Genomic DNA, 55,060 nt, shown 5'->3' with positions numbered 1-55,060 from the left:
GCTCGTCGCGCCCGACATCCTCAAGAAGATGTATGTCCTGCGCCGTATCCTCAATCCGATGGGCACGGTCGACGCGATCGAATTCCTGCTCGGAAAGCTGCGCGAGACGAAGAACAATCTGGGCTTCTTCGATTCGATGAATACGTAACGGCGATAAGCGTTGAGCCGACTCGTCGGCTCTCGTCTTGCCGCCTGTTTTATTCGTTGAAACGCAGCGCCATCAGCGTTTCGTCGAGATAATCGCCGTCGCCGTTTTTCGCTGAGCGTTCTTCAACGCCATAGGCGCGAAATCCCCATCGTTCGTAGAAACGCAGCGCGCGAAAGTTCGTCGAGACGACGGTAAGCGTGACGATCTCGACGCTGCCGCGCGCCTCGTCGATTAGTCTTTTCATGATCTCGTCGGCGGCGCCCGATCTGCGATCAGCGGCCTTCACATACATGCCGTAGAGCAGCGCCTTGTGGCGCGTCTTCACGCCGTCGCTCCATGCGAGTCCGCCAACGCCAATCAATTGCGAGTCTTCTTCGTTGAATGCGCCGATGACAAAGTCGCGCTGAAGGCGGGCGGCGACCGACTCCGACGGGACATGGACTTCATCTTCGGGCGCGAAGCGAAAGGCTCGGGGCTCCAATGTAAAGCCCTCAAGTCGCAACGCTTGAAAGAGGTCCGCGTCCGCGCCGTTGAGCCGGCGACATATTGCTCGCGTTCGCATATGTCTTTGTGCCGGAGCGGCCTTGCGAATGCCAGCGGCGAAGGAAATAAGCGGCGCGCATGTTCAAGGATTTCGCCAATGTGTGGATGACGGTCGGCGTTGCGCGTGATCGGAAGCGCGACGCCGGCGTGTCCTGTGCGTTCATCGACCGGAGCCCGCCGTTTGTGCGCTGCAGCATTTTCGGTCTCGACCCCTTGAACGGGAGCAGGCGATCGGGAATTTACATAGCTGCGCCGGACTGCCGAGAGGCCGCCGGCCGATGACGGTGACCGACACGATCTTCGCGCTCGGAACGGGCGCCGGTCGCGCCGCGATCGCCGTGATCCGGATTTCGGGGCCGGGGGCCGGCGGCGCGCTCGCGGCGCTCGTCGGCAAGCTCCCCAAGCCGCGGCAGGCGAGTTTTGCGATTCTGCGTGATCCCCAGACCGGGGAAATGCTTGATCGGGGGCTCGCGCTGTTCTTTCCCGGTCCCGCGTCGTCAACGGGCGAAGATTACGGCGAGCTGCAGCTTCATGGCGGCCGCGCGGTCGTCGAGGGCGCGCTCGCCGCTTTGCATCGGCTCCCCGGCCTGCGGCCTGCCGAACCCGGCGAATTCGCGCGCCGCGGCTTCGCCAATGGCAAGCTCGATCTCTCTCAAGCGGAAGCGCTCGCCGATCTCATCGACGCGCAAACCGAGGCGCAGCGGCGGCAGGCTTTGCGGGTGGCGGGCGGCGCGTTGCGCCGGAAGGTCGAGGCCTGGCGGGCGGCGCTGGTGGAGTCGCTCGCGCTTGTTGAGGCCGAGCTCGATTTCAGCGACGAGGCGGACGTCGGCGCGTTTTCGCCGGCGCGGCTCAGCGCGCTGCTTTCGCCGCTTGCCGAGGACATGCGCGCGGCGCTGCAGCTCGCGCCAGCCTCGGAGCGCATGCGCGACGGCTTCCTTGTCATGATCCTCGGGCGGCCGAATGTCGGCAAGTCGACGCTGATCAACGCGCTGACGCGGCGCGATCTGGCGATCGTCTCGCCGATTCCCGGCACGACGAGGGATATGATCGAAGCGCATCTCGATATTGGCGGAATGCCTGTGACATTGATCGACACGGCAGGTCTGCGCGAGGCGGCCGACGCGATCGAGCGGATCGGAGTCGATCGGACTCTCGCCCGGGTCGAAACCGCCGATCTGGCGCTGTGGCTCTCGGATTCTGCGGAGGCGCCGCCGGAACACGACGTCGAGACGATCCGCGTCGCGACCAAAACTGATCTGACGCCGGCGCTTGAAGGCGCGATCGGCGTCTGCGCCTTGAGCGGCGAGGGGCTCCAGACGCTGGCGGCAGCGATTGAAACGCGCGCCCGGGCGCGCCTGGGCGACGGCGCGACGTCGCTGATCGTGCGAGAACGGCATCGTCACGCTCTGGAGCAAGCCGTTGAAAGCATTGACTCTATACTGGTTGGCGGCGAAGCGCTCGAGATTCAGGCCGAGGCGTTGCGCCGCGCCAGCCGTGCGCTCGGCCGGATTGTCGGCGCGGTTGACGTCGAGGAAATTCTCGACGCGGTTTTCTCGCGTTTCTGTATTGGCAAATGATATGTTTCACGTGAAACAGGCCAAGCGATGAATTCCGGCATGAAGCAATTCGACGTCATTGTGATCGGCGGCGGCCACGCCGGCTGCGAGGCTGCGGCGGCGGCGGCGCGTCTTGGCGTGCGCACCGCGCTCGTGACCCAGAACCGTGCGACAATCGGCGAAATGTCTTGCAATCCCGCAATTGGCGGGCTCGGCAAGGGCCAACTGGTGCGGGAGATCGACGCGCTCGACGGGCTAATGGGGCGGGTCGCTGACGCCGCCGGCATTCAGTTCCGCGTGCTCAACCGCTCCAAGGGCCCGGCGGTGCGCGGTCCGCGCGCCCAGGCCGACCGCAAGCTCTATCGCGCAGCGATGCAGGCGGCGCTCGATGCAACGGCAAATTTGGCGATCGTCGAAGCATCCGTCGAAGATTTGCTGATGGAGGGCGAAGCTGTTCGCGGCGTCGTCACCGCCGAGGGCGAGATCAGGGCCGCGTCCGTTGTCGTCGCCACCGGCACGTTCCTAGTCGGCGTCATTCATATCGGTGATGAGCGGACGCCGGCCGGGAGAATGGGGGACGCGCCGTCGAACGGGCTGAGCCGACGATTGCGGGCGGCCGGCTTCGCGGTCGCGCGGCTCAAGACCGGCACGCCGCCGCGGCTCGACGGGCGCAGCATCCGCTGGGAGGCGCTCGAGGAGCAATGGGGCGACCCGACGCCGGAGGCCTTCTCCTATCTGACGACGGCGATCGCGAACCGCCAGATCGCCTGCGGCGTCACCCGCACGACGCCGGCCGCGCATCGGATCATTCTCGATGATCTGCATCGCTCGCCCATGCGCACAGGGGCCATCTCAGGCCCGGGACCGCGCTATTGTCCCTCGATCGAGGACAAGGTGACGCGTTTCGCCGACCGCGACGCCCATCAGATTTTTCTGGAGCCCGAAGGGCTCGACGACGACACCGTCTATCCGAACGGCGTCTCGACCTCGCTGCCGCTCCCGACCCAGCAGGCCTTCATCAACGCCATTCCTGGACTTGAGGAAACCCGCATTCTGCGGCCGGGCTATGCGATCGAATATGACTATGTCGATCCGCGCGAACTCTCGGCGACCCTCGAAACCAAGCGTTTTCGCGGTCTTTTCTTCGCCGGGCAGATCAATGGCACGACCGGCTATGAAGAGGCTGCGGCGCAGGGGCTTCTCGCCGGGATCAATGCCGCGCGCTGCGCCGCCGGAGCGGCCGCAATCGTTTTCGATCGGGCGGAAGCCTATCTCGGCGTGATGGTCGACGATCTCGTCACCCGGGGGGTCAGCGAGCCCTACCGCATGTTCACCTCGCGCGCCGAATATCGCCTCTCGCTGCGCGCCGACAACGCCGACGAGCGCCTAACTCCGCGCGGGATCGAGATCGGCTGCGTCGGCGCTGATCGGGCGTCACATCACTCAGCCCGATCAGCCCGTCTCGAAGTTGCGCGCGCGATGCTGCAGGCGCGCGAATTGTCCTCGGCCGCCGCGCGCCGGCACGGGTTGCCGGTCAATCAGGACGGGCTGCGCCGCAGCGCCTATGCGCTGCTGTCCTTTCCGGACATCACCCTCAATCGACTCGCGCCGATCTGGCCAGAGTTTAGCGGAATTGACGCAGATACCGCCGAGAGGCTGGAGACCGAGGCGCGCTACGCGGTCTATCTCGACCGCCAGCAGGCCGATATTGACGCGTATCGACGCGACGAGCGGCTAGCGCTGCCGGAGGGGCTGGACTATGCGGCGATCGCCGGACTCTCGGCGGAATTGCGCGGGAAGCTGAGCTATCTGCGGCCGCGCACGATCGGCCAGGCGCAGCGGATCGACGGCATGACGCCTTCGGCGTTGACGCTGCTTGCGGCGCGGGCGCGGCGCGCGTGAGAGACAGATCTTGCCGGGAAGAGGCGCTCGGGCTCTTCCCGGAACTCAAGCCGATTCAAGCGGAGCTTGAGATCTATGAGTCCCTGCTGCGTCGCTGGCAGGCGAAGATCAATCTGGTCTCCTCGGCGACGCTCGACGAAATTTGGTTGAGGCACTTCGCCGATTCGGCGCAGGTTCACGCGGCCGCGCCTGACATCAGGCGCTGGGCGGACCTGGGTTCCGGCGCAGGCTTTCCTGGTCTGGTGACAGCGCTCTTGATAAAGTCGACGCCGGATGGCGTCGTGCACCTGATTGAAAGCGACCAGCGAAAGGCTGGATTCCTCCGTGCTGTTTCACGTGAAACAGGAGCACCAACGGTCATTCATGCTGAGCGGATCGAAAGCGTTCTACCGAATCTTACCGCCGAAGTCGGCGGCGTCAGCGCACGCGCTCTCGCGCCGCTCTCTCGCCTCGTGCAGCTCGCCGAAGCGCCGCTAAAAAAAGGCGCCATTGGCGTGTTTTTAAAGGGGGAAGAGTGGCGAGACGAATTGACCGCGGTTGAGGCGCTCGGTAGCTTGAGCTGCGAATCGGCGGACAGCCGCACCCGTAAGGGCGCGCGCGTCGTCGTCGTCAAGCACAAGGCTCCCCAGTGACCGCTTCCTCTTCGCCGCGCATTTTTGTGCTGGCCAATCAAAAGGGCGGCGTGGGCAAGACGACCACCGCCATCAATCTCGGCACCGCGCTCGCGGCGGTCGGCGAGGAAGTTCTCGTCATCGACCTCGATCCGCAGGGCAATGCTTCGACGGGCCTCGGCGTCGACCGTCATCATCGGACGATTTCGACCTATGACGTGCTGCTCGGCGAATCGAGCCTCGCCGACGCGATCATCGCCACGGCGGTGCCGCGGCTCTCGATCGCGCCCTCCACTCTGGATTTGCTGGGCGTCGAGCTCGAAATCGCCAATGACAAGGATCGCGCCTATAGGTTGAAGCGCGCCTTCGCCGAGCTGGCGGCCGATCACGATGATGAGCGGCGCTTCAGCTATATTCTAATAGACTGCCCGCCATCGCTAAATCTATTGACAATCAATGCGTTAGCTAGCAGCGACGCTGTCGTCGTGCCGCTACAGTGCGAATTCTTCGCGCTGGAAGGCCTCTCCCAGCTGCTCTCGACTGTCGAACAGGTTCGGCAGACTCTCAACCATAAGTTGTCCATCCATGGCGTCGTTCTGACGATGTATGACCCCCGCAACAACCTCGCCAATCAGGTCGTCGCCGACGTGCGTCGTTTCATGGGCGAGAAGGTCTATCAGACGATGATCCCGCGCAACGTCAGGGTCTCGGAGGCGCCTTCACATGGCAAGCCGGTGCTGCTCTATGACCTCAAATGCGCGGGCAGTCAGGCCTATCTGAAGCTCGCCTCGGAAGTGATCCAGCGCGAGAAGCGGTTGCGCGCAGCCTAAGAGCCCAGCACCCCAAGCCCAGCACCCCAAAAGCCAAGCGGCCTAAGAGCCAAGAAGGAGCCTTTCAAGATGGCGGATGAATCGCGGCGCCGGCTGGGCCGGGGATTGGCGGCGCTTCTCGGCGACGCCGCCGCTGACGCCGCCCCGGCCGAGCGGCCGCGCGGGCCACGAAAGGCGCCGATCGAATTTTTGCGCCCGAACCCGCGCAATCCGCGCATTTCTTTTCGCGAAGAGGATCTGGCCGAACTGACCGCATCGATTCGCGAGAAGGGCGTGATCCAGCCCATCATCGTGCGCGTCATCGTCGGCGTCGCCGACGCCTATGAAATCATCGCGGGCGAGCGGCGCTGGCGCGCGGCGCAGATGGCGGGGCTCTCGGACGTGCCGGTCGTCATTCACGAGGCGAACGACAAGGAAGCGCTCGAACTCGCGATCATCGAAAATGTGCAGCGCGCCGACCTCAACGCCGTCGAGGAGGCGAAGGGCTATGAGCGGCTCGGCGCGGAGTTTGGCTATTCCCACGGCGACATCGCGAAAATCATCGGCAAGAGCCGGCCTCACATCGCCAATACGATCCGCCTGCTCAATTTACCCGAGGAGGCGAAAAAGCTCGTGGCCGAGGGCGCGATTTCGGCCGGTCACGCGCGCGCGCTCCTTGCCGTCGCCGATCCGGCGGCAGTGGCGCGGCGCATCGTCGAAAAGGGATTGACGGTCCGCGACGTCGAGCGTTTGGCGAAGGACCATGCCGACGAGGCTGGCCCGTCGGGACGCTCGCCGCGTTCCGCCAAGAATTCGGCGAGGAATTCCGTCAAGGACGCCGACGCGCGCGCGATCGAAAAGACCTTGAGCGACGCCCTCGGCATGCGTGTCGAACTTCGCGCCGAGGATGAAAGGGGCGAGCTTCGGATTCGCTATGAATCATTGGAGCAGCTTGACTCGATCTGTCGGCTGCTGACCAAATAGATTTCCCCTTGAGCGCCCCGTCGACGTCAAACGGCGTCCGGCGCCAGAGTCAGATAGATGGCGCCGTCTGTCTGCGCCAATGGCGCTTGGCCAGGCGTAGCGCGGCTTTCCTCGATCGCCAGTTCCCGCCTACCGAAATTGTCAAACGACTGCGCCGTCAGCGTCAGCCAGCCGGGAAGCCGGCGGCCGGCCATCGCCTTCACCCATGATTCGAATGCATGAAAAGATCGCATGCACATCTTGCGAAACGTGTGCGAACAAGCTGAGCGCGCGTCGCTCCTTAAGCGCTGTTGGCGCGCCATCTCAGCGAGACCCCGGCAAATGAAAAACCCCCGGCGCGAGCCGGGGGTTTGCTTGTCATCTGAAACCGACCCGCAAGGGCCGGTTTCTCATCGACCGCAAATTTTAGAACAGCGGCGACAGGAGGCTGCCGCCGAAGCGATAGGTGAGGCCCGCCGAGATGACGATCGGATTGATCGGCAGCGACACCTTGACCGGAATGAAGATCGCACCCAGCGCAGGCGCCGCCGGCGCGAAGGAGACCACTGTCGAGTGAACCATCGGGTGCAAGCCGACATATTTGAAGTCGAGGTTCACGCCCCAATGGTCGTTGAGCATATAGTCGAAGCCAGCTTGTCCAACCACGCCCCAGGAAGGAGCAACCGTGGCGTATTGGAATGTGCTGAACACTCCGCCAGCAGCGGCGAGCGGAGCGCCAGGCGCGAAGGGAATCGACCAAGTGTCGTTGTTGACGCGCGTATTCCAGAAGGTCGTGAAGTTCACGCCGACGCCGACGTAGGGTTGGAAAGCGCCGAAGTTGGTGAAGTGATATTGCGCCATGATGGACGGCGGGAACACCCAGGTGCGAGCGAAGTCGCTGGCGATCGTGCCGGTGCCCTGAATGTGAGCCGGCGCAATGCAGCAAATCGCTTCGATCGCCCAGTTCTTGGTGAGGTAATAGGCCACGTCGATCATCGGGATGATGGACGTCGACGTGTTCGTGCTCGCGCCGGCAATGACGCCATTCGCGCCGGTCAGGCCCGAGAGCCGACCAATGGAGCCCAAGCCGGGATATCCGGCGCCCGAGTCGTAAACCGTGCCATGGCCGTTGAGCGGAATGACGCCGCCAACCTTCAGGCGGACCTGAAACGGCTGATAGTTGTCGACGAAGGCCGGCGGGGGTCCCTTGACGGACGGAAGAGCGCCGCTCGTGCTCGAAGGCGCCACAACCGCGAAGGGGTCGAAGTGCCAGTTGATGCCCGCGCGAACCGTGTGAAAGCGGGTCGGCGAGCTCTGCGTCCCTGCGAACAGCGGCGTCGTGACGCCGAGGCCGATCGAGGGGACGCCGCCATTGAGCGGGACCGAATTCGCGCGCGTCGAGCCGAGATCGACATAGAGATATTCGGCCTTGAGCGACCACGCCGGGAACATAGAAGGCGACCATTCGAGGCCGCCGCCAGCCGCCCAGCCGACCTTGGTGTTGTCGTAATAGCCGTGGCCGATGGAGCTTACTCCCTGAGTGAGGAAATTATCGGCGAATCCGACATTGTGGACGACCTGGCCATAGGCGAAGCCGCCCGTGCCGTAAACCATCAGATTGGGCATGGACGGCAGCGTGAAGCCGACCCGGCCGCGCACCGTGCCGAACCAATCGACCTTCTTCGTAGAATTGACCGACTGCACATGGGGTCCTAGGGCATCGACGATTCCCACCACCGCGTTGCCGTGGGACCCGATATCGGCGGCCTGAATGTCCGCCTCGGCGCCGAGGACGAGCCACGGGTTGAACTGATAATTGTAACCGAGCTGTCCGCCGCCCACGACGCCTTGCAGATTCTGTCCGGTGGTCCAGGCCGAACCGAGCGGCGCCGCCGCAAGACCGCCGGCGCTAAGATAGCCGAGGCCGCCAGTCTCCTGAGAACTGGCGCCGAAAGCGTAACCGATGTTGACGCCCCCGTAGAGACCCGTCCAGGTGAACACCGGCGGAAGCGGCGGCGGCGGAGCCTTATAGCTGGGCAGGTCGGCGGCCTGGGCGGCGGCGCCCACGCTCCCGACCACAAGAGCGGCTAGCGCGCCGCGAACAAAATTCTTCATCGGAACCCCCGGATTAAATTCTACGGTAGACGGTCGACGACGAAGGCGCCGAAGTCCCTTTCACGTTGCTATAAAATTTCTGTAATGCAACTAAGTCTGATGCAAAATTAGGCTGTGGCATGCTCATTCTTGGCCGCTGTGGCTCTGGGGCAACATTCCCTTGAGATTAATGTGAGATAGCAAGCATCGCTTTGCTGCAACCGCTGCCGTGCACAGCGTCTTGGATGCGATTTTAGGCATAGGCGCGGCTTGCCGCGCCAGACGGCGCGCAGTAATCCTTGCGCCGCCGCAGCGCGGCGAAGACTCTTGAAGCGCAGCTGAGATTTTCACGTCAATGCGAGGTTAAGTGAGCGCGACCGAACCCGCCGTTACGCCGGAACTCGGCGCCGCGCATGGCCTCAAGCCCGATGAATATGCGCGCATCCTGACTCTCATCGGCCGCACGCCGAGCTTCACTGAACTCGGCATATTCTCGGCGATGTGGAACGAACACTGTTCCTACAAGTCGTCGCGCGTGCATCTGCGCAAGCTTCCGACCAAAGCCCCTTGGGTGATTCGCGGTCCGGGCGAGAACGCCGGCGTCATCGACATCGGCGATGGCGACGCCTGCGTCTTCAAGATGGAGAGCCACAATCACCCCTCCTTTATCGAACCTTATCAAGGCGCGGCGACGGGCGTTGGCGGCATTCTGCGCGACGTGTTCACGATGGGGGCGCGGCCGATCGCCTGCTTGAACCTCCTGCGCTTCGGCCGCCCTTCGCATCCCAAGACGCGGCGGCTCGTGGCGGGCGTCGTCGCCGGCGTTGGCGGCTACGGCAATAGTTTCGGCGTGCCCACCGTTGGCGGCTCGACGGAATTCGATCCTTCTTACGACGGCAATATTCTCGTCAACGCCATGGCGGTCGGGCTTGCGCGGGCCGACTCGATTTTCTATTCGGCCGCCGCCGGCGTCGGAAATCCGATCGTTTATCTTGGCTCCAAAACCGGCCGCGACGGCATCCATGGCGCCACCATGGCCTCGGCGTCCTTTGAGGAGAACGCGGAGGAAAAGCGCCCCACCGTGCAGGTCGGCGATCCTTTTTCGGAAAAGCTGCTGTTAGAGGCCTGCCTGGAGCTGATGGCGTCGGGCGCGGTCATCGCCATCCAGGATATGGGCGCCGCCGGACTGACATCTTCGGCGGTGGAGATGGGCGCCAAGGGCAATCTCGGCATCGAGCTCGACCTCGACGCCGTTCCCTGCCGCGAACAGGGCATGACCGCCTATGAAATGATGCTCTCGGAGAGCCAGGAGCGCATGCTCATGGTTCTCAAGCCCGAACTGGAAGAGCAAGCCGAGGCGATCTTCAAAAAATGGGGACTCGACTTCGCGATCGTCGGCAGGACGACCGACACGCTGCGCTTCGTCGTCAAGCACCAGGGCGAGCTCAAGGCCGATCTGCCGATCAAGGAACTCGGCGACGAAGCGCCGGTCTACGACCGGCCTTGGACGCAAACGCCGAAGCAGCCGGCGCTTGATGCGGCGTCGATCAAATCGCCTCTATCGAACCGCGAGGCGCTGCTGAAACTCCTGGCGACGCCGAATCTCTGCTCCAAGCGCTGGGTGTGGGAGCAATATGATCACCTCATACTCGGCAATAGCGTGCGGCCTCCCGGCGGCGACGCCGCCGTGGTCCGGGTGAAGGAGGGACCGAAAGGCCTGGCGCTGACGACCGACGTCACCGCGCGCTATTGCGCCGCCGATCCTTACGAGGGCGGCAAGCAGGCGGTCGCTGAAAGCTGGCGCAATATCACCGTGCGCGGCGCGACGCCGCTGGCGCTCACCGACAATCTGAATTTCGGCAATCCGGAGCGGCCCGAATATATGGGCCAATTCGTCGGCTGCCTGGAGGGGATCGGCGAAGCCGCCCGCACGCTGGACTTCCCCATCGTTTCGGGAAACGTCTCGCTCTACAATGAGACGCAGGGCGCCGGCATTCTGCCCACCCCGGCGATCGGCGGCGTCGGACTGATCGCCGACGTCGCCAAGGCGGCGCAAACCGGCTTTGCGAGAGACGGCGACGCGATCCTGCTCATCGGCGAGACGAAAGGCTGGCTCGGCCAGTCAGCCTATGCGCATGATCTATGCGGGCGCACGGACGGCGCGCCGCCGCCGGTCGATCTCGCCGCCGAGCGCCGGAACGGCGACTTCGTTCGGGGACTGATTCTCTCCGGGCGCGCCAGCGCGGCGCATGATCTGTCGGATGGCGGCCTCGCCGTCGCGCTGGCGGAAATGGCGCTCTGCGGCGACATGGGAGCCGAAATCGCGGAGGTCCCATCGGGTCCCGGACACGCGACGCTGTTTGGGGAAGATCAGGCGCGCTATCTCGTGACGGTCCCGCAGGGCGAGGACGCCGCCGAGGTGATCCGAGAGGGCGCGGCGGCGGGCGTGCCCATTCTGGCGATCGGCCGCGTCGGGGGCGACGCTTTGATCCTGCCCGGCGAGGCGCCGATATTGCTGACCGAGCTGCGCAAGGCGCATGAAGCCCCGCTGCCGGCCTTCATGGCCGGAGATGACAACGCGCTTTCGGGCGCTTTCCCGACACAGGTGTCATAAAATGCCCATGCCCTCCGCTGAAATCGAGCGTCTGATCAAGGCCGCCATACCCGACGCGCAGGTGGAGCTGACCGCGCTCGTCAACGACGACGATCATTGGGCGGCGACGGTCGTGTCCGAAAGCTTCCGCGGCCTCACCCGCGTCAAGCAGCACCAACTGGTCAACGCCGCGTTCGGCGACCGGCTCGGCGGCGAATTGCATGCGCTGCAACTGACGACGCGGGCGCCGGAAAGCGTTTAGCCCCGTTGAAGCGGACTGCGTGTGACATATGTGTAACACGTAGCCTTCGCTCAGCTGGGGAGCTTTCAAATGATCAAACGCGTGCTGTTGGCGGCAGTTCTGGGACTGTCCGCCTTGAGTCAATCCGCGCTTGCGGATCACAAGCGTCATGTGTCGCCGGACCGCCATCCGAACCACGCCGCCTGTGAGCGCAGCGGATGGAATCATCGCTCCTGCGCCCATCTCGGCCACTATGGAGACAGCACTCACTACTACTATCACCATGATCGGCGCCGGCATCACGGAATGGCGCTGGACTGATCCGCTTCGGGCGAAGGCGCGCTCAAGAGTCGGAGATAGGTCATGAGGAAGACATTGACGGTCGCGCTTCTCGCCCTTATTTGCGCGCTCTCTAGTGGCAACGCTTTTGCACAGCGTTGGCGCGGGCCTTGCTGCGCGCCGGCCGCGCCGGCGTGGGTGCAGTATCAGCAATGGGCCAACGCCTATTTTCTGGGCTGCAATTATTTGCGGCAGCTACACAAATACGGCGATGATGTCGACGCAAGGCGCGCCTGTCAGGGGATGATGTTCGACTGACGGCCGCGCCGATCAGGCGCTGCGAGGAGACAAAGTGAGCACTGCAGATACAAACACGCGCATCAAGAACGAGATCGAATCCTCCGACGTCGTGCTCTTCATGAAGGGTACGCCGCAGGCGCCGCAATGCGGCTTCTCCATGCAGGTGGTTCAGATCCTCAACCACCTCGGCGTGCCTTACAAGGCGATCAACGTGCTCGCCGATGGAGCGATACGCGACGGCATCAAGGCCTATTCCAACTGGCCGACGATTCCGCAGCTTTACGTGAAGAACGAATTCATCGGCGGCTGCGACATCGCCAAGGAAATGTTCCAGAGCGGCGAGCTCGTCGCGCTGCTCGACAAGGAAGGCGTGCCGCGCGCTCAGGCCAGCAAGGCCTAGCGCGCGTCGCAACTCATCTCGGTCGAATATTCTTCAGAATATCCGGCGCGCTGTTGGCAGGCGCGCGCCGGATTTTTTGCGCGTGCGTGGACCTATGACAATTTCGGGCGGCGCCCCTACCACGGTTTTATGACAGTGATATTACAGTAAGGGTCGAGCATCCGAGCGTCCGGCTTTCCGGCGCCTCACACGGAGGGAGCTTCGACTGAAGGAGCGTTCCTCATGAAGCGCATGCTTACGCTTGTCGCGCTGGCGGCTTTCATTGCGCCCGCATCAATCGCGTCCGCCGTCGCCCAAGACAATTATGGCTCCGCTCGCGCTCGTCGCTCTGCCCATCCCAGCGACCCAGCGATCGCGGATCAAAGCCCTGCGCAGTGGTCCGCCGCCACTCCGCGTGGCAAGACCTATGCTTGGCCGGATCAGCGTTACTATGGCGTACATGGCATGATGTACGACTGAGCAGTCGGATAAGCGCGTCCTGACGCCGCCAGGACGCGATTTGCGCTGGAACGGATTTGATTTCCTGACTGCATTGCGCCAATTTCGCGCAATGTCTTCTTGGGGCCAATTTGACCTTCGCGCTTCGCTGCGTTTCGCGGCGAGATGAACGCCACAGCACCCATCGCCCTCACTCAAGGCGACCCTTCAGGCATCGGGCCGGAGCTCGCGCTCATGGCCTATGTCATGCGCGAATCGCGCAATCTGCCACCGTTTTTTTTGCTCAGCCATCCAGCTTTCATCGCCCGAGTCGCGGCCACTCTCGCGCTCGAAATCCAGATTGAAAGCACAACGGCGGCGCAGGCCCGCGATGTCTTCTCGCGTGCGCTGCCTGTCGTCGATACGGGGCGTCATGTTGTCGCCGGCGCGCCAGGCCGTCCCGATTGTCATGACGCTCAATCAACAATTGGCTCCATCGAGCAGGCGGTGGAATGCGTCGCCAAGGGCGAAGCGCGCGCCGTCGTCACCAATCCGATCGCGAAATCGGTTCTCTATGACGCCGGATTCAAACATCCCGGGCACACCGAGTTTTTGGCGCAGCTCGCGCATCGCCATTATGGCGGCGATTACCGCGCGGTGATGATGCTGTGGTCGGACGAGCTCGCCGTCGTTCCGATCACGATTCACATTCCGCTCGCCGACGTCTCGAAAAAGCTGACGCGCGAACTCATCGTCGAGACGGGAGAGATTGTGGCGCATGATCTGCGCGCGCGTTTTCACATCAGTAAGCCGCGCCTGGTTTTCGCCGGCCTAAACCCTCATGCGGGCGAAGAGGGCGCGCTCGGCCGCGAGGAGATTGACGCCATTGCGCCGGCGATCGCCGAATTGCGCGCGCGCGGCGTCAATGCGTCTGGACCTTTTCCCGCCGATACGATGTTCCACGAATCCGCTCGCGCGAAATATGACGTGGCGCTGTGTCCGACGCATGATCAGGCGTTGATCCCGATCAAAACGCTCGCCTTTGAGCGCGGCGTCAATGTCACGCTCGGCCTTCCCTTCGTGCGCACGTCGCCCGATCATGGTACGGCCTTCGACATCGCCGGCAAAGGAATCGCCGATCCGACAAGCCTGATCGAGGCGATCAAACTTGCAGGACGCATCAGTTAAGTGGTCGACGCGCTGCCGCCGCTGCGAGAGGTCGTCGCCCGTTACGGACTCGACGCAAAAAAGTCGCTCGGACAGAATTTTCTGTTCGACCTCAATCTCACCGCGCGCATCGCCCGCGCCGCCGGGCCCTTCGATGACACGATCATCGTCGAGATCGGTCCCGGTCCCGGCGGGCTGACGCGTGCGTTGCTCGAGCAAGGCGCGCGAGTCATCGCCGTCGAATGCGATCCTCGGTGTTTGCCAGCGCTTGAAGAGATCGCAGCTTATTATCCAGGCCGGCTGACGATCGTCGAAGGCGATGCGCTGGAGATAGACATTGCAGAGCTCGTGCGGACCCACGCGCCTGTCCTTCCCGACGCTCGTGAAACGAGCGATCGGGAATCCAGGGCAGATTCCGATAAGAACGCCGTTGCTCAGGATTCCCGATCAGGCCTTCGGCCTGCCGGGAATGACAACCGAGTTTCCGCCCGAATCTGCGCGAATCTTCCCTACAACGTCGCGACGGCGTTGCTGACGAAATGGATCGCAGCGGAACCCTGGCCCTCGGTCTTCGATCGCTATGTGCTGATGTTTCAAAAAGAGGTCGCGCTGCGCATCGTCGCGACGCCGAAAGAGCGCGCCGATTATGGTCGGCTCGCTGTGCTGTGCGGCTGGCGCGCGAAGGCGCGCATTCTTTTCGATGTGTCGCCCGCCGCCTTCACGCCACCGCCCAAAGTGACCTCTTCCGTCATTGAGCTGACGCCAAATCCCAGGCCGCTTCACTGCGATCCACACGCATTGTCGCGCGTCACGCAAGCCGCCTTCGGACAGCGCCGCAAGATGTTGCGGCAAAGTTTGAAGTCGCTTGGCGTCGATGCGGCGGCGCTGCTCGCGGCGGCCGGAATAGACGGAACCAAACGCGCGGAAGAAATCGACGTCGCCGGTTTCGTCGCTCTGGCCAATGCGCTTTCGGCTCAGTGACGCTTGCGCAAATAGTCTCGCAGCACGACGGCGTTGTTCATCGACTCATCGCGCGCCGCATAGAGCAATGTAACGCGGCCTTTGCGCGTCATGGCGCGAAGCGCCTCGACCTGCGGCTGCGCCTCGGGCGCGGCAAGCTGGGCGCGATAGCGCTTTTCAAATTCTTCCCAGCGCTCTGGCTTATGCGCGAACCAGCGTCGCAGCGTATCGCTTGGCGCGACGTCCTTCGCCCAGAGATCAAGATCCGCCTTGTCCTTGCGCAGGCCGCGCGGCCAAAGCCGGTCGACGAGCACGCGGGTTCCGTCTTCCGGCTCGGCGGGTTCGTACACGCGCTTGAGAGCGACAGCGGCCATTTCGAGGAATTAGCGCGCCGCGCGCGAAGAGCTATTCGCTCAACAGCTTGGCGACGAATTGTTCGATTTCCTTGTCGCGCCTTGGCCGTCGCTGTCGTTCGGCGCGCAGGATCGCGATCAGATCGTCGAAGGCGCGCTGCAGATCGTCGTTGACGATCACATAGTCGTAATCTTTCCAGCGCGCGATTTCCTTGCGCGCATTCTCCAGCCGTCGCGCCATCGCGTCGCGCGTATCTTCGGCGCGCCGCTCAAGTCGGGCGCGCAGCTCGTCCATCGACGGCGGCAGGATGAAGACGGTGACGGCGTCAGCGCCCATCTTCTCCCGCACCTGGCGCGTGCCCTGATAGTCAATGTCGAAGAGACAGTCGCGGCCCTGCGCCAGGATGTCTTCGACCGGCGCGCGCGGCGTGCCGTAGAAATTGCCGTGTACCTCGGCCCATTCCAGGAGTTCGCCGGCGTCGCGCATCGCGACGAAGCGGCGTTCCGAGATGAAGCTGTAATGGATGCCGTCGACTTCGCTCGAACGCCTTGTGCGCGTCGTTACCGAGATCGACAGCGTCAAGTCGAGATCGCGGTCCTGCAGCAGCATCCGCGTCAGCGTCGTCTTGCCCGCGCCGGAGGGCGAGGAAAGGATGAGGACAATGCCGCGGCGGCTGGATGGAGTCGGAAGCATGACTTTTCGAGAGCGAGTAGCCAATATTGAGTAGCGAGTTAGCGAGTAGCGGCCTCGCTGTCCACTCGCTCTTCACTCGATGTTTTGAACCTGCTCGCGCAGCTGCTCGACCTCGATCTTCAGTTCAAGCCCGATGGCCGAGAGTCCAGCGTCGTTCGATTTGGCGCATAGCGTGTTGGTCTCGCGGCCAAGCTCCTGCGCCAGAAAATCCAGACGGCGGCCGATCGGGCCGCCCGCGACGAGCAGTTTGGAAGCGCTCTCGACATGCGCCTTCAATCGGTCGAGCTCCTCGCGAATGTCGGCTCGAACCGCAAGCAGCGCCGCCTCCTGATGCAGTCGCGCCGGATCGAGGGAGTCGGCGTTCTCCAAGAGGCGCGCAAGCTGCTGCTTCAGCCGCGTGCGAATTGCTTCCGGCTGTCGCGCCGGCGCCGCGTCGGCCTGCGCGGCGAGGATCGATATCCGGTCGAGCCGCTGATGAAGAACCGCCGCCAGAGCGCCGCCCTCCGCTGCGCGGGAGGCGGTCAGCGCGTCAAGCGCTTCGTCCAGCGATCCGAGAATATGCGCGTCGAGTTCGGCGCGATCGGCTTCCGACAGTTCGGGCTCGACGATCTCGACCACGCCGCGCACCGCGAGCAGACCATCGAGCGTCGCGGGCCCGACATTGGCGGGCGGCGAGCGTTCGGAGAGCGTGGCGAGAAGGGCGTCCAGAGCGGCGCGGTTGAGACGGGCGACCTGACTTTCGTCTTCGCGCTTTGCGACAAGATTGGCGAAGACCGCCCCGCGCGCGAGCCGCTTCGCGATTTTTTCCCGCGCCTTGATCTCCACGAAGTCGAAATCGGGCGGGACGCGCAGACGCAGGTCCAGTCCCTTGGCGTTGACGCTCTTGATCTCCCACGCATAGCGAAAGGCGGCGACGGCGCCCTGAACGCGGGCGAATCCCGTCATGCTGTGAATGCTCATTTGCGGCGGCGACTCCGAGACGGCGAATCGGCGTGAGGCCGACCTGCGCCCCGCCTGACTATCGCCGCGCCGGCCTTACCGCAAATCGCTCGTCATAGGGACCGTCTTAGCTGAGGTGAGATCCCAGCTCTTGTCACGCAGCGGGTCGAGCGGCGTGCCTTCTGAGGCGTCGAAGGCGCGCGGACGAAAGGGCCGTCCGCCTGCCGCGGCCAAAGCCGTGGCGCCCGCCGGCGGCGCGGCGTCCTGAACGAGTCGTCCGCCGAGCGCTTCGCTGGGAAGCTCGTCGGAGCCTGCCGCAAGCCCGAGACGCGCTGCGCGGGCCCTCTGTTCGGCGCGCTGCGCCGGCGAGACGGGATAGGCGGCGATCTCGCCGCCATCGTCAGGCTGAGCGTCGGGACTTTCGCGCGCAATCGTCGTCATATCCGGATTAAGCCGCTCCTCCTCCGCACGGGGCGGCGGCGGGCGGCCGACGAAAAGCATAGGGTCGAACAGCGCCTTGGCGCGCAGCTGCACGGAGTCCTCGGTAAAGAAGGGCCGCGCCCGCCTTAAGGCGGCATATTCAGCCGCCTGGACCTGCGTGCGGTCGCCATAGCCGCCGAGGAAAAAATCGGCTTCGGCGTAACCAAATTTGCCGAGCCGGTGAGTCGGGCCGTCATCCGGCGCCATGGCCCGGTTCGGCGGAAAGTCTTCGTGACTCTCGGCAAGCGTGACGAGACGTCCGACGGGCGCCTGCGTGCGCTTGTCGGGCTTGGGCGCGGCCGGCGCGGGAACGCCGGGCGTGGCGCGATCAACCGCGCCATCGGTCTTCTCCTTCTCCAGTCGCCGCCAGTTCTGGACGTTGCGCGAATGCTGGTCGAGCGATTCGGAGAAGACATGACCGCCCGTGCCGTCGGCGACAAAATAAAGATCGCGCGTCGGCGCCGGATGCGCGGCGGCTTCAAGTGCTGCGCGGCCAGGATTGGCGATCGGTCCCGGCGGAAGACCGTCGATCGCGTAGGTATTGTAAGGCGTCCACTTCTCAATCTCGGCGCGCATGATCGGCCGGCCGAGCGTCGCTTTTCCGCCGACGAGGCCGTAGATGATCGTGGGATCAGACTGAAGGCGCATGCCTTTGCGCAGCCGATTGACGAATACGGCGGCGACGTGCGGCCGCTCTTCGTCCTTGCCGGTCTCCTTTTCGATGATCGACGCCAGCGTCACCAGTTCGTAGGGCGTGCGCAATGGCAGGTCCGGCGAGCGCTTCGCCCAGATTGCATCGAGCGTCTTGCGCTGATCCTCCTGCATCTTTGTGAGGAGACGCGCCCGAGGGTAGCCGCGCGGGTATTTATAGGTCTCCGGCAGCAGAGCGCCTTCCTTCGGAAGGTCGACGACATCGCCTGCCAGCAGTTCGGCCTCTTTCAGCTTTTGCACAATTTGTTCCGAAGTCAGACCTTCCGGAATGGTCACGCTGTGCATGATCTGGCGGCCGGAGGCGATGTGATTGATCACGTCGCGCAGGCTGATGTTTTTCTTGAAGCCATATTCGCCGGGCTTCAGCTTGCCGAGTTTGCCTTCGAGAACGATCCCGAGTTGCATGAGCGTCGAATTGGCGATGACGCCTTCGCGCTCGAGTTGGGAGATGATCTCAAGCAAGTCGCTGCGCGGCGGAATATAGACGACCTTGTCGGCGGCGAGCGGTCCGGGCTCTTTCAGCTTGTGCATGGCGGCGATGAGGCCGAAGACGCCGGCGACAAGCGCGACGAGCACAAAACTCAGGAAGCCGCTCGCCACCGAAAGCGTTCCTTCGCGGCGCTTACGCTTTTTGGGCGGAGGCGCGGCCTCTACCTGCTTAGCGCTTTGCTGCGTGGCGCGCCGCCCGAACATGCCGGCTTCGGGGGAGGCGGCGTCGGGCTTTTTCGCCGAGGGCTGGCCGGGCGGTTGGAGCGGGGGCGCTTCAGGTTTGCCTGTAGGTGACGGCGGCGGCGCGGGCTTCGCGATGTCACCCGCTGGCGGTGCGGGAGCTTTCGGCGGCTCGGGCAGAGGCGCTTCAGCCTTCGCCGCGCTCGGCGGCTGCGGCGAAGACGCGACCGTGTGCGGCTCTTTCACCGGCGAGGCGTCGGGCGGCGGAACTTCCGTCGGCGGTGCGCCCGATTCCTTTGCGGGCGCGTTCAGGCTTTCTGGAACTGTGAGGTCTTCGCTCTGCCGCGCGCCTTTTTCGGCCGGGGTCGGCTCGCTTGGCGCCGCTGCTGCGGCGTCTGTTGGCTTTTCGGGCGCGCCTTTATTGTCCGCTTCGCTCATCGCACTACGCCCATCAAACGTCGAAGATCTCACGCCGATTATCGCCGAGGACTTACACTATGCCTCATTGTGGCGAATTCAGGAATGCGCCGCTTCCGTTCGCAGGCTCCGGCGTATCGCGAGATAGGCGTTCGAATGCGCCGGCTGAGCGCCGATGTTCAGGATGCGCGGCGAAACAGCAGCGAGGCGTTCGTGCCGCCAAAGCCGAACGAGTTCGACAAAGCGATATTGATTTCCTTCTCGCGGGCTTTGTGCGGCACGAGGTCGATCATCGTTGCAACCGAGGGATTGTCGAGGTTGCGGGTCGGCGGCGCGACATTCGCCTGCATCGCCAGGATCGAATAGATCGCTTCGACGGCGCCGGCGGCGCCGAGCAGATGGCCGATCGCAGATTTCGTCGACGACATGGCGAGCTTGGGTTCGACATTGCCGAGAAGGCGCTCGACGGCCTTCAGTTCGATCTCGTCGCCGAGCGGCGTCGACGTGCCGTGCGCGTTCACGTAATCAATCTCGCTTACGGAAACGCCGGCGCGCTTTAGCGCGGCCTTCATGCAGCGATAGGCGCCGTCGCCGTCGGGCGACGGGGCGGTGATGTGATAGGCGTCGCCCGACATGCCGTAGCCGATAAGTTCGGCGTAGATTTTCGCGCCGCGCGCCTTGGCGTGCTCATATTCCTCAAGCACGACGCAGCCGGCGCCTTCGCCCAGCACGAAGCCGTCGCGATCCTTGTCATAGGGCCGGGAGGCGGCTTCGGGGCGATCGTTGAACCCGGTCGACAGCGCGCGGCAGGCGGCAAAGCCGGCGACGCCAATGCGATTGACGGGCGATTCGGCGCCGCCGGCGACCATCACGTCGGCGTCGCCCATCGCGATGATGCGCCCCGCGTCGCCGATGGCGTGCGTGCCGGTGGCGCAGGCCGTCACCACCGCATGATTCGGGCCCTTCAGCCCATGCATGATGGAGACATAGCCGGCCACGAGATTGATGATTCTGCCCGAGACGAAGAAAGGCGACACGCGGCGCGGTCCCTTCTCTCTCAAGGTGACGGAGGTTTCGTAAATGCCGCCGAGGCCGCCGATGCCGGAACCGATCAGAACGCCAGTCGATTCCTGCTTCTCCGGGGTGTCGGCCACCCAGCCGGAGTCTTTTAACGCCTGCGTCGCGGCGCTCGCGCCATAGATGATGAAATCATCGACCTTGCGCTGCTCTTTGGGATCGAACCAATCGTCAGGATTGAATGTGCCGTCTTTGCCGTCGCCGCGCGGCACGACCGCCGCGATCTGGCACGCGAGGTCGGACGCTTCGAACGTGTCGATACGTTTGAAGCCGCATTCTCCGGCGGCGAGACGGCGCCAATTTGTCTCAACGCCGCAGCCCAAAGGAGATACGACGCCAAGACCGGTGACGACCACCCTGCGCATGGCTCTACTCTCGAACTTTTATGTTGTCGGAAATGGCGGCGTCGGCGAAGCCTCGCGAGAGGATTCGCCGCGCGCTTGGATGTTTAAGTTCGTCAGGCGGCTTTCGCCTTTTCGAGGAACTTCACCGCATCGCCCACGGTGAGAATCGTCTCGGCGGCGTCGTCGGGAATCTCGACGCCGAATTCTTCCTCGAAAGCCATGACGAGTTCGACGGTATCGAGCGAATCGGCTCCCAGATCGTCGATGAAATTGGCCTTGTCGACGACCTTGTCGGCTTCGACGCCGAGATGCTCGACAACAATCTTTTTCACGCGCTCGGCGACATCGCTCATCTTCTTTGATCCCTGTCTGCGTTTGGCGCTTCACGCGCCTTGCGGCGATTTAGAGCAGGCCTGCTGGCGCGCTCCATAATCGCCCTTCATCCCTTGTAAACTGCCATCGCGCGCCGATCGCCCTGATGTGTGCGAGACGCGTTGCGGCTTGCTCCACCGGGTTTAAATCGCGGCGACGCCGCCCCTCAGCGGCGAGGTCTGGTAGCATACTTCCCCGAGCATGGCGAGAGGCGCCCCCGCGTTCTCACGGACGCGGCGAAAGGTCGCCGCAGACGCGTTTTTCCGGGCGATTCGCCGCTCCTAGATCATGGCCATGCCGCCATTGACGTGCAGGGTCTGGCCGGTGACATAGGCGGCCTCGGCGCTGGCCAGATAGACGCAGGCGGCGGCGACGTCGGCGCCGGTCCCGAGCCGTCCCGTCGGCACCATGCGCAGGATCGCCTCCTTTTGGGCGTCTGTCAGCGCGTCGGTCATCGGGCTTTCGATGAAGCCGGGCGCGACGCAATTGACGGTCACGCCGCGCGAGGCGACTTCGCCGGCCAGCGACTTCGACATGCCGATCATGCCCGCCTTGGCGGCGGCGTAATTGCCTTGCCCGGGATTGCCGGTCACGCCGACGACCGAAGTGATCTGGATGATCCGGCCGAAGCGCTTTTTCATCATCCCGCGCAGCGCCGCGCGCGACAGGCGAAAGGCCGACGTCAGATTGACGTTGATGACGGCGTCCCAGTCCTCGTCCTTGAGGCGCATGAACAACATGTCGCGGGTGATGCCGGCGTTATTGACGAGAATGTCCAGACCGCCCATCGCCGCCTCCGCCGCCGGCACGAGTTTCTCGGTCTCGTCCTTTTGCGAAAGATTGCAGGGCAGAATGTGCGTGCGGCCGTTCAATTCGCCGGCAAGCGCCTCGAGCGCCTCTTTCCTCGTGCCGGAAAGCGCCACGGTCGCGCCGGCGGCGTGAAGTGCGCGCGCGATCGCCGCGCCGATTCCGCCGCTCGCGCCCGTTACCAGCGCAGTCTTGCCGTTAAGATCAAACATATCTCCCCCTCTCCTCCCTCGCGCCGATGGCGCGAGCTTTATAGCTCAGTTCGGGGGAGTGGCCTTTTTTCAGCCGCGGTTCAACTTCAAACGACCGCCTCCACAACGGCGGACGCCGCCGATGCCCGGTCGGATATTGGGAGAAAATGGGCGCCAGTCCGGCTTCGTTTCGCAAGCGACGGATTCGAGACTGAATTGCTCAACAACGCATCGGAATCGGCGTCAAATTTCATTGTGGCGTAACTGCAACAGTCGAAATCTTTTGGGTCTTTTGGGCCCGATTTTACCTTCTGTTTGTTGTTTCCCGCGCGAAATTTGCGCACAGTCCGCCGTGCTTGGGGGTCAGCGTCCTTAAACGTCCGAGAGAGTCACAGGACTGACGCGCACCTATTAATTTAAGTTGGCTCGAAATGAAGGATAGAGAGATGAAGACAGCGATCTCGGCCCTGGCTCTGGCGACGGCGCTTTTCGCCGGCGCCGCGAACGCCGCCGATCTACCCTCCCACAAGGCTCCTCCGCCGTACATCCCCCCGCCGCCGATCATGACCTGGACCGGGTTCTACGCCGGTCTTAACCTCGGCGGTGGCTTCTACGCCAGCAACTCCTCCAATCAGGGTTGGAACGGGGGCTGGAACAACGGCAACAACAACACCGGCGGTGTCATCGGCGGCGGTCAGCTCGGCTATAACTTCCAGGTTACGCCGATGTTCGTCGTCGGCGTTGAGACCGACTTCCAGGGCACGAGCCTCGGCTCTGGCGGCGGAAACAACAACAACTGGTGGTTGTTCGGCGGTTTCGGCGGCGGCGCAGGCTCGGCGCGCCTGAACTGGTTCGGCACCGTTCGCGGCCGCGTCGGCATCACCCTGCTGAGCCCGCAACTGTTGGTCTACGGCACGGGCGGCTTCGCCTATGGCGAAGTGCAGCGCAACAGCTGGTGGAACCAGAACAGCGCCGTGCAGACGGGCTGGACCGCTGGCGGCGGCGCCGAGTGGATGTTCTTCCCGAACTGGTCCGCCAAGGTCGAGTATCTGTATACGCAGATCAGCGGCACCGGGAACAACAACAACTGGCTGTGGGCGTTCAACCCGGGTTGGGGCCTCAACAGCACCAACAACCGCACGCGCTTCCACACGATCCGCGCGGGCATCAACTACCACTTCCACTTCGGCTCTCCGGCGCCGGTGTTGGCCAAGTACTAATCCTAGTACTAATTCTTACCGATCGGCCTTACGGTCGAGAGAATGGGCCCGGTCCTCGCGACCGGGCCTTTTCTTTTGGCGCTTCCGTCTCTCTTCCCGCGCCTCTACGCGAAGCCGCGATAGGCGTCGAAATCGCCGGGCGCGCCGACCGAAATGCCGGCGGCCTGCGGGGCGATCCGCTTCAATAGCCCCGCGAGAACCTTGCCCGAGCCGCATTCGACGAACTTGGTCGCGCCGTGACTCGCCATATAGGCCACGCATTCACGCCAGCGCACCGCGCCGGTGACCTGCTCGACGAGCAGTCGGCGAATCGCCTCCGGGTCCCGCGTCGGCTCCGCCGTCACATTGGCGACGACCGGAACGCACGGGGCGCTGATCGCCGCTCCGGCGAGCGCCTCGCGCATGGCGTCGGCGGCGGGCTGCATCAAGGCGCAATGGAAGGGCGCGGAGACCGGCAGCAGCACCGCGCGCTTGATTCCCTTCTCCTTGGCGATGTCGATCGCCTTGTCGACGGCCGCCTTGGCGCCCGAAAGCACCACCTGGCCGCCGCCATTGTCATTGGCGACCTGACAGACGCCGTTCGCCGCCGTCGCCGCCTCCTCAGCGATGGCGCGCGCTTGATCGAGGTCGGCGCCGAGCAGCGCCGCCATGGCGCCTGCTCCGACAGGGACCGCCTTCTGCATCGCGTCGCCGCGAATGCGCAGGAGGCGCGCCGTGTCAGAGATTGTCAGCGCGCCGGCGCTCGCGAGCGCCGAATATTCTCCCAGCGAATGTCCGGCGACGAAGGCCGCGTGGCGCGAAAGATCAAGGCCGCATTCGGCTTCCAGCGCGCGAATCGTCGCGAGCGAAACCGCCATCAGCGCCGGCTGGGCGTTGGCGGTGAGCGTCAGCTCCGATTCAGGGCCTTCGAACATGAGTTTCGAGAGCGGCTGCGACAGCGCATCTTCGACCTCGGTGAAAACCGCGCGCGCGGGCTCGAAGGCGTCGAACAGCGCCTTGCCCATGCCGACCGCCTGAGATCCCTGACCGGGAAAAATGAAAGCCTTCACCATGCGTAACCGTCCCTGCCTATTATTGTTTGCGTCGCCGCGTGTGGCGCCGAGGGGTTCGCTGTGTCAAGTTGGCGGGTGAAGCCGAAAAGCGCGCTGGAGCGGGGGATGAGCCAAACGACATGCGGCCGCGACGGCGGCCGCTTCAATCGGCGCGCCGCGCTGGCGACGATGGGCGCAGGTTTTGGGGTAGCGTTTGGCGCCGCGCCGGCGCAGGGCCATGCCAAGCGCGCGCCCGTCCTGCCGGAAGACGAAGGCTTCATGCGGATGGCGATCGCTGAAGCCGCCAAGGGCGACTTTCCCTTTGGCGCCGTGATCGTGCGCGACGGCAAGGTCGTCTCGACGGGCCGCAATCTCGGCGTCACCAACAATGATCCGACAGCGCATGGCGAGATGGTGGCGATTCGCCGCTTCGTCGCCGACAATCCGGCCAAGGATTTAAAAGGCGCAACGCTTTACACGTCAGGCGAGCCCTGCCCGATGTGCATGGGCGCGATCGTCTGGTGCGGCATGGGGCGCGTCGTCTACGCCGCGTCGGTCGAGCAGCTTGAGAAGCGAATCGGCCAGATCATGATCACGAGCAAAGCCGTGGCGCAGGCCGCGCCCTTTCTGACGGTCGAGATCACCGGCGGCGTTCTCGCGCCGGAAGCATTGGCGCTGTTTGATAAGAATAAACTGAAGCCGTTGCCTTAGGGGCGGCCCGGTGAAAGCTAATGGACTCCGAAATCATTATGCGGGGTCTTGAGCGTGATGGCGCAATAAATCTCCAAAAGTGCCTGCTTAGTTTGATCCGTCTCTTCGACTGCTCGAAACTCCATTGCTCGGACGCGTTCTTTTGCCCTTCTAAAGGAATTCATGAATTCTTGATCATTTAACAGTCTTTCGCGGGCACCTTTTCGGTAATCAACTTTTCGATTGGTCTCCGTGCGAGCCATGAGTGCAGCTAACGCAGCTTGGTTCGTTTGCGAGCAAGGGAGGGTGTGCTGCCGGAGACGCTGACGGATGTTGTTCGAACGACCAACATAGAAGTGGCTGCCATTCTCGCTAAAGAGATAGACTCCTTTTTTGGGAAGGATCGCTCCTTTTTCATACGGCGACGACTCTATCAAATGTTCGAACTTGGCATGCAGCGATTCGACGGCCAGCTGAAATTCTGGGCTCATAATTGCAGTCCTCTAAGGGGAATTAAGTCCCTGGCCTCTCCTTCACCAGCTCCTCCACCACCCCCGGGTCCGCGAGCGTCGAGACATCCCCCAGCGCGCCAAATTCCCCTTCGGCGATCTTGCGCAGGATGCGCCGCATGATTTTGCCCGAGCGCGTCTTTGGCAGGCCCGGCGCGAATTGCACGATGTCGGGCGTCGCGATCGGCCCGATCTCATGGCGCACCCAATGCACCAGCTCCTTGCGCAGATGTTCGCTCGCCGCGACGCCCTGGTTGAGCGTAACGAAGGCATAGATGCCCTGCCCCTTGATGTCGTGCGGATAGCCGACGACGGCGGCTTCCGAGACTTTCTCATGCGCGACGAGCGCGCTCTCGACTTCCGCCGTGCCAAGGCGATGGCCCGAGACATTGATGACGTCGTCGACGCGGCCGGTGATCCAGTAATCGCCGTCGGCGTCGCGCTTGGCGCCATCGCCGGTGAAATATTTGCCGGGAAAAGCCGAGAAATAGGTCTGCGCGAAACGTTCGTGATCGCCATAGACGGTGCGCATCTGCCCCGGCCATGAATCCGAGATCACGAGCAAGCCTTCGCACGCGCCTTCGAGAACATTGCCGAGCGGATCGACGATTTCGGGCGCGACGCCGAAGAAGGGCCGCGTCGCCGAGCCGGGCTTCAGATCAATCGCGCCAGGCAGCGGCGAGATCAGCACGCCGCCGGTCTCCGTCTGCCACCATGTGTCGACGATGGGACAGCGGCCCTCGCCGACGACACGATGATACCATTCCCACGCTTCCGGATTGATCGGTTCGCCAACGGAGCCGAGCAAGCGCAGCGATTTGCGGCTCGTCTTTTTGACGGGCGCTTCGCCCGCCGCCATCAGCGCGCGAATGGCGGTGGGCGCCGTGTAGAAAATATCGACCTTATGCTTGTCGATGATCTCCCAGAAGCGCGACACGCTCGGATAATTCGGCACGCCTTCGAACATCAGCGTCGTCGCGCCATTGGCGAGCGGGCCGTAGACAATATAGCTGTGGCCGGTCACCCAGCCCACATCCGCCGTGCACCAATAGACGTCGCCCTCGCGATAGTCGAAGACGAGTTCATGGGTGAGCGATGTGTAGACGAGATAGCCGCCCGTCGTATGCAGCGCGCCCTTCGGCTTGCCGGTCGAGCCGGACGTATAAAGGATGAACAGCGGATCTTCCGCGTCCATCTCCGCATAGGGACAATCGGCGTGCACGCGCGCGGCTTCTTCCTCGTAGCGGAAATCGCGGCCGGGCTGCATGTCGATTTCGCCGCCGGTGCGCGTGACGACAATGACCGTTTTCGCGGACACTTTGTCGAGCGCGGCGTCGACATTTGCTTTGAGCGGTATCTTCTTGCCGCCGCGCAGGCCTTCGTCCGCCGTGACGATGACCTGTGATTCCGCGTCGGCGATACGTCCCGCAAGCGAATCCGGCGAGAAGCCGCCAAAGACCACCGAGTGAATCGCCCCGATGCGGGCGCAGGCCAGCATCGCGAAAGCGGCCTCGGGAATCATCGGCAGATAGATGGTGACGCGGTCGCCCTTCTTGACGCCATGCGCCTTGAGCACATTGGCGAAACGGCAGACCTGCTCATGCAGTTCGGCGTAAGTGATATGGCGCGAGACGGAAGGATCGTCGCCTTCCCAGATGATCGCGACCTTGTTGGCGCGCTCCGGCAGATGCCGGTCGATGCAATTCATCGCGACATTGGTGGTGCCGTCCTCGAACCAGCGTATCGAAACATTATGCGTGTCGAAGCTGGTGCGCTTCACTTTCGAAAAGGGCGTGATCCAGTCGATGCGCTGCGCCTGCTCGGCCCAGAAGCCGTCGGGGTCTTTGATTGAGCGTTCGTAGAGCCGGCGATAGGCCTCTTCGTCGATGCGCGCGCGCTTTTTCCAGTCGTCCGGGACGGGGTAGATCTTTTGCGACATTCGTTTCTCCGTCGACGCATTTCGTAAACGCCCGCCCGTCATGGCCGGGCTTGTCCCGGCCATCCACGTCTTTATGGCGACGCAGATCGGGAGAACATGGCGCAGTGTCTCGGCGTGGATGCCCGCGACAAGCGCGGGCATGACGCAGAAAGGGGACGCTTACCGGCACGGAATGGGGAGCGCTCATCCCTTGCGGGCGCGGGCGAGCTCCACATTGTGCTGCATGCGCTGAACCATCAGCCGCATCAGGTAAAAGCCGAATTGCGGAGTCTGCGCCGCGAGCTGCAAGAGATCGTCATAGCGCACGCAGAGAAGCTCGACGTCGGTCGCGGCGACCGCGGTGGCGGTGCGGCGATTTTCATTGGTGAACATGCCCATCTCGCCAAAGAGCGTTCCGGGCTTCAGGGTGACGTCGGGTTCGCGCAGATGGATCTCGCCGCGCACCAAGAGATAGGCTTCCTCGGACAGATCGCCGATGCGATGCAGGACGAAGCCTTCGGACAGCTTTAAGGGCCGCATATAGGGACGCAGCCATTCGAAATCGAAATCCTCGGAGGCGGCGGCGCGAATGTCCTGGACGAGCCGCCGGATCTGTCGGAGCCGCACGATGTTGACCGGGACCAGAAAGGCGTTGAGCGCGAAGAGTGGGTAGAGACCCTTGAGAAAGAAGTAGGCGGCGAACAGCGCATTGGCGAGGATCGCCGCGATCCGCAGGGGGATCATGGTGTTCGACACATAAACGAACACGCTCGCCGCCGCGGCGAGATAGCCGAGGACTTCGATAAGCAGACCGTTCAGCGTCGTGGGCAGCGTCATGGCGAGATCGCTCGGACTTCAGCTTCGCCCAACACCTTTAGCAGAAGACTTTGTAAAAATGCGAGGGCGGAACACGTCGCCGCCCCGGGCGTTGCAAAAGGTCTACGGGGGTGGAGCAGGAATCGCCATGACGCAATCCGCCAGCATTCGTCCCGCCCCCGCCCGGGGCGCCTTTCCGACCGCCGCCGCGATCATTCTTGGCGTGGGCCTTGGCATTTTCTTTGGTGGCAACCATCTCAGGCATTCATCATGTGAATGAACGCGTCGATCGGGCGCAATGGCCGATCTATGACGCGGGCTTCATCTTCTGGGGCGCCGCGATTGTTGCTGGCCAGTTTTCTGCTTCTGCGCGGTTCGAGGCGGGAGATGGCGCCGCAGGAGGCTTGAGCCGCGCCTCATCCGTTTGGCGCTTTGCCCTTGCTGCGGCGATTTGGTAAAGGGCGCTAGACCTCCTCGCGCCACACCGAAAGAAACATGGACAAATTCACAACGCTGACGGGCGTCGCGGCGCCGTTGCCGATCATGAACGTCGATACGGACATGATCATCCCCAAGCAGTATCTCAAAACCATTCAGCGCACCGGCCTCGGCAAGGGCCTCTTTTCGGAGATGCGCTATCGCGACGACGGTTCCGAGAATCCCGATTTCGTCCTGAATCAGCCAGCCTACCGCAACGCCCGCATCCTCGTCGCCGGCGACAATTTCGGCTGCGGCTCGTCGCGCGAACACGCCCCCTGGGCGCTGCTCGACTTCGGGCTCCGCTGCATCATCTCGACGAGCTTCGCCGATATTTTCTATAACAATTGCTTCAAGAACGGGATCTTGCCGATCGCGGTCAGCGAGGCTGAGCTCGACAGGCTGATGGACGACGCCAAGCGCGGCGCGAACGCCACCCTGACCGTCGACCTCGCGGCGCAGGAGATTCGCGGGCCGGACGGCGGCGTGATCACATTCGACATCGACCCCTTCCGCAAGCACTGCCTGCTGAACGGTCTCGACGACATTGGGCTGACTCTCCAGAAGGCCGACAAGATCGACGACTATGAAAAGCAGGCCGCGGCGAAGCGCCCTTGGGCTTGACTGCGACTCGTCGGCGCCGCAGTGCGGCGCCGGGCTAATGTTTCCGAAGCGGCGCTTATGGGATAGAGCACCCCTGACGGGGCGGCGAGCGTCGCTTCCAACCGCTGGACGCCCAGAGCGACGGACAAGGCGCGCGCTTGAGTTATCTTTCCGCCCTTTCCATGCGTTTTCGCGCCGCCGGCCAGTCGCTGGCGCGGCTCGCTCACGGCGTGAGGCGCTCGCGAAAGCCCGACGACATCGCGGAAGGCCAATGGCGTGACGCCGGCGCCCAAAACTTAGGCGCCGATTCCGACGAGGCGGCGCGCGACGCAAACTTCTGGGGACCCGCGCCGACGAACGAACAAGCTGAGCCGCCGCCGGCCTTCGAGCCGGGCTCCGCCTATCGGGAACCCGCCGGATTCGACGGCCAGGGCCTGCTTTCGATCCATAATCTGGCGAAGTCCTACAAAGCGCGCCGCGTCGTCGAAGACGTGAGCCTGCATGTGGCGCGAGGCGAGGCGGTCGGGCTGCTGGGTCCCAACGGCGCCGGCAAGACCACAGTTTTTTATATGATCACCGGGCTGGTGAAGCCCGACAAGGGCGTGATCTCGCTCGACGGCTATGATGTGACGCCGCTGCCAATGTATCGCCGCGCGCGGCTCGGGATCGGCTATCTGCCGCAGGAGGCGTCGGTGTTCCGGGGCCTCTCGGTCGAGGACAATATCCGCGCCGTGCTCGAGATCACGCAGCCCGACGCCAAAAAGCGCGAGGAGGAGCTGGAGGCGCTTCTTGAAGAGTTCCGCCTCACCCGCATGCGTCACACGCCCGCCGTGGCGCTTTCCGGCGGCGAACGGCGTCGCTGCGAGATCGCCCGCGCGCTCGCCGGCCATCCGTCCTTCATGCTGCTCGACGAACCTTTCGCTGGCATTGACCCGATCGCCGTCGGCGGCATTCAGGACCTTGTGCGGCATTTGAAAGCGCGCGGCATTGGCGTGCTCATCACCGACCACAGCGTTCGCGAGACGCTGGGCCTCACCGACCGCGCTTACATTATCTACAACGGCCATGTGCTGACCGAAGGAACGCCCGACGAAATCGTCGCCAATCCGGACGTTCGGCGCATCTACCTCGGCGAAGATTTCCGCATGTAGCGCCGCAGGCGTCGTTCCTTCAGAGACGGCGCGGCGCTTTTTGGCGGCGTGGCGGCAAGGGCGCGTTTCTTAGCGACCAGCATTGTCGCGCTGGCGAGTTCAAGCTGTTTTCGCGCGGCGGCGAAGCCGCGTCGTGCAGCGCCAAGGTTGCGCTCTCGGCGCCCGACGGACGTTCTCCAAGAAGGGTCGGCTGTTGCCTGTTCGGGCGTCTTCGCGTTCGACAGATTGGTGATTAAGGCTTGGGCGGTTTGCTCGGCGGCGCGCTGCTTTTTTGGCCCTGTGCGCGCTGATCCGAAGTGATATAAGCAAGAACCGGGCCGCACAGGGGCGGCTGATGGCGTTTCGAGTGGGCCGAGCGAAATGGCGATTTCCACCAAGTTGATGATGCGTCAGGGCCAAGCCCTGGTGATGACGCCGCAGCTGCTCCAGGCGATCAAGCTGCTGCAGTTTTCCAATTTGGAGCTTGCCGCCTTTTTGCATGATGAGCTCGAGCGCAATCCGCTGCTCGAAGCGCAGGAAGGCGATGGCGGCGTCGACGCGGCCGATGCTTCCCAGGGCGCGGAGTCGAGCGCGGCGGAGGCCTTTGAAGGGCCGCAGGAGGGCGACTGGGCGCAGCAGGATCTCGCCGTTGACTCCGCGACGCTCTCCGCCGATCTCGGCGCCGACATGAGCAATGCTTTCGAGCCCGAGGGCCCTTCGATCGGGGAGCGGGCGCGGGATGAGGCCCCCGACGGCGCCGGTCTTTCGGCGACCTCCTGGACCGGGGCTGCCGGCGGCGGGCCGGCCGACGGCGAAGCGCCCAATCTCGAAGCTTATGTCGCCGATCGTCAGAGCCTCCACGAGCATCTCGCCGAACAGCTCGCGCTCGCCTGCCCCGATCCGCGTCACAGAATCATCGGCCAATCGATCATCGATGCGATCGATGAGAGCGGCTATCTGCGAGAGGACCTTGGCGAGATCGCCGCGCGTCTCGAGGCGGACATGGCGGAAGCCGAGCGCATTTTGGCGACGATCCAGACCTTCGACCCTTCCGGCGTCGGCGCGCGAGATCTTGCGGAGTGCCTCGCGATCCAGCTCAAGGAGCGCGACCGCTATGATCCGGCGATGCAGGCGTTCGTCGCCAATCTCCCGCTCGTCGCGCGCCGCGATTTTGCGCAACTCGCCAAGCTGTGCGGCGTCGACGACGAAGACGTCGCCGACATGGCGGCGGAGCTGCGCCGGCTGGAGCCCAAGCCCGGCCGGGCGTTCGGCGGCGCCCCGATTCAGCCGCTCGTCGCCGACGTCATTGTTCGCGCCGCTGCGGACGGCGCCTGGCATGTGGAACTCAACGCCGACGCGCTGCCGCGCGTATTGGTCAATCACAGTTACGCGGCGCAAGTCAGCGCCGTCGCCACCGGCCCTGCCGACAAAAGCTTCATTTCAAGCTGCCTGCAGAATGCCAACTGGTTGACCAAGAGTCTCGAGCAGAGGGCCCGCACCATTCTACGCGTCGCTTCTGAAATCGTGCGATTGCAGGACGCTTTTCTCACGCATGGCGTCGAACATCTGCGTCCGCTGAACCTGCGCACCGTCGCTGATGCGATCGGCATGCATGAGTCGACGGTTTCGCGGGTGACGTCGAACAAATACATGATGACGCCGCGCGGCGTCTTCGAGCTCAAATATTTCTTCTCCGCGTCGATCGCCACGACGAGCGGCGCCGCCGCGCATTCGGCCGAGGCGGTGCGCTTTCGCATCAAGCAGATGATCGATCGGGAAACGCCCGACGGCATCCTGTCGGACGACGCGATCGTCGAACGGCTGAAGGCGAGCGACATTGAAATCGCCCGGCGCACGGTCGCGAAATACCGCGACAGTTTGCGCATTCCATCCTCGGTCGATCGCCGCCGCGCCAAGCTTGCGCAGGCGCGCATGACAACCAATTAATTGTCTTATGTCGTCCTGAGGCTTGAAGCTTCGCCGTGGGGGAAGACTCCATTGACTTCGCACGCCGAGGCTTCTAACGCTGCGCGGAATTTCCGCTCTTTGGTTAGATGGCGGGCGATTCGCTGACCCCTCAGGCGGAGTTCCAGGGCGGATGGGGGCGCGTTGGCGGTTGGTCTGACGGCGGCGCGGCAGGCGCGGCTGGCCCTTTCCGCGCCGAAACTTCGCTCGCAACGAAAGTTCGGATTGCAAAATGTCTCTTAGGGTTTCCGGCAAGAACATCAACATCGGCGAAGCGCTTCGGGCTCATGTGACGCAGAGGCTGGAGACGGCGGCGGCGAAATATTTCGACGGCCGAGTCAGCGGCCACGTCACCATCTCGCCGGAGGGCTCGGGCTTTCGAGCCGACTGCAGCCTGCATCTCGCCTCCGGAATCGTGCTGCAGGCCGACGGCCGCGCACAGGAGCCCTACGCCTCCTTCGACCAGGCGGCGGAGCGCATCGAAAAGCGCCTGCGCCGCTATAAGAGCAGGCTCAAGAGCCATCACGAGCATGGCGACGGCGCTCAGGCCGAGGTCGTCGCCTATCACGTGCTGGAGGCGCCCGATCAGGAAAATGAGGCGTCGGCGGAGTTCAGCCCCGCGATCATCGCCGAATCCACCACTCAATTGCGCCGGCTGTCTGTTTCGGCGGCGGTGCTCGACCTCGATCTCACTGGCGCGCCCGTCGTGGTGTTCCGGCACGCCAACACCGGCCGCCTGAATGTCGTCTATCGGCGCGGCGACGAAAATATCGGCTGGATCGACACCCCCGAGTCGGAAGGCGACGCGCGCTGACAGCAAAAACGTCGTGGGACGGCCATAATAACGGCCTCCTCGGCACGTATCTTGCCATTTTCCCACGTCCCTTCGGGTTTGGCGAAAATAGCGAGACGTTGAAATTTCAAGGATGGTCTGCGCCTTCGGCGGCCCTAGACCTCCCATGAGAAGCAGGATGATCGTCGCATGCGGCCAACGGACTTGGTTTCGCCGGATTCGGTTTGCGCCTCACTGAAGGCGACGACGAAGAAGCATCTTCTCCAGGAACTCAGCGAGAAGGCCGCGAAGATTTGCGGGCTTCCCGCGCGCGAGATCTTCGATGCGCTTCTTCACCGCGAGCGGCTGGGCTCGACGGGAATTGGCGAAGGCATCGCCATTCCACACGGCAAGCTCGCGAAATTGAAGGGGATTTACGGCGTGTTCGGCCGCCTTGACCGGCCTGTCGACTTCGGGTCCCTTGACGGCGCGCCCGTCGATCTCGTGTTCATGATCCTCACGCCCGAGAGTTCGGGCGCTGATCATCTCAAGGCGCTTGCCTGCGCGGCCCGGATGCTGAGGGAGCAAGGCCTCGTGGCCACGCTACGCGGGACGCGCGACGACGATGCGCTCTATTCGCTGATCGCGCAGCGCTCGAAGCCGTTTGCGGCATAAAGCGCGCCGCTCCTTAGAGCGGCGCGCTGCGTTTTTGGGCGCCGCCTCCATGCGAGGCGTGTCCGCCTTTGCGGCCGGCTTCCGAAGCGAGCGCATGATCGCGCGAGAAGCTCCGCTTGGCCGGATTCACGCTTTGACCGCCCTTGCGTCCTGCCCGGGCCGCAAGATCGGGGTTCTGCGAGAAACTTCGTTTCTCGTCAGGAACGCTCTGGCCGCCCTTGCGTGCGATGGCCCGCTGCTTTTCGGGATCCATTGACGCAAAACCGCGGCTGGATTTTCTATTCTCGTCCATGGGCCGCCTCACAAAGTTCCCCCAGCGCCTTGGGCTATAACTCGCGGGGTCGGCCAATGTTTCTGGGCGGCGGCGATTTATCTTCGCAGTCCCGAAGGATCCCCCGCCGGGAAGGCGAGGGCGCAAAAAATAAATGCTTGCAATGAGATCAGAGACTCACATGCCGACCCGCGGCGCGCTTTGTTCGCGGCGTCCGGCGCGTCGTTCAAAAAACAGCGCCTGGCTGATGACGGCCTTCAGGCTTTCGACATTGAAGGGTTTGGCGATAAGAAAGGCCGGTTCGGGCGGCTCGCCGGTCAAAAACCGCTCAGGGTAGGCGGTGACGAAGATCACCGGGATGGACAGAGAGACGAGGATCTCGTTTACGGCGTCGAGCCCCGAACTGCCGTCGGCGAGCTGGATATCGGCGAGAATCAGTCCCGGGTTGCCTTCTTGTATGGCCGCCAGCGCCTCGGCGTGCGTGCGCGGCATGCCGACCACCCGATGTCCCAGCTCCTCGACGATGCTCCTCAGGTCATGGGCGATCAGGGGCTCGTCCTCGATAATCAGCACGTCGGTCGCGATCTGGTCGGCGATCTCGCCGTTTGCCGCCTCGATCAGGGCGCCAGCCTCGAGCTCCGAAACCTTTAGAGTCTGACCAATCTGGTCGAGATCGAAGCCTTCGAGCGCCTGCAGCAAAAAGGCTATTCGCGGCTTCAGCGAAATAGCGTCGAGATTGCGTCGGCCGTTTTCCGCCAGCGCGCCGGAGCGATCGGTGTGGGCGTTGATCGGCGACGCCGCCCAGACATCCAGGAACAGACGGTATACAGCGATGCGCAGGTCATCGGAATTTGTGATGCGGCTTGGTTCCGCGACGACGGTTTCGAGAGTGGCTAGCACATAGGCGTCGCCGCCTTCCCGATCGCCGACCAATGCGCGCGCGAAACGTCTCAAATAGGGAATATGCGCTGAAATTTCCTTTGACGCCGACATGTCTTACAACTCCAGCAGCATCGAGCCTCGCAAAGGAGAGGAGTGCGGGCTAAGCAGATTCAAAACTTGGACAATACGTCAAAACTGCTCGGCATTTTAGGGAACCAATCCTTCAGCAGTGCGTTTTGCCTATCGACCTTGCGGCGCAGTATAACGCGGCGGCTCCAGAAATCATGCATATTAAAATAGAGGGCTCCATGGGGAATAAGAATCCGGAGAATATAGTTGCGCGGGCGAAAGCAGACGACGACGCTTTCGCAGGCGACGGGCGGTATTCTTCGAGACCGGGCCCTCGCAGGGTGGGGACGTTTGCAGGGTGGGTGATGACACGTGACGAATTCGGCGATCGTCGCCGAGGAGTAGGGGAGGCGCACTGCGGCGCACAGCCGGCCCAGCGACCGCGGCCGGTGGAATTCCAGGACTCGATCGGAAAGGAGCTCCGCAATCTCTACGACGATGTCGTGGCTCAACCGGTTCCCGATCGGTTTCTGAAACTTTTGAACCAACTCGAAACGAATGTGCTATCCTCTGCGGCGACATCAGGCGCGCCGAGGAAGAGTGAGTGAAGGCAAGCGAAGAAGCGCATTCGGCAGGACAGGGATTAAAGGCTGATCTGATCTCAGCCATCCCGAGCTTGCGCGCCTTCGCAGTGTCGATTTGCGGAAACTCCGATCGCGCCGACGACCTCGTTCAGGAAACGCTGGTCAAGGCCTGGGGCAGTCTCGCGACGTTTTCGGAAGGCACCAATCTCACCGCCTGGCTGTTCACGATTCTGCGCAACATCTACTACAGCGAGTTTCGCAAGCGCCGACGCGAGGCTCCCGATCCCGACGGTCTGATCGCCGGACGATTGGTCGCGCCGGACTCGCAGCACGCGCATATGGATTTTCTCGACTTCCGCGACGCGATGCAAAAATTGCCGCTCGATCAGCGCGAGGCGCTGATCCTCGTTGGCGCCTCCGGCATGTCATATGAGGAAGCGGCTCAAATCTGCGGCTGCGCGCCGGGCACGATGAAGAGCCGGGTGAATCGCGCCCGCAATCGGCTCTCAGACCTGATGTCGGCGCCGCCAAGCGCCGAGCCGCGCGAATGGTCCTCGGCCGAGCAGCTCTCCGCAGCCGCGCGCGATTGAACGTTATTCGGAAATGCCGCATAGGGAGGCGCGCCAAACGCCCCTTTCCATGCGAGCGAGCCGATGACTGACGATCACAGAATTGAACGCGACTCCTTCGGCGACATCGCCGTGCCGTCCTGGGCCTATTGGGGCGCCCAGACCGAACGGTCGCGCGAGAATTTTCCGATCGGCGGCGATCTCATGCCGATCGAGATCGTGCATGCGCTGGCGCGCATCAAGCTCGCGGCCGCCAAGGTCAACGCCAGGAAGGGCCTGCTCGAGCCTAAAATCGCCGACGCGATCGTCGCCGCCGCTCGCGAAGTGATCGACGGCAAGCTCGACGAGCATTTTCCGCTCGTCGTCTGGCAGACCGGCTCCGGCACCCAGACGAACATGAACGTCAATGAGGTCATCGCCAATCGCGCCAATGAAATGCTCGGCGCGCCGCGCGGCTCGAAATCGCCCGTTCATCCCAACGACCACGTCAATCTCGGTCAGTCGTCGAACGACAGTTTCCCCACCGCCATGCATATCGCCGGCGCGACGACGATTTCCGGCCGGCTGATTCCCGCCGTCGAGCGGCTGCATATTTCGCTCAACGCCAAGGCGGTGAAATTCGCCGATATCATCAAGATCGGCCGCACCCATCTGCAGGATGCGACGCCGGTGACGCTCGGCCAGGAGTTTTCCGGCTATGCGGCGCAGGCCGAATACGCCGAAAGACGCATCAGAACCACCCTCGCCGATCTTCTGCAGCTCGCACAGGGCGGCACGGCGGTCGGCACCGGCGTCAACACCTTCAAAGGCTTTGGCGAAGAGGTCGCCGCCGATATCGCGGAGCAGACAGGACTGCCTTTCGTCTCGGCGCCCAACAAATTCGAGGCGCTCGCCACTCACGATGCGATCGTCTTCGCCCATGGCGCGCTCAACGCGCTGGCGTCGGGTCTCTATAAAATCGCGAGCGACATTCGCCTGCTCGGCTCGGGGCCGCGCGCCGGCCTCGGGGAACTGAGGCTTCCCGAGAATGAGCCCGGCTCGTCGATCATGCCGGGCAAGGTCAATCCGACCCAGGTCGAGTCGCTGACCATGGTGTGCACGCGCGTCTTCGGCAATAATTCGACGATCACCTTCGCCGCCTCGCAGGGCCATCTCGAACTCAATGTGCTGAAGCCGGTCGTCGGCTTCGCGCTGCTCGAATCGACCATTCTGCTCGCCGATGGCATCAACAGTTTCGTCGCGCGCTGCGTCGACGGCATTGAAGCGGACGAGGCCAACATCAAGCGCTTCCTCGACCGCTCGCTGATGCTCGTCACCGCGCTCGCGCCAAAGATCGGCTATGACGCGGCCTCGAAGATCGCCCGCGCAGCGCACAAAAACGGCACGAGCCTGAAGGAAGAGGCGCTGGCTTCCGGCAAGGTCACGGAGATCGAGTTCGACGAGATCGTGCGGCCGGAGAATATGCTCGCGCCGAGCGCGTGAGCTTCTGCGCGTCATGGCCGGGCTTGTCCCGGCGATCCACGAAACGCAGCGCAACGGATTGGCGTGGATGGCCGGCTCAAGGCCGGCCATGACTGCGGTGGCGCGCCGCGTCTTCCCCTCGCCATGCATCCGCACTAGTTTCGGCTCCTCACCGAGGAGCTGATTCATGGCCGCGATCGAAGCCGTCCTCAATACGATAGACGCCAATCTCGACGCTTCGAGAGAACGCCTGTTCGATCTCTTGCGCATTCCCTCCGTTTCGACCGATCCGGCCTATAATGCGCAATGCCTGCGGGCGGCGAACTGGCTCAAGGATCAGCTCAACGGCCTTGGTTACGAAGCGCAGGTGCGCGAGACGCCCGGCCATCCGATCGTCGTCGGACACGCCAAGGCGAAGCGCAAGGATGCGCCGCATGTGCTGTTCTACGGCCATTATGACGTGCAGCCGCCGGATCCGCTGGAACTGTGGGAAACGGAGCCCTTCGCGCCGCGGCTGACCGAGAGCAAGGACGGCAAGGACATCGTCGCCCGCGGCGCCTCGGACGACAAAGGCCAGCTGATGACTTTCGTCGAAGCCTGCCGCGCGTTCGAAGCGAATGGCGGCCTGCCGTGCAACGTCACTTTTCTGTTCGAGGGCGAAGAGGAGACAGGGTCGCCCTCGCTTCCCGGCTTTCTCGCGGCGCATAAGGACGAACTCTCGGCGCCCGATCTCGCGCTTGTCTGCGACACCAGCATGTGGAACGCGTCGACGCCGGCGATCACGGTGATGCTGCGCGGGCTGGCGCTCGAAGAGGTGATCATCAAAGGGCCGAGCCATGATCTGCATTCCGGCATGTTCGGCGGGCCGGTGCTGAATCCGATTCATGTGCTGGCGAAAATCATCGCCGATCTGCATGACATCGAGGGCAAGGTGACGCTGCCGGGCTTCTACGCCAGCGTGCCGGAGATTCCCGAAGACATCGCCGAGCAATGGCGCGCCATCGACTTCGACGAGGCCAAATGGCTCTCGGACATCGGCCTCACGCGCGTTGGCGGCGAAACGGGCCGCGGAATTATCGAGCAGATCTGGGCGCGCCCGACCTGCGACGTGAATGGAATCATCGGCGGCTACACAGGCGCAGGATCGAAGACGGTGCTGCCCGCGCAGGCGTCGGCGAAATTCTCATTCCGCCTCGTCGGCAAGCAGGACGCCAAAACGATCCTGGAAAGCTTCCGCAGTTTCGTGCGCGAGCGTCTGCCAACCGACGCCAAGGCCGAATTCATTTCACATGGCGCGTCGAACGCTCTGCAACTTCCCTTCGGCTCGGAGGCGCTCAATCGCGCGCGCCGCGCGCTGGCGGAAGAATGGGAGAAGGAAGCGGTGCTTGCCGGCTGCGGCGGCTCGATCCCCATCGTCGGCGCCTTCAAGCGCGACCTCAATATGGATTCGCTGATGATCGGCTTCGCGCATGACGACGACCGCATCCATTCGCCCAATGAGAAATATTCCTACACATCGTTTCACAAGGGAACGCGCTCCTGGGCGCGTGTGCTTGCGGCGCTGGCGGCGGCGTAGCGCTCTTGACTCGCGATGCGATCGGCATTCTATTTTGCGGCAGACGGTTCCTAACGGGATCAAAATGGGAATGCGGTGAGCGCGCAGGTTCGTGCGCAATTCCGCGGCTGCCCCCGCAACTGTAAGCGGCGAGCCGACGACCACTAAGCCACTGGAGCCATAAGGCTCTGGGAAGGCGGTCCAAGGCGACAACCCGCGAGCCAGGAGACCTGCCGTCGCTTCGTGGTCACGCGCGAAAGCGTCGGGCGGGGTGCACCGATGCGGCCGATGCCTCTCGCCTTGTCGGCGTGTGGGCAAAGACCTTCGCAGTGACGGCCCACGTCTCGCTGCGAGTTTACGCGCATGCATATCCACATCCAGAGCCCCGCCTTGCGCGGCGCATTTCTGCTGTCCTTATCCCTCTCCGCTTCCGTCGCTTCCGCCCAGCAATCCCTGCCTGTGATCGAGGTCGGCCCGTTAAGTCCAGCGCAGCCAGGCTCGCCCGGCGCCGACGTTGAGGACCAAACCGTCGTCACGCCGACGCGCGTCGAGCAGCCGGCATCGAGCAGCGGCGCTTCGGTCAGCGTCATTCATGCGCGTGATATCCAGAAGCGCGGATCGCTCGGCTTCAACGACGTTCTGCGCGGCGTGCCGGGACTTGACGTCTATTCGAACGGCGGGCCTGGCGCGCAGACCTCCGTCGCTTTGCGCGGCTCGACGCCAGGTCAGACGTTAGTGCTGATCGACGGCATTCGCATCGGCGATCCGACGAGCACGGACGGTTCGGTGGATTTTGGCCGGCTGCTTCCGACCGACATCGAGCGGATCGAAGTGCTGCGCGGTCCGCAATCGGCGCTCTATGGCTCGGACGCCATGGGCGGCGTGATCAATATCATCACACGCCGCGGCAAGGGCGCGCCGCAAGGCTGGCTCATGTCGGAGGGCGGCGCCTATGGAACGTCGTCGTCGCGCGCGTCGATCTCCGGCGCCGACGGGCAGGGCTCCTACGCGTTGTCGATCTCCGGCCTGCATGCCGATGGCTTCCCGCGTTACGGCTATCGTCAGCAGCGTCCCATCGTGATCGGCGATCAGACGACGCCGCTGCCGCCGCTTCCCGCCGACGATCCCGCCAACAATGTCGGCGTCACGGGGCGCATCGGTTACGAATTCACCGAAGATGCGCGGATCGAGGCGGGCCTTGCCGGCTATGACAGCGCGATTCGCTACGACAATCCCTACGCCTTCAATCCCTGGAGCGTGTTCGATCCTTTCAATCATCAGCATGCGACATTCATGCAGGGCTATGTGCGGCTCGGCGCCGACATGTTCGACAAGACGCTGCGCAACAGGCTGACGCTTTACGCCAATCGGGGAAACCGTGACGTCTGGTCGACGGAAGCCTGTTTCGACACGCTGACCTTCCTGTCGCAGAACTGCCGCTTCGGCTTTCTCGGCGGACGGCGCGGCGTTGAATATCAGAGCGATGTCGCGCTCGGCGCGCTCGGTCTCGCGACGATGGGTTCGCGCGTCGAAACCGAGACGGCGCAAAGCTCGCGCGAGGCCTGGATCGTCGACGATTTCACGCCGACGCACGCCGTCCAGACGACATGGTCGGGCTATGCGCAGCATCAATTCACGCTCTTCGACCGCCTCGATATTTCCTATGGGGGCCGCGCCGATGCGGTGAGCAAGAACCAAACGTTTCTCACCTGGCGGACGATGGCGAATTTCCGCATCGATGAGATCGGCATGCGGCTGCGCGGCTCCGCCGCCACAGGCGCCAAAACCGCTTCGCTCTATCAGCGGTTCAGCCAGTACGGCGATCCAACGCTCGCGCCCGAACGCGTGCTCGGCTTCGACGCCGGCATCGATCAGAGCTTTTTTGGCGGCCGCGCCACGGCCTCCGTCTCGGTCTTCCATAATCGCTACGAAAATCTTGTTCAATTCGGAAAGGCTGAGAGTTGCACGTCGACGCAGATCTTCGGCTGCTATTTCAACGTCGGGCGCGCGGAAACGCGCGGCGTCGAATTTTCGGGTGAAGCTGCTCTCGTGCCCGGCGCGCTGCTGTTGCGGGGGAGCTATACGTTCCTCTCCGCGCGCAATCTCGATGTCGACGAGGACAGCATCTACGCTGGACGCACGTTGCTGCGCCGTCCGCGTCACAAGGGCATGTGGTCGGTCATTTATACGGGTGCGCCGGGTCTCGAACTCGAAGCGCGCGCCAATATCGTCGGCGCCGCGCATGACGTGGACTTCATCTTCAACAAACGCGTGATGCTCGCGCCCTATGTGCGGCTCGATCTCTTCGCGAATTACAGGCTGACCGACCAGCTGACGCTGCATGGGCGCATCGAGAATGTCGGCAATGCGCTCTACGAGGAGGTCTACAATTATTCGACGACGGCGCGCGCCTTTTACGGCGGCGTGAAATACGCCTGGTGATGAGGGAGATCGACATGGAAACGAATTCAGACGTAAGGCCAAGCGTAACGCCAAGATGCATCGTCGAGCCCGATGGCGCGTCGCTCGATGTCTTCTCCCTGCCGACAGATTCGGCGAGTCTTGAAGAACTGTTTCGCGACCTTTTCGAACATCACTGGCGCGAAATCGTCTTCGGGCCGATCATTCAAGGCGCGGCGTGGGAGATCCACGCTGATCGCGCGCCGACGCGAATCAGGTTGCTCGACGGCTATCTCACCGTCGCCTTCGGCGTCACGCATTTTCACGTCTGCATCGGCGAGAACAAGGGATCGCGCGCGCGGCCGACGTCTCCCGAACTTGCACAGCTCAGACGCACGTCGCGCGCCGAACTCTATCGCCGACGAAACACGAGCTGCGTGCCGATGTCGTGGGGACTGCAATTGTTCAACGGCGCCGGCGAGCAGCAGATCACCGTGCTGCTGCCCAATCCCTTCCTCGACGCGGAGACGGACAAAGTCCTGAAAGAACCGGATTGGTCGCGCCTCGCGCTGTGGGACAAATTGCGCGCGCGCTGGTTTGGCCTGCGCGAACCCGATCCCATCGATCGTTCAGCAGGCCGGTTGCGAGGCGGCTGACGCGCCGCGCTTTTGAATTCGACTTCCTTAGTGTTCACTTGAAAGGAGAAACCTCATGTCGCTGACGCTTTCCACTCTTACGACGACAAACCGCCGCATCTTCTGGGCCGCGACCTTCATCGCCGCGAGCATTGTTTTCAGCTTCGGTTGGGCGTGCGCCTTGCCGCTCGTGGGCTTCGCCGCCGTCGCGGCGCTCACCACTGCGCGTCGCGAGGCCCTGCTGCTGACGGGCGCGGTCTGGTTCGCCAATCAGGCCGTGGGTTTTCTTTTCCTGCATTATCCGACGGACGCGATGACGCTGTTTTGGGGCGGCGCGCTCGGCGTCATCGCTTTGATGTCTTGTGAGAGCGCCGGACTGCTTGCGCGCCGTTTTCCTGGTTTCGCCGGCGGTCTCGCCGCTTTCCTTGCGGCCTTCGTCGTCTATGAGAGCCTGATTCTGGCGGTCACGGCGGCGACAGGACCCGGCGTCGATCATTTCACGGCGCCGATCATCTCAAGAATCTTTTTCATCAATCTCGGCGCCTTTGCGACGCTGTTGATGTTGAAGGCCGCCGCCGCCGCAGTTGCGTATCGCAATGCCGCGAAGACGTTCGCTTCGCGCCCGATCTAGGCGCGAAGGAGCCATGGACGAAGGGGGCGCGACCCTGAGCGGACGTCGTGCTGACTGAGTCACTGTCCGCTTCAGGACTTAATGCGGCTTTGGTTGAGTCGCTGACCGGTGAGGTCCGGGAAGACGAAAAGAACAAGGACCAACTCGCGATGGCCGTGTTCTTTTCGCCGAACAGGGAATCGTAGCCAGCGCGTGCGCGTCGCCTCTGACCCTCTCCACAATGCGACCTACACGACTGAGTTTGCTTCGAAAAATATCTGAACATAAAACAGCCAAGATGAATTTGCGTGATACCATAATAACTTACGCGATTGAGGCATAATCCTTTTGACCGTTGAATCAGACGAACCGCTGGAATTGAAGCGGGAAATTGCCTCGCTGAGAGCGCAGCTGGCCGCGTCGCAGCAGCGCTACGAAGAGGTTTGCCATCGGATCAGAAACGAATTGCAGGTCTTATCGGCTCTCTTTGCCGCGCAGCGGAGACAGTGTGGCCATCCGGCACAATGCGACATCTGCGTTTCGCGCATCTGCGCGACTGCGGCGCTCCACGGCGTGCTCGATACGAATGAGCACGAGATTTGCAGCCTCGGCTCTTTCGTTAGGCTTCTCGCTGAAACTCTGCATTCGGCCTTTGACAGCCGTTATGAGAGCATCGTGACCATAGACGGGAATTTCGAAATTGACCGCGCGCGCGCCAAAAGCGTCGGGCTTGTGGTCGTCGAAGCGACGGTAAATGCTCTCAAATACGCCTTCGTCGGTCTCGAGAAGGGCAGGATCGAAACGCGCGTCCGGTGCTTCCGAGGCGAGGTCGAGCTTGTCGTTGAAAACAACGGAGCGCCCTTTTCTTTAAAAGCATTGTCTCAGTCGACCAAAATTTCAGGAAAGGGCCTCACGCTCATGCATGATATTGCGGCGCACCTCGACGGAGCCTTGGAGATCGCGCCGAGCCCGATGGGAACTGCCCTGCGGCTCACTTTTCCGGTCGCTCTCCCGCAGCGATGCTAGGGGCTCGATAGGCACGGCGATTTGCTCAAGCGCGCACTGCGGACGAACGCGCCAGCGCGAACAAGAGATTGCTCAGTCGATTGGGAAAAGCGAGAACATTGTCGGGCGCCGGCGCGCTCGGCGTCATCGCTTTGCTCGCTTCCGAAAGCGCCGGCCTGCTCGCGCGCCGCTTTTCTGGTTTCGCCGGCGGGCTCGCCGCTTTCCTTGCGGCGTTTGTCGTCTATGAGAGCCTGGCTCTCTCATCACCGCCGCGACCGGCCCGGCGTCGAGCATTTCACCGCGCCAGTCGTGACACGGATCTTTCACATCAATCTTTGCGCTTCGTTGCGCTGCTGATGTTGAATGCCGCAGGCGCCACGGCGATCAATCGCGATGTGACGAAGGCATTCGCCTCGCGCCGATCTAGGCGCGAGGCGCCGCCGACGAAGGGCAGGCCGCGGCCCGACGCAGATCTTCGTCGGGCCGTGTTCTTGCAGCGTGTCAAATTCAGCGCCTTCTAAGGCGACTGAGATCGCGCCGATTTGCGCCTCGCAAAAATTCGGCTTTAGTGAATATGCGCCTTGGCGCCGCTGCCGGCGTTCGCATCATTGTCGCTGTCGCGGCGGCAGGCCATCCGCACGCGTTCCCGCAGCCACATGTGCGCGTGATCTTTTTCGTGGCGCGGATGCCAGAGCATCATCAACGCGTAGCGGGGCAGGTCGATCGGGATCGGCAGGATTTTGAGCGGAGCCAGCTGTACGAACTGCTCGGCCATTCTCTGGGGCAGACAGAGCATGAGGTCGGTCTTCTCGAGAATCCAGGGCGTCGTCAAGAAGTTCGGCAGGACAAGAAATACGTTCCTACGCAGCCCCAACTTCGCGAGACTGTCGTCGATCAGGCCCGTCCCTGCTTCCCGCCAGCTGATCAGCACATGCTTGCATTCCAGAAATTGCGCCAGACTGATGTCATTGCCCGGGACTGTGGCGTTGGATTTTCTTGTGAGGCAAACGATGCTCTCGCCCATCAACATCTGCGAACAGACATGCGGCGCGCTGCCGAAGATTGCGTCGAAGCCGATCGCCAGATCGATATTGTCTTTTTCGAGCACGATGTGGAGCGGGCCGGTTATTGGCTGCCGAATATGCACCTCGATATGTGGGGCGATGCGGATCATCGACTCGGCAAGCGTCGGCAACAGGGCGAACCCGACATAGTCGCTTGTGGAGATCACGAAACGCCGGCGACTGGTCGCGGGATCAAATTCTGGCGGGGGTTCGACGATCCTTTCGATCTCCCGAAGCACGGCGGCCGTTGGCTCCAGCAGCGCAAGGGCGCGCTCCGTAGGGACCATGCCCGATGCGGACTTCACGAGTATCGGATCGTCGAGCTGATTGCGCAGCCTGCGCAGAATATGGCTCATGGCGGGCTGGCTCAGGCATAGCTTTTCTGCGGCGCGCGACACGTTCTTCTCTTCGAGAAGCGCCTTCAGCGCCAACAACAGATTGAGGTCGAAAGACTTGAGGTTGACCATCCTGTCGCTGCCTCTTGCGAATTGAGTCTGCTGTTCCGAACTCGTCGACGGCAGCTCGTCTAGGGGTTTAGTTCCCCGAATGAGTTCATAAGATTTTCGAATTTTACCGCGTCGGCGACAATCGATAAAGCTTCCGACGGCTTGGGCCGGAACAAGATCCAAAAATGAAGGCCGCGAAGCGTTCGACGCTTCCGCGCCGACGGGCGAGCGGCGCAAGCATCGAGGAAAGCCGAGGAGGACCGCCATGTCCATCAATGTGCCCGCAGACCGTCCGCCGATCGATCCGCATCCGCTCAGCCCCTATGTTGCGTGGGCGGGGAATCGAAACCGTGATCCCATTCTCAGCATGTTCAAAGAGATCTTTCCGAACAGCGGCAATGTGCTTGAACTTGCGAGCGGCGCCGGCAACCACATCAACCATTTCGCGCCGCATTTCCCGAATCTGTCGTTTCAGCCTTCCGACTATGACGTCGAAGTGTTCGATTCGATCAAGAAGAAGCGCGACGAAGCAGGCGCCAAGAATATCTTCGATCCCATCAAAATCGATCTGACTGAGCCCCAGACCTGGCCCAGCGCCAGCGATCGGCTCTACGACGCCATTTTCGTCGTGAACCTGTTCCAGGTCGCGCCGGTCTCGATCTGCGACGGCATCGCTCAAGTCGCCGACCGCGTGTTGACCAAGGATGGCTTTGTCGCGATCTACGGGCCCTTCAAGGTTGACGGCAGTTATACGACCGAATCAAACGCCGCTTTCGATCAGGAAATCCTCGCGCCCAAGATTGCCGAATGGGGCCTTAAGGACGTGCGTGATCTCGAACGCGCCGCCAACGCACATAATATTGCGCTTAAGAAAATTATGGACATGCCGGCGAACAACTTCATTCTTCTCTTTGGGCGCGCATGAGGCGAGCGCGGCCCAAGAGAGATGATGCGCCATGACAGAACGGGCGATGGCGAATAGGGGGGGCGCGCTCGTGATTGGCGTTGGCGCCGAGTCGGGCCTCGGCGCCGCGCTGGCGCGGCGTTTCGCGCGCGAAGGGCTGCGCGTCATGATCGCGGGCCGCACGCCGGAGCGGCTGCGAATCGTCGCCGAGCAGATCTCCGCCACGGGCGGCGCGGTCGCGATCAAAGTCGCCGACGCCACGAGCGAAGCCGATGTCGCCGCCCTCTTCGACGAAGCAGACCGCGACGGCGACCTCGCGCTGGTCGCCTACAATGTTGGGAATAATATCGCGGCTTCTGCTCAGGACACGACGCCCGAACTCTTCGAGCGCCTGTGGCGCCAAAACGCCCTCGGCGGCTTCGTCGTCGGGCGGGAGGCCGCGAGGCGCTTCTCCCAGCGCGGGCAAGGCACGATCCTGTTCACCGGCGCAACGGCGTCCTTGCGGGCGCGTCCGCCCTTTCTTGCCTTCGCCGCCGCCAAAGCCGCCTTGCGCGCCGTCGCCCAAGGCCTCGCCCGCGAATTTGGCTCAAAGGGGGTTCATGTCGCCCATATCGTCGTCGACGGCGTGATCGCGGGCGAATATGCGGCGACGAATTTCGCCGACTACGCGCGCTCCAAAGGCGCAGACGGCGTCCTTGCCGTCGACGACATCGCCGACGCCTATTGGGCGCTGCACTGTCAGAAGCGCAGCGCCTGGACTCACGAAATGGACCTTCGGCCCTTCAAGGAGCCTTTTTAGGTCCGCACATTACGGCCGCGGAGAAAGCAGAAAATGGCGACGCGAACGAAGTGGCGCTTTGTCGGCGACTATCTCGAAAACTGCAATTGCGACATCGTCTGTCCCTGCCTGGTCTCGACCAAGGCGATGATGGCGACGCCGACGCAAGGGTGCTGCGACAACATTTTGGCGTTCCACATCGACAAGGGCCACTATGGCGACGTGGCGCTCGATGGGCTGAATGTGGCGCTTGCGGCGCATGCGCCGGGCCCCATGGCGGAGGGCGACTGGACGCTCGCCGTCTATATCGACGAGCGCGCAACCGACGAACAGACAGCCGCTCTGGGCGCAATTTTCGGCGGCGACGAAGGCGGGCCGATGGCGGCTTTCGCGCCTTTGGTCGGAACGCATCTCGGCGTCAGGAAGACCTCGATCCATTACACGATCGAGGGCAAATCACGCGCGGTCGAAATCCCGGGCATTCTCGCCGTCGCCGTCGATCCGCTGGCGAGCATGCATCCGAGCGGAGAAATCTGGGGCATGACCGGGCATCCGCTCGCGCCGGAGAAAATCGCTTTCGGCGTCGGCCGCACGGGAAATCATTTCAGCGACCACGGCATGGACTGGAATAATTCGGGCCAGAACGGGCATTACGCGCCAATCGAATGGTCGAATTGACGGATGGCGTCCCTCGCATGGAACAGACGCTTGGACCTGATCGCACTTCAGCGTAACGCGATCCTGGCCATGCTCATCGCATTGTCGGTCGCGGCGTGGGCGCTTCTGATCTGGCAAGACACGGCGGGTCATGACGCCCATAGCAGCATGGCCTCGCCGTCCATGGGCCTCGGCGCGCCGCTCTTCATCGCCGTCTGGCTGGCGATGACGATTGCGATGATGTTTCCGACGGTGGCGCCGATGGCGCTGACCTTTCACAAAATGCAGGCCGCGCGCCGCAAACGGGGACAGGCCTTCGTCGGAACATGGGCGTTCCTCGCCGGCTATCTGCTCGTCTGGATGGCGTCTGGCCTCCTTGCTTATATTGGCGCGCTCGCCGCGGAGGCTGGCGCCGCGCGTCTGGATCTTTCGGCGTCGGCGCAGGGCCGCGTCGGCGGGTTGATCCTTATCGCCGCCGGGCTCTACCAGCTCACGCCGTTGAAAGAGCTCTGCCTGACCAAGTGCCGCACGCCGATCGGCTTCATCATGACCTCCTGGCGCGAGGGGACGCTCGGCGCCCTGCAGATGGGCGCGCACCACGGCGCCTGGTGCCTTGGCTGCTGCTGGCTACTTTGCGCGATCATGTTTCCTCTCGGCATGATGAACGTCGCCGCGCTTGCGAGCGTGACGGTGATCGTTTTCGCCGAGAAGACCCTGCCATGGGGCCCCGCCGTGGCGCAGGCCATGGGCATCGCCATCCTCGTCTACGGCCTCTTGATCATTCTCCAGCCTCAGGCGCTTCCGATCTTCCATGGATGATGGGGCATCGCTGGGCCGCGCATGTCCGCTTTGCTGATCGGCAAGTCGCGCCAGCGCGAACAATAAATCGCTTAGGCGATTGAGATGGCGAGCGCGCTCTCGGGCGCGGGCGACCGCTTCGAGCGCCGCGGTCTCGGCGTCGTCAGAGGCAAGATCGAGCTGCCGCGCTTTGGCGCTGACGATGGCGCTGATTTGTAGTCTCGCCGCCACAGAATGACCGGAATTTCCGGTCAAAGCCGACGTTCTTTACTTTCCGAAAAGCAAGTGATGGCAAGGTCTCGGCTCAGCAAAGACGTTCAGCGGGTTCGGGCCGGAGTATTCTTTGGTCGGCAACTGGACATGGGAACTCCAAAATCATGATTAAGGACGATGGGATAGCCGACGCCGGCGAAACAAACGAGGAAGCTCGACTTGGGCTTGCGTCGGGGCGTCTCAACCGCCGGTCGTTTCTGGTCGGCTCCGCCGTCGGTCTCGGCGCGGCCGGGCTCGCCGGTTGCGTGTCGTCCGACGACATGATGCGCGCCGAGGCGGCGAAGCTTTACGGGCCGGTTCCCAACGACAAATTCGCGATCCCCGCGGTCGATATCAGCAAGGTCGATCCGAAATATTTTCGCCAGAAAGTGCGCTACGCCTCCAAGGAAGCGCCCGGCACGATCATCATCGATCCCGGCAAGTTCCACCTTTACCGCATCGAAGGCGACGGAATGGCCACCCGCTATGGCGCCAATGTCAGCCGCCCCGGGTTCCTGTGGAGCGGTGAAGTTTATATCGGGCGCAAGGCCGAATGGCCCACCTGGACGCCGCCCAAGGAAATGATCGCGCGCCAGCCGGAGGCGCGCAAATATGCCGGCGGCATGCCGGGAGGTCTGGAAAATCCGCTCGGCGCCCGCGTGCTGTATCTTTACAAGAACGGCGTCTACACGGTCTACACGATCTATAGCACCAGCGACCCCGAGACGATCGGGCAGGGCATAACGAGCGGCTGTACCGGCCTCCTCAGTCAGGACATGATCGACCTCTACTCCCGGACTCCGGTCAAGACGAAGGTGGTCATGCTGCCGGCATAGCGGACCGACCGGAATCGGTCTTGAGTTCCCGTTGGCCTGCCGTTCGATAGCGGCCACGGCAAGACCGCCCGCGAATGTCCGGCATATGCGCGCAGGTCAACGTCGGCTCATGGCGCTAACCCGGATCTCCCCTAAATCCTCACCCGCCGAGCATCCGGTCCGCGTGTCCGCTGTGCAGATCCGCGAGCCGCGCCAGCGCGAACAATAAATCGCTCAGGCGATTGAGATAGGCGAGGGCGCTCTCGGGCGCCGGCGGTTCTTCGAGCGCGGCGACGCTGCGCTCGGCCCGCCGGGCGATGGCGCGCGCCATATGGAGACGCGCGCTCGCCTCGGCCTCTCCCGGATAGATGAAATCGCGCAACGGCGGCAGAGCGTCGGTCGCGCGATCGATCTCGGCTTCGAGCGCCGCGGTCTCGGCGTCGTCGAAGGCAAGATCGATCTTCCGCGCTTCGGCGCTGACGATGGCGCTGATTGTGTAGAGCGCCTTTTGCGCGCCGCTCAAAAGATCGTTCGCCTCGGGGAAGACGACGCGTGCGAGACCCAGGCTCGCCGTCAATTCGTCGAGATCGCCGACCGCCGCCACGCGTGGATCGAACTTCGCCGCCCGCCGGCCTGAGAAGAGACTCGTCTGGCCTCTGTCGCCTTTTTTTGTATAGAGCTTCATCGCCGTCACGCGCACCCCCGTCTCTTCGTTACCTCACGCGAGGCCGGATGGTCATCCCATAAACGCTTCTGACGAAAAAGCCTCGGTGAAGGCGGAGCCAGGCAAGGCGCTGCTTTGATGCCGCCGGGCGGCTCCCGCCATTGCGTGGCGCCATTGTTTTCATTGGCGGTGGCCCGGCGTTGCGCAAGAAAAGAGGCGCGGGCGCGTCATTCGGCCACTCGCCTTTCAGGCGCGGATCGGCTATGTAAGAAAACGTCCAAACTAGACGGCGGGCAGGACGGGAGCCTTGTCGTCGGTTTCAGAGGCAAAGAGAAAAATCAAAGGGTTGGAGCATGGTCTATCGGCGTTACTTCGAGGCCGCCGTCTCCCGTCTAAAGGACGAGCGCCGCTACCGCGTCTTTGCGCATCTGGAGCGCGACGTTGAAGCTTTTCCCCTCGCCAATTGGCATCGCGACGACGGCTCGGTCGAGCCCGTGACCATATGGTGCTCCAACGACTATCTCGGCATGGGTCAGCACCCCGACGTGATCGCCGCGATGGTCGACACGGCTGGCAGGGTCGGCGCCGGCTCCGGCGGCACCCGCAACATTTCCGGCACCAGCCACGCCATCGTCGAGCTTGAGCGCGAACTCGCCGATCTTCACGGCAAGGAAGCCGCGCTCGTCTTCACCTCAGGCTGGATTTCCAATCTCGCGGCGATTTCGACCATCGCCGACCTGCTTCCTAACTGCGTCATTCTGTCCGACGCCTCGAATCATAATTCGATGATCGAAGGCGTGAAGCGCTCGCGCGCCGAGAAGAAGATCTTTCGCCACAACGATCTTGCGCATCTTGAAGAGTTGCTGATCGAAGCGGGCGATCGGCCCAAGCTCGTCGTCTTCGAAAGCCTCTATTCGATGAACGGCAATATCGCGCCGGTCGGCGACATCGTCGCGCTGGCCGAGCGCTATGGCGCGATGACCTATGTCGACGAGGTGCATGCGGTCGGCATGTATGGCGCGCGCGGCGGCGGGATTTGCGAACGCGAAGGCGTGATGGCGCGCGTCCACGTGATCGAGGGCACGCTCGCCAAGGGCTTCGGCACGATGGGCGGCTATATCGCCGGCGACGCCGTCATCATTGACGCGATCCGGTCCTACGCGGCTTCCTTCATCTTCACGACGGCGCTGCCGCCGGCGGTCGCCGCCGCGGCCTGCGCCGCGGTGCGCCTGCTCAAACGCCGGCCGGATTTGCGCGCGGCGCATCAGCGCGCCTCGCATATCACCAAGCACGCCCTCGCCGCCGCCGGCCTGCCTGTATTGGAAAACGGCTCGCATATCGTGCCGGTGATGGTGCGCGACGCCGAGCTCTGCAAGGCTGCGAGCGACATGCTGCTCGATCGCCACTCGATCTACATCCAGCCGATCAACTACCCGACGGTGGCCAAGGGAAGCGAGCGGCTGCGCGTGACGCCGACGCCCTGCCACACGCAGGCGCATATCGCGAACCTCGTCGAGTCGCTCGTCGACGTCTGGCACACGCTCGGCATTCCTTTCGTCGAGCCGCCGTCGCATCTCCATGTCGAGGAGAAGAGCGACGGGAAATGCAGCTATCCCGAGATCAAACTCGCGGCGCAGTAGGCGTCGTTCACAAACGCAAAAAAGCGCCGGCCCATGGCCGGCGCTTTGTTCTTTGTGAGGACGCCGCTTGTTATTGCGGCTTGCGCGGCGGCGCGAGACGCCAGGTCACGCGGCCGACTTCCTCATCGCCATACATCTGCCGCGCGTAGATCTCGAACTCCTGCTTGCGCATATCCTCGGGAATTTTCACGAGGAGTCGCATCGCAATTCGCGCTTTCGCCGGGAAGACGACGTCGGCGAACGCCGTGCGTCCCGCCGGCTTGATGGCGACGACGCCCCGCCGCTCGCGGTCGGCGCCTTTGACGGGCCGTACGGCGACCTTGAGGAGCTCCGCCCACTCCAAAGGCATCTCAAGCATCGCTTCCGCCTTGGCTGGCAGACGGCTGGCGATCTCCAGCCGCATGCGCCGCGCCTTATCCGGCGCGCCGGCCATAAGGAAGGGCATTGCCACGAAGCCCGGAGGCTGGGCGCCCGCCGGCGGCGTATTGTTCACGACGTTGAAGTTGCGCCAGGTCACATTGTTGTTGTTGCGGATGAAGCTGCGGAAATTATCCCAGTTGAGAAAATCCGCGGGGGCGGGGGCCGGATCGCCCGTCGCGCCGATCAGCGCCACGAAGCAATAATGTCCGGGCGCCGGAATGTCGGCGGCCTGCCACTGGATCGCATCCGAAACCGTGAGCTGATCGCCGGTCGGAACGGACGGCAGAGTGGTCGATCCCAATGGATTCCATTGGTCGGGCGTCAGCAGCGTGGAGGGCGGCGCCCAAAAGACTGTCGCCTCGACGTTGTTCGCCGCCGAACCGCCGCGATTGCGCATGCGGACATAGACGAAATTGTCCTGGCCCGCCTCCGCCTCATAGCCGAGCGTGGCGCTGTTCTCGACGCCGCTGCCTTGGCCGAAGGCGGCTTGCGGATCGGCGACCGCGTTCTGACGCAGGATGACGTCGGGACTCGCCGAGATCGCGCCGATATGGGCGTCGCCTATCGCCGACGAAATCGCGCAGATAGACGTCGGGCGCCAGACTGAGCACGTCGCCGTCGATGATCGCGCGCAGATTGGGCATGACGCCGATGCGGTCGACTACAGGGTTCTGCGACGGCGTGCCATTGGCGGGAGTGCTCAAAATCTGGCGCAACTGCCATGGGGCGAAGCGATGGCCGAGCGCCGCCTGCGCCAGACCCTGCACGGCGAGCGCCGCGCCCGTCACGATGGGCGACGCGCTCGACGTGCCGTTGAACCCGGTCGTGTAGAGGTTTGTCGCGACGTTGGAGTTGTCGGAAGAGAGCGTATCGACATTCTCTCCCCAGCCATAGCAGTCGATGCGGCTGCCGAAGCAGGAGAAGCCGAGGCGCGTATGCGGCGCGGTCGACGATCCCGCGCCGACGATGATGGCGCCGGAATCCTTGAAGTCGGCGCTGGCGCGATTGAAGACGAGTTCTCCGCTCACACTGACCGTATCGAGATCGACGCCGCCATTGCCGCCGGCTTCGACGACGACGACGCCCAGCGCCGTCGCCAGCCGAATGACGTCGAACACCGCGGGCTCGATCTCCACCGGCACTTTGACGTAGCCGGCGAAGCTCGTCTGCGCCTCGAGCAGAAGCACGTCGCCGAAATTCATGACCGCGACGGCGTCGAGGATGGGCTGAGATGTGCTGTAGCCGCCGCCCGAAAGCCACTGACCGACGACGCGCACGCTCCCGAGCTTCGGCGTGACGCCGACGCAGCCCACCATATTGTCGACCGCGCAGATTTCTCCGAGCACGCCGCTGCCGTGGAAGAAGAAGGAATTGTTCAGACCGGAAATGATCGAGATGTTATGCGCCGCGAGATCTTCGTGATTGAGCGTCCAGCCCCATTCGAGATCGACCAGCGCCTGATTGGCGCCGTCGCCGCCGGCGAAAAGCCATGCGTATTCCGCGTCAATGCCGTCTGGCGCGGCATCGAGATAACCCTGATTCATGCTGCGCGGATCGTCGGCGGCGTTGACCAGCGGCGGCTCGACGGGCTTTGGTTCGACATAGGCTTTTTCGACGGACGGCCACTGCGAAACGATCCTCGCGACCGTCTCCGGCGCCGCGTCGTCCGGCACGTTGAGCACGAAATAGCCGAGGAAATCCGGGGCGTGATAGCTCGAATCGCTGACTTCGGCGCGCGCCATCAGGTCACGAATCTCGTCCGCTTTCTTCGAAGCGAAGAGAGGGGCCATGGAAATGCCCTTGAACTGCTCGGCAAGGCGCGTCCACGCGCCATGAAACCGACGCTCGATTTCCTTCTCCACCGTGGCGTCGTAGGGCAGTTCTATGCGATCGCGGAATTTGACGACGACTCGCGGATGGTAGCTTCCAACGCGCGCGTCTTTTGGGGCAACTTGCTTAGCCATATAAACCTCCATGAAAAAAATGCGCCTGGCCGCATCGCGAGCAGGGCGATGCAAACTCGCTTAGGCGCACGCAGGACGCTGTGCGCCGCCGCACAATGATTGGAGGTTGGCGCGTCAGTCGATGAAGATATCGGCGGGGTGTCTCTCCTCAACGTCTTGCGACGCGGACGCCCTTTGTCGAACCGCCGTCGCGTGTCGAGGAAAAGAGCGACGGGACGTGCGGCTATCCCGAGATCAAACGCGCGGCGCAGTAGCTGCGCGAAACGACGGTTGAAAGACTTGTCGGCTCAGGATTTTTCCGCAGCCAAAAGATTTGCGTCTCTGGCCAGCCGCCATCGCCCATCGGCTTCCTTGCGTAGAATCGTCAACGTATTTCCGGTCCGACGCAAAGGCGCGCCTCCGTCTCTAGGCGTCGCCGTCATCTCGATGTAACTGCGCATATAGGCCCAGTCGCCAAAAATGCAGAGCTCCTGGATTTCGCTGCGTGCCTCGATCGCGACGTTCTTCATGTTTTTCGACGCGGCGGCGAAGGCCTCCTTTCCGAATGGATTTCCCCCCGGCGTCATAAAAACCACGTCATCCGTCATCAGATCGAGCAACGCTGTCAGGTCGCCCGCTTTGCTGGAGACCATCCACGCATCGACCAACTCGCGAATGGCTCTTTCGTCGTCCGTCATTTCGCAAATCTCCGCGTGATTCCTCTCACGTCCGTCCGACGCTCACATAGGTGAAGCCGCGCTTGCGCACGTCGCCGGGGCGATAGACGTTGCGCAG

Annotated in this window: 59 protein-coding genes and 1 riboswitch (1 of these 60 cut by a window edge); of the genes, 38 read left to right on the top strand and 21 right to left on the bottom strand. The window is 63.1% G+C overall.

Annotation, left to right across the window (positions count from 1 at the left end; translation table 11 throughout):
• Positions 1-148, top strand: the 3' portion of a protein-coding gene (rho, locus tag HUN39_RS07250) for a transcription termination factor Rho (RefSeq protein WP_018406432.1). Its footprint begins 1,118 nt before the window's first position; 148 of the gene's 1,266 nt are visible here — the last part of the coding sequence; its start codon lies off the left edge, out of view; it ends in the stop codon at positions 146-148.
• Between the two features lie 49 nt (positions 149-197).
• On the opposite strand, the gene HUN39_RS07245 is transcribed toward rho, so the two are convergent.
• Positions 198-629 (bottom strand): GNAT family N-acetyltransferase, encoded by a 432-nt coding sequence (locus tag HUN39_RS07245; RefSeq protein ID WP_232365971.1) that lies wholly within the window; start codon positions 627-629, stop codon positions 198-200.
• 140 nt (positions 630-769) lie between these two features.
• On the opposite strand from HUN39_RS07245, the gene HUN39_RS07240 reads away from it, so the two are divergent.
• The 6 genes from HUN39_RS07240 (at position 770) to HUN39_RS07215 (ending at position 6,553) form a co-directional block, all read left to right on the top strand.
• The gene (locus HUN39_RS07240; RefSeq protein WP_175093803.1) at positions 770-973 is read left to right on the top strand and encodes a hypothetical protein; all 204 of its coding nucleotides are present in this window, start codon (positions 770-772) and stop codon (positions 971-973) included.
• On the top strand, positions 970-2,268 hold the full coding sequence (gene mnmE / locus HUN39_RS07235) for a tRNA uridine-5-carboxymethylaminomethyl(34) synthesis GTPase MnmE (RefSeq protein ID WP_175093802.1): 1,299 nt from the start codon (positions 970-972) through the stop codon (positions 2,266-2,268). Before HUN39_RS07240 ends, mnmE begins: the two co-directional genes overlap by 4 nt.
• A gap of 27 nt (positions 2,269-2,295) precedes the next feature.
• Positions 2,296-4,149, top strand: a complete 1,854-nt coding sequence (gene mnmG, locus HUN39_RS07230; RefSeq protein WP_408631394.1) for a tRNA uridine-5-carboxymethylaminomethyl(34) synthesis enzyme MnmG — start codon at positions 2,296-2,298, stop codon at positions 4,147-4,149.
• Positions 4,146-4,781, top strand: coding sequence for a 16S rRNA (guanine(527)-N(7))-methyltransferase RsmG (locus HUN39_RS07225; protein ID WP_175093800.1), 636 nt, complete (start codon positions 4,146-4,148; stop codon positions 4,779-4,781). The genes mnmG and HUN39_RS07225 overlap by 4 nt, the downstream gene beginning before the upstream one ends.
• Positions 4,778-5,590 (top strand): ParA family protein, encoded by an 813-nt coding sequence (locus tag HUN39_RS07220; protein ID WP_175093799.1) that lies wholly within the window; start codon positions 4,778-4,780, stop codon positions 5,588-5,590. The genes HUN39_RS07225 and HUN39_RS07220 overlap by 4 nt, the downstream gene beginning before the upstream one ends.
• Before the next feature lie 69 nt (positions 5,591-5,659).
• Positions 5,660-6,553 (top strand): ParB/RepB/Spo0J family partition protein, encoded by an 894-nt coding sequence (locus HUN39_RS07215; RefSeq protein ID WP_175093798.1) that lies wholly within the window; start codon positions 5,660-5,662, stop codon positions 6,551-6,553.
• 26 nt (positions 6,554-6,579) lie between these two features.
• On the opposite strand, the gene HUN39_RS07210 is transcribed toward HUN39_RS07215, so the two are convergent.
• Together HUN39_RS07210 and HUN39_RS07205 are read right to left on the bottom strand one after the other, a co-directional pair.
• Positions 6,580-6,786, bottom strand: a complete 207-nt coding sequence (locus HUN39_RS07210; protein WP_175093797.1) for a hypothetical protein — start codon at positions 6,784-6,786, stop codon at positions 6,580-6,582.
• Between the two features lie 172 nt (positions 6,787-6,958).
• Positions 6,959-8,647: an OmpW family outer membrane protein gene (locus HUN39_RS07205; protein WP_175093796.1), complete on the bottom strand. Its 1,689-nt coding sequence runs from the start codon at positions 8,645-8,647 to the stop codon at positions 6,959-6,961.
• Between the two features lie 346 nt (positions 8,648-8,993).
• Here HUN39_RS07205 and purL point away from each other — a divergent pair, with 346 nt between their 5' ends.
• The 8 genes from purL (at position 8,994) to HUN39_RS07165 (ending at position 15,004) form a co-directional block, all read left to right on the top strand.
• Positions 8,994-11,240 (top strand): phosphoribosylformylglycinamidine synthase subunit PurL, encoded by a 2,247-nt coding sequence (gene purL, locus HUN39_RS07200; RefSeq protein ID WP_175093795.1) that lies wholly within the window; start codon positions 8,994-8,996, stop codon positions 11,238-11,240.
• Between the two features lies 1 nt (position 11,241).
• Entirely contained in the window at positions 11,242-11,481 is a 240-nt protein-coding gene (locus tag HUN39_RS07195; protein ID WP_175093794.1) for a BolA family protein, read from the top strand.
• A 69-nt stretch (positions 11,482-11,550) separates the two neighbouring features.
• Complete coding sequence (locus HUN39_RS07190; RefSeq protein WP_175093793.1) at positions 11,551-11,781, top strand: hypothetical protein; 231 nt, start codon at positions 11,551-11,553, stop codon at positions 11,779-11,781.
• A gap of 42 nt (positions 11,782-11,823) precedes the next feature.
• Entirely contained in the window at positions 11,824-12,057 is a 234-nt protein-coding gene (locus tag HUN39_RS07185; protein ID WP_123174490.1) for a hypothetical protein, read from the top strand.
• Between the two features lie 34 nt (positions 12,058-12,091).
• Positions 12,092-12,439 carry a Grx4 family monothiol glutaredoxin gene (grxD, locus tag HUN39_RS07180; protein WP_175093792.1) on the top strand — a complete coding sequence of 116 codons (348 nt, stop codon included), beginning with the start codon at positions 12,092-12,094 and terminating at the stop codon, positions 12,437-12,439.
• A gap of 222 nt (positions 12,440-12,661) precedes the next feature.
• The gene (locus tag HUN39_RS07175) at positions 12,662-12,898 is read left to right on the top strand and encodes a hypothetical protein (RefSeq protein WP_175093791.1); all 237 of its coding nucleotides are present in this window, start codon (positions 12,662-12,664) and stop codon (positions 12,896-12,898) included.
• A 144-nt stretch (positions 12,899-13,042) separates the two neighbouring features.
• Complete coding sequence (pdxA, locus tag HUN39_RS07170) at positions 13,043-14,044, top strand: 4-hydroxythreonine-4-phosphate dehydrogenase PdxA (RefSeq protein WP_175093790.1); 1,002 nt, start codon at positions 13,043-13,045, stop codon at positions 14,042-14,044.
• A complete protein-coding gene (locus tag HUN39_RS07165) occupies positions 14,045-15,004 on the top strand; it encodes a ribosomal RNA small subunit methyltransferase A (RefSeq protein ID WP_175093789.1) in 960 nt (319 codons plus the stop codon).
• Here HUN39_RS07165 and HUN39_RS07160 read toward each other — a convergent pair.
• The 7 genes from HUN39_RS07160 to fabG all read right to left on the bottom strand — a co-directional run bounded on the left by HUN39_RS07160 (position 14,998) and on the right by fabG (position 22,058).
• Positions 14,998-15,357, bottom strand: a complete 360-nt coding sequence (locus HUN39_RS07160; protein WP_175093788.1) for a DUF488 domain-containing protein — start codon at positions 15,355-15,357, stop codon at positions 14,998-15,000. The genes HUN39_RS07165 and HUN39_RS07160 overlap by 7 nt on opposite strands.
• Before the next feature lie 31 nt (positions 15,358-15,388).
• Positions 15,389-16,030, bottom strand: coding sequence for a guanylate kinase (gmk, locus tag HUN39_RS07155; RefSeq protein WP_175093787.1), 642 nt, complete (start codon positions 16,028-16,030; stop codon positions 15,389-15,391).
• 72 nt (positions 16,031-16,102) lie between these two features.
• The gene (locus tag HUN39_RS07150; RefSeq protein WP_175093786.1) at positions 16,103-16,990 is read right to left on the bottom strand and encodes a YicC/YloC family endoribonuclease; all 888 of its coding nucleotides are present in this window, start codon (positions 16,988-16,990) and stop codon (positions 16,103-16,105) included.
• A gap of 75 nt (positions 16,991-17,065) precedes the next feature.
• Positions 17,066-18,853 (bottom strand): endolytic transglycosylase MltG, encoded by a 1,788-nt coding sequence (mltG, locus tag HUN39_RS07145; RefSeq protein WP_232365989.1) that lies wholly within the window; start codon positions 18,851-18,853, stop codon positions 17,066-17,068.
• 572 nt (positions 18,854-19,425) lie between these two features.
• The gene (gene fabF, locus HUN39_RS07140; RefSeq protein ID WP_175093784.1) at positions 19,426-20,688 is read right to left on the bottom strand and encodes a beta-ketoacyl-ACP synthase II; all 1,263 of its coding nucleotides are present in this window, start codon (positions 20,686-20,688) and stop codon (positions 19,426-19,428) included.
• A 92-nt stretch (positions 20,689-20,780) separates the two neighbouring features.
• The gene (locus HUN39_RS07135; protein ID WP_014891668.1) at positions 20,781-21,020 is read right to left on the bottom strand and encodes an acyl carrier protein; all 240 of its coding nucleotides are present in this window, start codon (positions 21,018-21,020) and stop codon (positions 20,781-20,783) included.
• 300 nt (positions 21,021-21,320) lie between these two features.
• Positions 21,321-22,058 carry a 3-oxoacyl-[acyl-carrier-protein] reductase gene (gene fabG / locus HUN39_RS07130; protein WP_175093783.1) on the bottom strand — a complete coding sequence of 246 codons (738 nt, stop codon included), beginning with the start codon at positions 22,056-22,058 and terminating at the stop codon, positions 21,321-21,323.
• A gap of 425 nt (positions 22,059-22,483) precedes the next feature.
• On the opposite strand from fabG, the gene HUN39_RS07125 reads away from it, so the two are divergent.
• Positions 22,484-23,257, top strand: coding sequence for an outer membrane protein (locus HUN39_RS07125; protein WP_175093782.1), 774 nt, complete (start codon positions 22,484-22,486; stop codon positions 23,255-23,257).
• Positions 23,258-23,361: 104 nt separating this feature from the next.
• On the opposite strand, the gene fabD is transcribed toward HUN39_RS07125, so the two are convergent.
• Positions 23,362-24,309, bottom strand: coding sequence for an ACP S-malonyltransferase (gene fabD / locus HUN39_RS07120; RefSeq protein WP_175093781.1), 948 nt, complete (start codon positions 24,307-24,309; stop codon positions 23,362-23,364).
• A 105-nt stretch (positions 24,310-24,414) separates the two neighbouring features.
• On the opposite strand from fabD, the gene HUN39_RS07115 reads away from it, so the two are divergent.
• Positions 24,415-24,999, top strand: coding sequence for a nucleoside deaminase (locus HUN39_RS07115; protein ID WP_232365970.1), 585 nt, complete (start codon positions 24,415-24,417; stop codon positions 24,997-24,999).
• Positions 25,000-25,016: 17 nt separating this feature from the next.
• Here HUN39_RS07115 and HUN39_RS07110 read toward each other — a convergent pair whose 3' ends face one another.
• The 3 genes from HUN39_RS07110 to HUN39_RS07100 all read right to left on the bottom strand — a co-directional run bounded on the left by HUN39_RS07110 (position 25,017) and on the right by HUN39_RS07100 (position 28,242).
• Complete coding sequence (locus HUN39_RS07110; protein ID WP_175093780.1) at positions 25,017-25,469, bottom strand: GIY-YIG nuclease family protein; 453 nt, start codon at positions 25,467-25,469, stop codon at positions 25,017-25,019.
• A gap of 22 nt (positions 25,470-25,491) precedes the next feature.
• Positions 25,492-27,426, bottom strand: coding sequence for an acetate--CoA ligase (acs, locus tag HUN39_RS07105; RefSeq protein WP_175093779.1), 1,935 nt, complete (start codon positions 27,424-27,426; stop codon positions 25,492-25,494).
• A 183-nt stretch (positions 27,427-27,609) separates the two neighbouring features.
• Positions 27,610-28,242 (bottom strand): Crp/Fnr family transcriptional regulator, encoded by a 633-nt coding sequence (locus tag HUN39_RS07100; protein WP_175093778.1) that lies wholly within the window; start codon positions 28,240-28,242, stop codon positions 27,610-27,612.
• Positions 28,243-28,439: 197 nt separating this feature from the next.
• On the opposite strand from HUN39_RS07100, the gene HUN39_RS07095 reads away from it, so the two are divergent.
• The 6 genes from HUN39_RS07095 to HUN39_RS07070 all read left to right on the top strand — a co-directional run bounded on the left by HUN39_RS07095 (position 28,440) and on the right by HUN39_RS07070 (position 33,843).
• Positions 28,440-28,679, top strand: coding sequence for a hypothetical protein (locus tag HUN39_RS07095; protein WP_232365969.1), 240 nt, complete (start codon positions 28,440-28,442; stop codon positions 28,677-28,679).
• 37 nt (positions 28,680-28,716) lie between these two features.
• Positions 28,717-29,322, top strand: a complete 606-nt coding sequence (leuD, locus tag HUN39_RS07090; RefSeq protein ID WP_175093777.1) for a 3-isopropylmalate dehydratase small subunit — start codon at positions 28,717-28,719, stop codon at positions 29,320-29,322.
• A 137-nt stretch (positions 29,323-29,459) separates the two neighbouring features.
• Positions 29,460-30,452: an LPS export ABC transporter ATP-binding protein gene (lptB, locus tag HUN39_RS07085; RefSeq protein ID WP_175093776.1), complete on the top strand. Its 993-nt coding sequence runs from the start codon at positions 29,460-29,462 to the stop codon at positions 30,450-30,452.
• A gap of 360 nt (positions 30,453-30,812) precedes the next feature.
• Positions 30,813-32,378 (top strand): RNA polymerase factor sigma-54, encoded by a 1,566-nt coding sequence (rpoN, locus tag HUN39_RS07080; protein ID WP_175093775.1) that lies wholly within the window; start codon positions 30,813-30,815, stop codon positions 32,376-32,378.
• Between the two features lie 250 nt (positions 32,379-32,628).
• Complete coding sequence (hpf, locus tag HUN39_RS07075) at positions 32,629-33,210, top strand: ribosome hibernation-promoting factor, HPF/YfiA family (protein ID WP_175093774.1); 582 nt, start codon at positions 32,629-32,631, stop codon at positions 33,208-33,210.
• Positions 33,211-33,378: 168 nt separating this feature from the next.
• Positions 33,379-33,843: a PTS sugar transporter subunit IIA gene (locus tag HUN39_RS07070; RefSeq protein WP_014891684.1), complete on the top strand. Its 465-nt coding sequence runs from the start codon at positions 33,379-33,381 to the stop codon at positions 33,841-33,843.
• A 13-nt stretch (positions 33,844-33,856) separates the two neighbouring features.
• On the opposite strand, the gene HUN39_RS07065 is transcribed toward HUN39_RS07070, so the two are convergent.
• Both HUN39_RS07065 and HUN39_RS07060 read right to left on the bottom strand, forming a co-directional pair.
• On the bottom strand, positions 33,857-34,135 hold the full coding sequence (locus tag HUN39_RS07065) for a con-10 family general stress protein (RefSeq protein ID WP_175093773.1): 279 nt from the start codon (positions 34,133-34,135) through the stop codon (positions 33,857-33,859).
• Positions 34,136-34,291: 156 nt separating this feature from the next.
• Positions 34,292-35,107 carry a response regulator gene (locus HUN39_RS07060; RefSeq protein WP_175093772.1) on the bottom strand — a complete coding sequence of 272 codons (816 nt, stop codon included), beginning with the start codon at positions 35,105-35,107 and terminating at the stop codon, positions 34,292-34,294.
• 173 nt (positions 35,108-35,280) lie between these two features.
• Between HUN39_RS07060 and HUN39_RS19560 the strand changes: the two genes are divergently transcribed.
• The 9 genes from HUN39_RS19560 (at position 35,281) to HUN39_RS07015 (ending at position 44,405) form a co-directional block, all read left to right on the top strand.
• On the top strand, positions 35,281-35,673 hold the full coding sequence (locus HUN39_RS19560) for a NepR family anti-sigma factor (protein WP_175093771.1): 393 nt from the start codon (positions 35,281-35,283) through the stop codon (positions 35,671-35,673).
• Positions 35,670-36,239, top strand: a complete 570-nt coding sequence (locus HUN39_RS07050) for a sigma-70 family RNA polymerase sigma factor (RefSeq protein ID WP_175093770.1) — start codon at positions 35,670-35,672, stop codon at positions 36,237-36,239. Before HUN39_RS19560 ends, HUN39_RS07050 begins: the two co-directional genes overlap by 4 nt.
• Positions 36,240-36,302: 63 nt before the next feature.
• Positions 36,303-37,700, top strand: coding sequence for a class II fumarate hydratase (gene fumC, locus HUN39_RS07045; RefSeq protein ID WP_175093769.1), 1,398 nt, complete (start codon positions 36,303-36,305; stop codon positions 37,698-37,700).
• A gap of 166 nt (positions 37,701-37,866) precedes the next feature.
• Positions 37,867-39,255 (top strand): M20/M25/M40 family metallo-hydrolase, encoded by a 1,389-nt coding sequence (locus HUN39_RS07040; RefSeq protein ID WP_175093768.1) that lies wholly within the window; start codon positions 37,867-37,869, stop codon positions 39,253-39,255.
• A 27-nt stretch (positions 39,256-39,282) separates the two neighbouring features.
• Positions 39,283-39,487, top strand: a riboswitch (cobalamin riboswitch).
• A gap of 110 nt (positions 39,488-39,597) precedes the next feature.
• A complete protein-coding gene (locus tag HUN39_RS07035) occupies positions 39,598-41,676 on the top strand; it encodes a TonB-dependent receptor plug domain-containing protein (RefSeq protein WP_175093767.1) in 2,079 nt (692 codons plus the stop codon).
• 14 nt (positions 41,677-41,690) lie between these two features.
• Positions 41,691-42,290 (top strand): DUF7676 family protein, encoded by a 600-nt coding sequence (locus tag HUN39_RS07030; RefSeq protein ID WP_175093766.1) that lies wholly within the window; start codon positions 41,691-41,693, stop codon positions 42,288-42,290.
• Between the two features lie 55 nt (positions 42,291-42,345).
• Complete coding sequence (locus HUN39_RS07025) at positions 42,346-42,900, top strand: hypothetical protein (protein ID WP_175093765.1); 555 nt, start codon at positions 42,346-42,348, stop codon at positions 42,898-42,900.
• A gap of 327 nt (positions 42,901-43,227) precedes the next feature.
• The gene (locus tag HUN39_RS07020; RefSeq protein WP_175093764.1) at positions 43,228-43,905 is read left to right on the top strand and encodes a sensor histidine kinase; all 678 of its coding nucleotides are present in this window, start codon (positions 43,228-43,230) and stop codon (positions 43,903-43,905) included.
• 98 nt (positions 43,906-44,003) lie between these two features.
• Entirely contained in the window at positions 44,004-44,405 is a 402-nt protein-coding gene (locus HUN39_RS07015; protein WP_232365967.1) for a hypothetical protein, read from the top strand.
• Between the two features lie 44 nt (positions 44,406-44,449).
• Here HUN39_RS07015 and HUN39_RS07010 read toward each other — a convergent pair whose 3' ends face one another.
• Positions 44,450-45,415 (bottom strand): LysR family transcriptional regulator, encoded by a 966-nt coding sequence (locus HUN39_RS07010; RefSeq protein ID WP_175093763.1) that lies wholly within the window; start codon positions 45,413-45,415, stop codon positions 44,450-44,452.
• 244 nt (positions 45,416-45,659) lie between these two features.
• Between HUN39_RS07010 and HUN39_RS07005 the strand changes: the two genes are divergently transcribed.
• The 5 genes from HUN39_RS07005 to HUN39_RS06985 all read left to right on the top strand — a co-directional run bounded on the left by HUN39_RS07005 (position 45,660) and on the right by HUN39_RS06985 (position 49,619).
• Positions 45,660-46,319: a DUF938 domain-containing protein gene (locus tag HUN39_RS07005; RefSeq protein WP_175093762.1), complete on the top strand. Its 660-nt coding sequence runs from the start codon at positions 45,660-45,662 to the stop codon at positions 46,317-46,319.
• A gap of 46 nt (positions 46,320-46,365) precedes the next feature.
• The gene (locus HUN39_RS07000; RefSeq protein WP_232365966.1) at positions 46,366-47,097 is read left to right on the top strand and encodes an SDR family NAD(P)-dependent oxidoreductase; all 732 of its coding nucleotides are present in this window, start codon (positions 46,366-46,368) and stop codon (positions 47,095-47,097) included.
• A gap of 33 nt (positions 47,098-47,130) precedes the next feature.
• Positions 47,131-47,754: a DUF1326 domain-containing protein gene (locus tag HUN39_RS06995; RefSeq protein ID WP_175093760.1), complete on the top strand. Its 624-nt coding sequence runs from the start codon at positions 47,131-47,133 to the stop codon at positions 47,752-47,754.
• Between the two features lie 30 nt (positions 47,755-47,784).
• Entirely contained in the window at positions 47,785-48,552 is a 768-nt protein-coding gene (locus HUN39_RS06990) for a DUF2182 domain-containing protein (RefSeq protein WP_232365965.1), read from the top strand.
• 356 nt (positions 48,553-48,908) lie between these two features.
• On the top strand, positions 48,909-49,619 hold the full coding sequence (locus HUN39_RS06985; protein WP_175093758.1) for a L,D-transpeptidase family protein: 711 nt from the start codon (positions 48,909-48,911) through the stop codon (positions 49,617-49,619).
• A 139-nt stretch (positions 49,620-49,758) separates the two neighbouring features.
• Here HUN39_RS06985 and HUN39_RS06980 read toward each other — a convergent pair whose 3' ends face one another.
• Positions 49,759-50,283, bottom strand: a complete 525-nt coding sequence (locus HUN39_RS06980) for a cob(I)yrinic acid a,c-diamide adenosyltransferase (RefSeq protein ID WP_175094016.1) — start codon at positions 50,281-50,283, stop codon at positions 49,759-49,761.
• Between the two features lie 332 nt (positions 50,284-50,615).
• Here HUN39_RS06980 and hemA point away from each other — a divergent pair, with 332 nt between their 5' ends.
• Positions 50,616-51,902: a 5-aminolevulinate synthase gene (hemA, locus tag HUN39_RS06975; RefSeq protein WP_175093757.1), complete on the top strand. Its 1,287-nt coding sequence runs from the start codon at positions 50,616-50,618 to the stop codon at positions 51,900-51,902.
• Between the two features lie 70 nt (positions 51,903-51,972).
• Here the strand turns inward: hemA and HUN39_RS06970 are convergent, their stop codons facing one another.
• From HUN39_RS06970 to HUN39_RS06960, 3 genes are all read right to left on the bottom strand, one after another.
• Positions 51,973-52,719 carry a hypothetical protein gene (locus tag HUN39_RS06970; protein WP_175093756.1) on the bottom strand — a complete coding sequence of 249 codons (747 nt, stop codon included), beginning with the start codon at positions 52,717-52,719 and terminating at the stop codon, positions 51,973-51,975.
• 37 nt (positions 52,720-52,756) lie between these two features.
• Positions 52,757-54,286: a S8 family peptidase gene (locus tag HUN39_RS06965; protein ID WP_175093755.1), complete on the bottom strand. Its 1,530-nt coding sequence runs from the start codon at positions 54,284-54,286 to the stop codon at positions 52,757-52,759.
• Positions 54,287-54,573: 287 nt separating this feature from the next.
• The gene (locus tag HUN39_RS06960; RefSeq protein WP_175093754.1) at positions 54,574-54,963 is read right to left on the bottom strand and encodes a YybH family protein; all 390 of its coding nucleotides are present in this window, start codon (positions 54,961-54,963) and stop codon (positions 54,574-54,576) included.
• Positions 54,964-55,060 lie beyond the last annotated feature (97 nt).

Source organism: Methylocystis silviterrae, assembly GCF_013350005.1.
Classification (GTDB): Bacteria; Pseudomonadota; Alphaproteobacteria; order Rhizobiales; family Beijerinckiaceae; genus Methylocystis; species Methylocystis silviterrae.
The sequence above is the reverse complement of the archived record's forward strand: the minus strand, read 5'-3'. Positions and strand labels throughout refer to the sequence as shown.

What these genes read in the sequence shown, in the direction of transcription:
- HUN39_RS07240 (WP_175093803.1), top strand. Translation starts at nt 770, where the DNA reads ATGTTCAAGGATTTCGCCAATGTGTGGATGACGGTCGGCGTTGCGCGT.
- mnmE (WP_175093802.1), top strand. Translation starts at nt 970, where the DNA reads ATGACGGTGACCGACACGATCTTCGCGCTCGGAACGGGCGCCGGTCGC.
- mnmG (WP_408631394.1), top strand. Translation starts at nt 2,296, where the DNA reads ATGAATTCCGGCATGAAGCAATTCGACGTCATTGTGATCGGCGGCGGC.
- HUN39_RS07215 (WP_175093798.1), top strand. Translation starts at nt 5,660, where the DNA reads ATGGCGGATGAATCGCGGCGCCGGCTGGGCCGGGGATTGGCGGCGCTT.
- HUN39_RS07210 (WP_175093797.1), bottom strand. Translation starts at nt 6,786, where the DNA reads ATGCGATCTTTTCATGCATTCGAATCATGGGTGAAGGCGATGGCCGGC.
- HUN39_RS07205 (WP_175093796.1), bottom strand. Translation starts at nt 8,647, where the DNA reads ATGAAGAATTTTGTTCGCGGCGCGCTAGCCGCTCTTGTGGTCGGGAGC.
- HUN39_RS07195 (WP_175093794.1), top strand. Translation starts at nt 11,242, where the DNA reads ATGCCCATGCCCTCCGCTGAAATCGAGCGTCTGATCAAGGCCGCCATA.
- HUN39_RS07190 (WP_175093793.1), top strand. Translation starts at nt 11,551, where the DNA reads ATGATCAAACGCGTGCTGTTGGCGGCAGTTCTGGGACTGTCCGCCTTG.
- HUN39_RS07185 (WP_123174490.1), top strand. Translation starts at nt 11,824, where the DNA reads ATGAGGAAGACATTGACGGTCGCGCTTCTCGCCCTTATTTGCGCGCTC.
- HUN39_RS07175 (WP_175093791.1), top strand. Translation starts at nt 12,662, where the DNA reads ATGAAGCGCATGCTTACGCTTGTCGCGCTGGCGGCTTTCATTGCGCCC.
- pdxA (WP_175093790.1), top strand. Translation starts at nt 13,043, where the DNA reads ATGAACGCCACAGCACCCATCGCCCTCACTCAAGGCGACCCTTCAGGC.
- HUN39_RS07160 (WP_175093788.1), bottom strand. Translation starts at nt 15,357, where the DNA reads ATGGCCGCTGTCGCTCTCAAGCGCGTGTACGAACCCGCCGAGCCGGAA.
- gmk (WP_175093787.1), bottom strand. Translation starts at nt 16,030, where the DNA reads ATGCTTCCGACTCCATCCAGCCGCCGCGGCATTGTCCTCATCCTTTCC.
- HUN39_RS07150 (WP_175093786.1), bottom strand. Translation starts at nt 16,990, where the DNA reads ATGAGCATTCACAGCATGACGGGATTCGCCCGCGTTCAGGGCGCCGTC.
- mltG (WP_232365989.1), bottom strand. Translation starts at nt 18,853, where the DNA reads ATGTTCGGGCGGCGCGCCACGCAGCAAAGCGCTAAGCAGGTAGAGGCC.
- fabF (WP_175093784.1), bottom strand. Translation starts at nt 20,688, where the DNA reads ATGCGCAGGGTGGTCGTCACCGGTCTTGGCGTCGTATCTCCTTTGGGC.
- HUN39_RS07135 (WP_014891668.1), bottom strand. Translation starts at nt 21,020, where the DNA reads ATGAGCGATGTCGCCGAGCGCGTGAAAAAGATTGTTGTCGAGCATCTC.
- fabG (WP_175093783.1), bottom strand. Translation starts at nt 22,058, where the DNA reads ATGTTTGATCTTAACGGCAAGACTGCGCTGGTAACGGGCGCGAGCGGC.
- HUN39_RS07125 (WP_175093782.1), top strand. Translation starts at nt 22,484, where the DNA reads ATGAAGACAGCGATCTCGGCCCTGGCTCTGGCGACGGCGCTTTTCGCC.
- fabD (WP_175093781.1), bottom strand. Translation starts at nt 24,309, where the DNA reads ATGGTGAAGGCTTTCATTTTTCCCGGTCAGGGATCTCAGGCGGTCGGC.
- HUN39_RS07115 (WP_232365970.1), top strand. Translation starts at nt 24,415, where the DNA reads ATGAGCCAAACGACATGCGGCCGCGACGGCGGCCGCTTCAATCGGCGC.
- HUN39_RS07110 (WP_175093780.1), bottom strand. Translation starts at nt 25,469, where the DNA reads ATGAGCCCAGAATTTCAGCTGGCCGTCGAATCGCTGCATGCCAAGTTC.
- acs (WP_175093779.1), bottom strand. Translation starts at nt 27,426, where the DNA reads ATGTCGCAAAAGATCTACCCCGTCCCGGACGACTGGAAAAAGCGCGCG.
- HUN39_RS07100 (WP_175093778.1), bottom strand. Translation starts at nt 28,242, where the DNA reads ATGACGCTGCCCACGACGCTGAACGGTCTGCTTATCGAAGTCCTCGGC.
- leuD (WP_175093777.1), top strand. Translation starts at nt 28,717, where the DNA reads ATGGACAAATTCACAACGCTGACGGGCGTCGCGGCGCCGTTGCCGATC.
- rpoN (WP_175093775.1), top strand. Translation starts at nt 30,813, where the DNA reads ATGGCGATTTCCACCAAGTTGATGATGCGTCAGGGCCAAGCCCTGGTG.
- hpf (WP_175093774.1), top strand. Translation starts at nt 32,629, where the DNA reads ATGTCTCTTAGGGTTTCCGGCAAGAACATCAACATCGGCGAAGCGCTT.
- HUN39_RS07070 (WP_014891684.1), top strand. Translation starts at nt 33,379, where the DNA reads ATGCGGCCAACGGACTTGGTTTCGCCGGATTCGGTTTGCGCCTCACTG.
- HUN39_RS07065 (WP_175093773.1), bottom strand. Translation starts at nt 34,135, where the DNA reads ATGGACGAGAATAGAAAATCCAGCCGCGGTTTTGCGTCAATGGATCCC.
- HUN39_RS07060 (WP_175093772.1), bottom strand. Translation starts at nt 35,107, where the DNA reads ATGTCGGCGTCAAAGGAAATTTCAGCGCATATTCCCTATTTGAGACGT.
- HUN39_RS19560 (WP_175093771.1), top strand. Translation starts at nt 35,281, where the DNA reads ATGCATATTAAAATAGAGGGCTCCATGGGGAATAAGAATCCGGAGAAT.
- fumC (WP_175093769.1), top strand. Translation starts at nt 36,303, where the DNA reads ATGACTGACGATCACAGAATTGAACGCGACTCCTTCGGCGACATCGCC.
- HUN39_RS07040 (WP_175093768.1), top strand. Translation starts at nt 37,867, where the DNA reads ATGGCCGCGATCGAAGCCGTCCTCAATACGATAGACGCCAATCTCGAC.
- HUN39_RS07035 (WP_175093767.1), top strand. Translation starts at nt 39,598, where the DNA reads ATGCATATCCACATCCAGAGCCCCGCCTTGCGCGGCGCATTTCTGCTG.
- HUN39_RS07030 (WP_175093766.1), top strand. Translation starts at nt 41,691, where the DNA reads ATGGAAACGAATTCAGACGTAAGGCCAAGCGTAACGCCAAGATGCATC.
- HUN39_RS07025 (WP_175093765.1), top strand. Translation starts at nt 42,346, where the DNA reads ATGTCGCTGACGCTTTCCACTCTTACGACGACAAACCGCCGCATCTTC.
- HUN39_RS07010 (WP_175093763.1), bottom strand. Translation starts at nt 45,415, where the DNA reads ATGGTCAACCTCAAGTCTTTCGACCTCAATCTGTTGTTGGCGCTGAAG.
- HUN39_RS07005 (WP_175093762.1), top strand. Translation starts at nt 45,660, where the DNA reads ATGTCCATCAATGTGCCCGCAGACCGTCCGCCGATCGATCCGCATCCG.
- HUN39_RS07000 (WP_232365966.1), top strand. Translation starts at nt 46,366, where the DNA reads ATGGCGAATAGGGGGGGCGCGCTCGTGATTGGCGTTGGCGCCGAGTCG.
- HUN39_RS06995 (WP_175093760.1), top strand. Translation starts at nt 47,131, where the DNA reads ATGGCGACGCGAACGAAGTGGCGCTTTGTCGGCGACTATCTCGAAAAC.
- HUN39_RS06985 (WP_175093758.1), top strand. Translation starts at nt 48,909, where the DNA reads ATGATTAAGGACGATGGGATAGCCGACGCCGGCGAAACAAACGAGGAA.
- HUN39_RS06980 (WP_175094016.1), bottom strand. Translation starts at nt 50,283, where the DNA reads ATGAAGCTCTATACAAAAAAAGGCGACAGAGGCCAGACGAGTCTCTTC.
- hemA (WP_175093757.1), top strand. Translation starts at nt 50,616, where the DNA reads ATGGTCTATCGGCGTTACTTCGAGGCCGCCGTCTCCCGTCTAAAGGAC.
- HUN39_RS06970 (WP_175093756.1), bottom strand. Translation starts at nt 52,719, where the DNA reads ATGCGCAATCGCGGCGGTTCGGCGGCGAACAACGTCGAGGCGACAGTC.
- HUN39_RS06965 (WP_175093755.1), bottom strand. Translation starts at nt 54,286, where the DNA reads ATGGCTAAGCAAGTTGCCCCAAAAGACGCGCGCGTTGGAAGCTACCAT.
- HUN39_RS06960 (WP_175093754.1), bottom strand. Translation starts at nt 54,963, where the DNA reads ATGACGGACGACGAAAGAGCCATTCGCGAGTTGGTCGATGCGTGGATG.